Origin of the sequence: Pseudomonas sp. HAR-UPW-AIA-41, assembly GCF_002304225.1 — a bacterium.
Taxonomy (GTDB): Bacteria; Pseudomonadota; Gammaproteobacteria; order Pseudomonadales; family Pseudomonadaceae; genus Aquipseudomonas.
In genome coordinates this window covers 1-43,928 of the sequence record NZ_NSLB01000014.1, presented here as the reverse complement: position 1 = coordinate 43,928, position 43,928 = coordinate 1, and the positions used below count along the sequence as shown (strand labels likewise).

The following is a 43,928-nucleotide window of genomic DNA, read 5'->3' as shown; positions in this document are numbered from 1 at the left end:
GTGGCTAGGCGACCAGCACGGCAATATCGCCGCCCCTGAGCGGCGTACGGCCGCACTCCGGCTCGTCGAAATAGGCCTGCCCGGCATGGCTGGCGGCGAGCAGGGCGGCGATGCGCCGGGCACAGTCCTGGGCGGCCAGGCTGCTGGCCTGGCCCTTGGTCAGCGGCTCGTCGCCCAGCCACACCAGGCCCAGCGGCGGCAAAGGCTCGGGGAGCACCAGCTGCGCGCGCGCTTTGCTGCTGGCGCCCACTGTTGGGTAGTCCAGGTCCTGTTCGGCAAAGGGTGTGGGACGGTCGAACAGCAGGTTCAGCGCGCCGATCAGCGCGGGGGTGGAGCGGTGGTTGGTGGTCAGGCTGTACTGCCGTGCCGCTTCTTCGCGGGCCTTGAGGTAGGTGGCCAGGTCGGCGCCGCGGAAGGCATAGATGGCCTGCTTGGGGTCGCCAACAAAACACAAGTTTCCCTCGCTCTCGTAGACGCTGCGGAAGATCCGGTACTGAATCGGGTCGGTATCCTGAAACTCGTCGATCAGCGCCAGCGGGTATTGCCGGCGCAACGCCGCCGCCAGAGTGGCGCCGCCCTCGCCCTGCAGCGCCTCGTTCAGGCGGTTGAGCAGGTCGTCGAAGGCGAGGATGCGCTGGGCCGCCTTGCGAGCTGGCAACTGCTCGTTGAGCTGGGCGATCAGCCGTACCTTGAGATCGACCAGACGCTGCTCGGCTTCGGGCTGGCTGGCCGCCAGTGCCTCGACCAGTCCCTGCAGGGCGTCGGCGACGGCACCCAGCGGCACCTCGCGGCCCTTGAGCGTGGCTTTGAGCAGCGCCTCGCGCGACAGCCGCTGGGGCGCCTCGGTCTTGCTGAACAGTGCTGCGGCATCGCTGAAATAGCCATCCAGCTCGGCCTGCCAGTGGCCGATCTTGCGTGCGTCATAACTGCGCTTGTTGAGACCGTCGAAGGCCTTGAGCTGCTCGATCCAGGCCGCGCCGTCGCGCTGCCAGAAGTCGCGCGCGTGTTGCCAGGCCGCGCGCAGCGGGGCCATGTCGGCCTGGCTGCCCAGTGCCGGCTCGATGCGCAGGAAGGGCTTGCCCAGATGGCTGCGCAGCTGGCCACGCAGCTGCTGCGGGGTGACCTTCTTCTGCGCGAGGAAGGCGGCCCATTCCGGCTCGGCGCTGGCCAGCTCATGGCGCCAGAGGTCGGCGATCAGCGCATCGAGAATCTCGCGGTCGTCGCTGGACAGCTCGTTGTCGAAGTCGCCACCGGCCTCGAAGGCGGCGTCCTGCAGGGCGCGCTGGCAGAAGCCGTGGATGGTGAAGATGGCTGCCTCGTCGAAGCCGTGTACCGCCAGCAGCAGGCGCCGGCGATTAGCATCGCCCGGATACTGGTCGTGCAGGGCATTGAGCAGGGCATCGCTGCCGTGGCCCTGCTCGTAGACGGCCAGCAGCTCGGCCAGACGTTTGCGGATGCGCTCGCGCAGCTCGGCGGTGGCGGCGGTGGTGTAGGTGACCACCAGAATCTGCCCGACCGACAGCTGTTCCTGCAGCAGCATGCGTGCGTACAGGGCGGTCAGGGTCCAGGTCTTGCCGGTGCCGGCGCTGGCCTCGATCAGGCTGCGCCCGGCGAAGCTGTCGCGAAGCAGGTCGAGTGGGGCGTTCATGCGTCTTCCTCCTCGCCCTGCAGGGCATCCAGCGCCGGGCCGTAGAGGGCCTCGGCCAGCGCCTCGAAGCGCTCGTCCAGCGGGTCGCGGTCGCGGAAGGCCAGGGCATTCCACGGGTCCTGACCCTCGCCGGTGAAGTAGTCATTGCCTTCCCACATCACCCGCGCCTCTGCGCGGGCGGCGTCCTGCGGTTCCTTGCGGCCGGGATTGCGCGACTTGTGGGCATAGCCATGGCTGCACTTGGCGAACACCGGCAGCGGTTCGCAGAGCGCTTCCTGATAGGCCTCCAGCCAGGGTTTGAGCAGCGCCAGTGGTTCGGCCAGCGGGCCCAGGCGCCATTCGCTCCTGGGCGACAGCAGCCGGCTCTCGCGGGCGATGCCGGCTGTGGCGCTGGCATTGAGCAGCAGGTGGCGCAGCCAGAAGGGCGCCAGTTCCCAGGCGCCGAGATCACGCAGGCGGTAGTCGAACAGCCCTTCGGGCGTGACACCTTCCAGCCAGCCGTGGATGCGCACGCCAGCCAGTCGGATATCCACCAGCAGCGGCTGGGCGGCTTCCCCGGGGCGCTCGTCGAACAGGGTGGGGGCGAAGGCACGGATCGGCCCGCGAATCTGTCCCCAGTGGGCCTGGCCCAGCTCGCCCACCGGCAGCCAGCCGGCGGCAGCGGCCACGCGGCGCTCGTCGGCCTCGCTCCAGCTACTTTCCACCGCCTGCAGGGCCAGCTGGCGCAGACCGTGCTGGGCAGTCCACTCGACGCTGAAGGGTTCGTCGCCGGCCAGCACCTCTTCGCTCTGCGCCAGACGCAGACCCAGACGCTGCTCCAGCAGGTAGCGCGCCGGGTGCTTGAAACAGTGGATCAACTGGCTCGGCTCCAGCGTCAGCCAGTCCTCGTCGGGCGGTGGCAGACGGTGGGCGAAGGGCGCCTGAGGCTCGCCCGGTGCCTGTGCCAGTCGCTGGGCGGCGCGGAACCAGGGGGCGGCATAACCGGCGCGGCGGCCTTCGGCGAAGTTGCCGGGGGCGAACGGCTGCAGCGGGTGGGTGATGGTAATGGCCTGGCTCGGCAGCGAGCCCTGGGCGGTCGCCGCGGTCATATCGATGGCATCGAGCAGCTCGCTGACCAGCACCGAGGGTGGCAGGTGCGCGTTGTCGCGCGCATCGCGGCCGACATAGCTGAGGTACAGACCGTCGCGTGCCGACAGCAGGATTTCCAGAAACAGGTAGCGGTCGTCCAGGCGCCGCGCGCGGTCGCCGCGCCGGGGCTTCTGGGCGATCAGGTCAAAGCCGGCGGCCGGGGTGCGCCGGGGCAGGGCGCCGTCGTCCAGGCCGAGCAGGCAGACGTGGCGGAACGGCAGGCTGCGCATGGGCACCATGCTGCAGAAGGTGACCATGCCTGTAAGAAAGCCCGAGGCGCCGGAGCCCTGATCCAGCGCGGCCACCAGGCGGTCGCGTACCAGCTCGATGGGAATGTCGCGGGTGATACCGGCGGCTGCGGCCTGATCGCGCAGGGCGGCGCAGGCCTTGCTCAACAGCAGCAGGGTATCGCCGGCCTCCTGCTCGTCGATCAGCGCGTCGATCAGCTGTTGCAGGCAGTCGGCCCACTCAGCCAGCGGCCGTGGCCGGGACAGTTCGTCGGCCCAGCCGGCCAGGCGCTGGACGAAGCCGGCAAGAAAGCCGAGCAACTGTCCGCGCGCGCCCTCCAGGGCGTCCAGCGGCCAGCTGTCGCCCAGCAAAGGGGGCGCGCTGCCGGCCAGTTGCGGCGGGGCGGCAAAGCCCAGCAGCAGGCGGTCCAGGCCCTGCTGCCAGGTGAAGGCCTGCTCGGCCGGCAGACCCAGGCGGCTGCGATGCGCGCCATCCCGGCCCCAGCGCACGCCGGCGTCGCGCAGCCAGTCGCGCAGCAGCGGCAGGTCTTCGGCCTCGATACCGGCGCGGCGGGCAATGGCTGGCAACTCCAGCCAGCCGAGCAGCTGTTCGGCGGCGAAGCGGCTTTGCGCCAGATCGAGCAGGGCGAGAAAGGCCTCGATCAGCGGCAGTTCGGCGCGCAGGCTTCGGTCGGCCAGGCTGAAGGGAATCCGCGGCACGCCTTCGCGGGCGGCGAACACTGCCTCGATAAAGGGCGCATAGCGTTCGATGTCCGGCGTCAGCACCACCACCTGATCGGGCGTCAGCGTCGGGTCGGCGGCGAAGCGGGCGAGCAACTGGTCGTGCAGCACCTCGACCTCGCGCAGTGGCGAATGGCAGACATGCAGCTCCAGCGAGCGGTCGTCCTCGCGCAGGTGCAGGCGCTCATCAGCAGCGCGGCTGCGCAGACGCAGGATGTCCTGCTGCAGGGCGTGCAGCAGGCTGTCGTCATGCAGGTCCTGATCCTCGGGATAGAGGCCGGTTTCCTGGCCGCTCAGGCTGAACAGGCTGTCGAAGAAGTCGCGCCCCTGCTTGCCCAGGCTGGCCAGCAGGGGATGGCCCACGTCCAGGTACCAGTCATCCACGGCCGGCTCGGGCAGGCGGGCCAGTTCGCGTATATCGCGGATATCGCCCCAGGCCTCGCGGCAGGGGTTGAGGGCGAAGAGGATCACCTCGCAGTGCTGCGCCAGGCCTTCGAACACGCGCAGGTGATGCGGTGGCAGGGCGCTGATGCCGAATACCACCAGGCGTTCGGGCAACTGCACCAGCGGTTGTGGGTCGTGCAGACGGGTCAGCAGCTCGCCGAGCAGGCGCGCGCGGTGCGGGTGGCCGTCCTTGGTCAGCTCGTGCCAGAGCAGGGCCTGCCAGTCTTCATCGGCGCCGAGCTCCAGGCGCTCGCCGCGCTCCCAGGCGGCCAGCCAGTCATCACGGTAGAGCAGGTACTGGTCGTAGACGTCGGCAATGCGCGTGGCCAGGGTCAGCCGGCGGCGCTCGTCGCCACCGTCTAGGTAACGCGCCAGGCGCGGCGCCCTTTTCAGGTTGTCCGCCTCGCACAGCCAGTCATACACGCGCCAGGCCAGTGGTTTGGGATCGAAGGCCGAGGTGGCCGGCAGCTCGCCCAGCACTTCGCGCGCCAGCTGCCAGATGAAGCTGGCCGGCAGTTGCACTTCCAGCTGCATGACGATGCCCTGCTGGCGCGCCAGCTGCAGGGTCAGCCAGCGCCCCATGCCCTGACTCGGCACCACCACCCGGGCCGGGGCCAACGGGTCGCTCATCGGCTGGGCAAGCAGCGTGGCGGCCAGCTCGCCGAGGCTTTCCAGGTCATTGGCGTGATACAGGTGAAGCATGGGCGGCATCCCTTCGCGGTGCAGACAATCAGCCAGAAGTTGCCGCAGATCAGGGCAGGACAGGGCTGATCGGCTAGGTTAACAGGTAGAGGCTGATGCTGCGTGGCGACAGTCGGCCGGATGGTTCGCCATGCACTTTACTGAGTCCGGTCGCCCACGAATCACAGGGATAGAACCATGGAAAATCAGGTCACCGCAGAGCGCAAAATCGATGTCTATCCGTTCCTGCTGGAACTGTTCAAGCGCGGCGGCTCGGACATGTTCTTCAGCGTCGGCACGCCGCCGCAGATCAAGGTCGAAGGGCAGACGCTGCCACTGGACGTGCCCGCGTTGAAATGCGGCGAAGTGCAGCAGATGGCTTACCAGCTGATGAGCGAGAAGCAGATCGGCGAGTTCGAACGTGATCTGGAAATGAACCTGGCGGTCAGTGTGTCGGACTCCGGGCGCTTCCGCATCAACGTCTACTACCAGCGCGGCGAAGTGGCGATGGTGGCGCGGCTGATCAAGAGCCAGATTCCTGACATCGAGTCGCTCGGCCTGCCGCCGCAACTGGAGAAACTCTCGCTGCTCGAGCGCGGCCTGATTCTGGTGATCGGGGCGGCCGGCTCCGGCAAGTCGACCACCCTGGCGGCCATGCTCGACTACCGCAACCAGCACAAGGCTGGGCACATCATCTGTATCGAGGACCCGATCGAGTTTCTGCACAAGCACAACAAGGCGGTGATCGATCAGCGCGAGGTGGGCCTGGACACCCACAGCTTTGCCGATGCCCTGCGCAACGTGCTGCGCGAGGCACCGGACGTAATCATGCTCGGTGAGATCCGCGACCTCGACACCATGCAGCATGCCCTGCACTACGCCGAAACCGGCCACCTGTGCCTGGCCACCCTGCACGCCACCAGCACCAGCCATGCAATCGAGCGCATCGTGCGCTTCTTTCCCGAGGAGGCTCGTCATCAGATCCTCGCCGACCTGGCGCAGAATCTGGTCGGGGTGATCGGCCAGCGCCTGATTCCTGCGTTGCAACAGCGCCGGGTGGTGGCTGTGGAGTTGCTGCTGGCCACTGCGCACATCCGTGACCTGATTCAGCGCGACCTGTTGGATGACCTGCATGAAGCCGTGGCCCGCGCACGCGAGCAGGGTCTGCAGACCTTCGATCAGCATCTCTTCGATCTTTATGAGGCGAAGAAGATCAGTGCCGAAGAGGCCATCCGCCACGCCAACTCGCGCACAGACCTGACCCTGAAGATCAAGCTCGGTCATGGCGTCAGTGGTGATGCTGGCACGTTGAACCTGCTCCGTGATCGCTGATCGTCTTTGTTAAGTGGGCGGCGGGCTACCCGCCGCCCGTCGGCTGGTGCAGAATCCCTGCCCATGCCGATTGCCCATCATTCCGTTCATGTCTCCGTCAGTGCCAGCCTTGCTCAGGCTGTGCTACAGGCGGCTGCGCGCCTGGGTTTGCCGCGAGACATTTTGCTGCAGGCCATTGGGCTGGATGAGGACGCGCTGCGTGATCCGGATGCACGTATTCCTTTTGCTACTCAGCAACGACTGTGGGCGACGGTAGCTGAACAGCTGCCTATGGCAGAGCCTGGTCTGGCGATTGGTGCGGCCTTCAGTCCCGGGCAGTTCAGTGTGCTGGGTTATCTGCTGCAGAGCAGCCCGACCTTTGGCGCTGCCCTGGAGGCGGCGGTCCGCTACCAGCGCCTGGCCGGCGAAGGCGGGAACCTGCTCCTGCAGCGTCAGGATGACGAGCTTTGGCTGATCTACCGGCCGCTGGAGCCCGACAGTCTGGCGACCCGTACCAGGGTGCTGGCGCTGATGCATGGCTGGCTGCAGCTGATCCGCCCGCTGCTGCAACAGCTGCAGCTTCGCCGTGTGGAGCTGGCTCAGCCGGCGCCCGCCGATCTTTCCCCCTTCGATGAGGCATTTGCCTGTCCAATGCAATTCGCGGCGCCCGACTATGTTCTGGTGCTGCCGGCCAGTCTGGAACAGGCACCGCTGACTCAGGGCAATGCCGGCCTGCAGCAGGTGCTGCTGCAGCATGCGGAAAACCTGCTGGCGCGACTGCCCAGCGAGAGCCTGAGTGCCCGCGTGGTGGCCCTGCTCAGTGCCCAACTGGCCCAGGGTGAGCCGGATCGCAATGCGCTGGCCAGTCATCTGGGCATGAGCGAGCGCACCCTGCAACGGCGGCTAGCCGAAGAAAGCAGCAGCTATCAGCAGTTGCTAACAGATACGCGCCGACAGTTAGCAGAACGTCACCTTGCTGAAGGGCGTCTGCCGGCCACCGAGATTGCGATTCTGCTGGGCTATTCGGAGCCGAGCGTGTTTTTCCGTGCCTTCCGTCAGTGGACCGGGCTGACTCCGGGCGAATACCGCAACCGCCACGCCGCCGCTGACGCCTGAGGGTTCCGGGGCGGCGAATCAGCGCTGTTCGCTTTGCGGGGTGACCCGCAGCACTTCTTCCATGGTGGTCTGGCCGGCGGCGACCTTCTGCGCACCGGACAGGCGCAGGCTGCGCATGCCTTCCTTGAAGGCTTGGCGGCGCAGGGCGGTGATGTCGGTGTCGGCGGTGATCAGCGAGCGCACACCATCGGACAGCAGCATGATCTCGTAGACCCCGGCACGGCCACGGTAGCCGGTGTCGCGGCACTCCTGACAGCCCACGGCCTGCTGGGCAGTGCTTGGCAGCGGGGCGCTCCAGGGGCGGGTCAGTTCCTGCCAGTCCTGCTCTTCCAGTGTCACCGGCGCCTTGCAGTGCGGGCACAGGGTCCGTACCAGACGCTGTGCCATGACGCCGAGCACAGTGGCCTTGATCAGGTAGTGCGGCACGCCCAGTTCCAGCAGACGGGTGATGGCACTGGGCGCGTCGTTGGTGTGCAGGGTGGAGAGCACCAGGTGGCCGGTGAGTGCGGCCTGGATCGCCATCTCGGCGGTTTCCAGGTCGCGGATTTCGCCGACCATGATGATGTCCGGGTCCTGACGCATCAGCGCGCGTACGCCACTGGCGAAAGTCAGGTCGATGTTGTGCTGCACCTGCATCTGGTTGAAGGCGCCCTCGATCATCTCGATCGGGTCCTCGATGGTGCAGACGTTTACTTCCTCGGTCGCCAGCTGTTTGAGCGTGGTGTAGAGGGTGGTGGTCTTGCCAGAGCCGGTGGGGCCGGTGACCAGGATGATGCCATTGGGCTGGCGGGTCATGCTCTCCCAGCGGCGCAGATCGTCCGGGGAGAAGCCGAGCTGGTCCGGGCTCTTGAGCAGTACCTCGGGGTCGAAGATACGCATCACCATCTTCTCGCCGAAGGCGGTGGGCAGGGTCGACAGGCGCAGCTCCACTTCACCGCCGTCCGGGGTCTTGGTCTTGACCCGGCCGTCCTGGGGTTTGCGCTTCTCGGCCACGTTCATCCGGCCGAGGGATTTCAGGCGGCTGACCACCGCCATGGTGACCTGTGGCGGGAACTGGTAGACGTTGTGCAGCACGCCGTCGATGCGGAAGCGCACGGTACCGGCTTCGCGGCGCGGCTCGATGTGAATGTCGCTGGCGCGTTGCTGGTAGGCGTACTGGAACAGCCAGTCGACGATGTTGACGATGTGGGCGTCGTTGGCGTCCGGCTCCTTGTCGCTGGCGCCTAGATTGAGCAACTGCTCGAAGTTGCCGACGCCGCTGATTTTCTGCTCATTACTGCTGGCACCGCTGACCGATTTGGCCAGGCGATAGAACTCGTTGGTGTAGCGGGCCAGATCGACCGGGTTGATCACCACGCGCTTGATCGGGCGCTTGAGCACATGCAGCAGGTTGCTTTCCCAGCTGTGCACGAAGGGCTGGGCGCTGGCGATGGTGACCTCGTCCTTGTTCACCGCCACGGCCAGAATCTTGTGGCGTTGGGCGAAGGCGAAGGACATCAGCGGGGTCACCGCGGCGACGTCGATCTTCAGCGGGTCGATGCGCAGGTAGGGCTGGCCGCTGTACTGCGCCAGCCACTGGGTCAGGCTTTCCAGGTCGAGCTTCTTGCCGGGGCGCTGCAGGTCATCGAGTTGCTGGCTGGCGAGGAACTCCAGCGGGTGCTGCTGGTTGTTGACCGCACTGCGGCGGATCGCCAGGCACTGTTCGGCGGTGTCCTGGGCCAGGCGCTGGGCACTGACCAGTTCGCGCAGGATGTCGTTCAGGTCCAGCCAGCGGTCCTGACTGGGCGAGGCGATAGCAGACATGCAGCTTCCTTGATGACCTGTGTGGCGGCCTTGTGGCCGCCGGGTACCTGGCAGTCTATTTGAGCAGCGGCTTCCAGGCTTTGAGCGTCCACACAGTATGCGCCTGGGCACTGCGCTCGACCAACGCCTCGTCACTCAGCGGCTGCAGGGCCAGTTGCTCCAGCTTGAGCAGCTCGCCGTACAGGCGGTCGGTCTCCGGCAGCGGCAGCAGTGGGCGGGCCAGGCGCAGCCAGACCAGCAGGCGCTCGATACGCGGCAGTTGCTCGCTGAGGTCTTCCGGCTGCTGCTTGTAACGGTCCAGCTTGAGCGCCTTGGCTTCCTCGCCGAAGAGGTGCAGCAGCCAGTTGCCCAGCGCGGCCTGGCCCTGGCGATTGCCACGGTTGTTGCGCTCGGCGGTCCAGCCGCGAACCAGCAGCCAGCGCGAGCATTGCAGGGAGAACAGGCCCCAGCGGTTGCCCTGCAGTTCGGCGGCAAACAGCGCCGATGCATTGCGGCGCAGATCGTCGTTGCCGCGGCCGTTCTGCAGGCGCGGGCGCCAGTCGGCCAGCAGCGCGTCGAGGGCCGTGCGCAGTTCGTGGGTGCTGGCGCGCGGGGCGGCCTGACCGAGGCTGGCGAGCAGGGCGCGCAGGTCGGTCAGCTGCTGCAGCCACTGCTCCAGCAGTTTCCAGTGGCCATTCCAGCGGTATTGTTCGGCCAGGCGCTGGCTGCTGCCGAGCAGGTGCCAGCCGAGGGCGGCAACGGCATCGTCCAGGGGCTGCTCTTCGTTCAGCTCCGGCGCCGGTAGGCTCAGGGCGTAGCTGCCGGCGTCGAACAGGCGGTAGCCGCGCTCGGCCTTGCTGATATCGCAGGGCATCAGCGGCAGATCGGCGGCCAGCTCGGCGGCCAGTTCCAGCAGGGCTTCGGGTTCGCCCTGGCGCAACTCCAGCTCCAGCTCACAGATTTCCTCTTCACCTTCGCCGGCCAGCACCTTGCCCAGATCGAGGGCTGCCTCGATGACTACCCTGGCCTTGCCGCGACCCCAGGCGATCTCGGCCTTCTCGCGGACAAAGTCGGTGGTGAAGATCGGCTGCAGCTGCTTCTTGTCCAGTTCGGCCAGACTGGCCGGCCAGCAGTCGTCGGTCAGCAGCTTGAGGTCGAGCTTGGCCTTGCTCAGGTACCAGTCCCACTCGTTGCGTTCGGACAGCCCGGCCACGCTCTGGCCGCGGCTCTTGAGGGTCTGGATGATCTGCTCACCGTCACGGCGCAGGCGCAGGGCGACCTTGGCCTGCGCCAGGTCGCGGGCCGGGGTGTCGAAGTACTGGTTGAACAGCTCGCAGCGCTCCCAGCCGGACTTGTTGCGCTTTTTCAGCAGCGGATGCTCGCGCAGGGCGGCGAGGGTTTCGCGACTGGCGCGCAGCTTGATTTCGGTTTCTTTCTGCATGGGGCAAGTCTCGCGAAAGGGGCGGGCTGGGAGCGACAAGGCCGCCCGGAGGCGGCCTTGTGCGAGCAGGCAGGGGTCGAGCTTAGACGAACAGCTTCACACCGAGCCAGAACAATGAAGCGGACAGTGCGACGGTCACCGGCAGGGTGAAAACCCAGGCGGTGAGAATAGTGCGTACCGTGCCCAGCTGCAGGCCGCTGCCGTTGGCGACCATGGAACCCGCCACGCCCGACGACAGCACGTGGGTAGTGGATACCGGCAGGCTGTAGATGTTGGCCATGCCGATGGCGATCGACGCGGTGATCTGGGCGCTCATGCCCTGGGCGTAGGTCATGCCGGTGCGGCCGATCTTTTCGCCGACGGTCAGTACCACGCGCTTCCAGCCCACCATGGTGCCAATGCCGAGGGCCAAGGCGACGGCGAAGATCACCCAGGTCGGGGCATATTCGGTGGTGGCGGTAAGGTCTTTGCGCAGTTTCTCCAGATCCGCCACTTCACGCTTGGGCAGCTCCTTGAGCTTGCCGACCTTCTTCGCGGTGTCGTCCAGGCACAGCAGGTAACGACGCACCTGGGTGCGCTTTTCCTGGTCCAGCTGGCTGTAGTCGGTAACGCCGGCCAGGGTCTGGTTCAGCGCGGCAATGGTCGGCTCGGTCAGCTTGACGTCGCAGCGGAATTTCTTCGGCAGCTCGGTGGTGCCGTTCTTGCCCAGAGCCAGGTACTCGCTGAGGGTGTCGCTGTTGCGCTCGTAGAACTGGCTCAGGTGCAGCGCCGCATCACGGGTGCGCTCGATCTGGTAGGTGGTGCTGTTCAGGTCGAGAACGAACTTGGCCGGAGCAATACCGATCAGCACCAGCATGATCAGGCCGATACCTTTCTGACCGTCATTGGAACCGTGCACGAAGCTCACGCCCATGGCCGACAGAACCAGCACAAGGCGGTTCCAGAATGGCGGGTGCTTCTTGCCATCAATCTGCATGCGCTGTTCCGGGTTGTTGTGCATCTTCGAATCGCGACGCAGCCACTTCAGGCTCAGCAGAATCAGCGCGGCAACGGTGAAGCCCGCCAGTGGCGAGAGCAGCAGGGACAGACCGATATCGATCGCTTTCTGCCAGTTGACGCCCTCGGCCAGGGAAATATTGGTGATCAGCGCGTTGGCCAGGCCGACACCGAGGATCGAGCCGATCAGGGTGTGGGAGCTGGAGGCCGGGATGCCGAAGTACCAGGTGCCCAGGTTCCAGGCAATGGCGGCTGTCAGCAGGGAGAACACCATGACCAGACCATAGGCCGTGTTCACGTTGATCAACAGCTCCACGGGCAGCAGATGGACGATGGCATAGGCCACGCCAACACCACCGAGGACCACGCCGAGGAAGTTGAAGATGCCGGAGAAGATCACCGCAAGGTGAGCTGGCATGGCTTTGGTGTAGATCACCGTGGCAACCGCGTTGGCGGTGTCATGGAAACCGTTGATGAATTCGAAGGTCAGGACAAAGGCCAGAGCAAGTACAAGACTTACGACTACCCAGGTTTCAAGTCCGCTGAAGATATCAAACATGACGGTTTTGTGACCGGTAACAATTCGGGGCGCGGATTATGCCAGAAACCCGTATAGGGTGCGCGGTCATCCGACGAGTCAGCAGGCGGCCTGTGGTCGCAGGCCTGTCTGCGCTTCTTTTAAGTAGGCGCGGATTCTATGATGGGCCCAGACTGCCGGAGAGCCCCCATGCCCCTTCCTTCTCTGCAAGAACAACTGGCCGCGCTGATTGCCGCGCCTTCGGTGAGCTGCACCCAGGCAAAACTGGATCAGTCCAACCGTGCGGTGGTCGAGCAGCTGGCCGGCTGGCTCGGTGATCTGGGTTTCACCTGCGAACTGCAGGAGGTCCAGCCCGGCAAGTTCAACCTGCTCGCCAGTCGCGGGCAGGGCAGCGGCGGCCTGGTGCTGGCCGGTCACACCGATACTGTGCCGTACAACGACAGTCTGTGGCAGAGCGACCCGCTGCGCCTCACCGAGCGTGACGGGCGCTTCTACGGTTTGGGCGTGTGCGACATGAAGGGCTTCTTTCCGCTGGTGATCGAGGCGCTGCAGGGCGGTTTGCTCGATCAGCCGTGGCGGCAGCCGCTGCTGATTCTGGCGACCTGCGATGAGGAAAGCTCGATGTCCGGTGCCCGTGCTCTGGCCGACAGCCGGCGCAGCATTGGCCGCGCGGCGGTGATCGGCGAGCCGACCGGCCTCAGGCCGATCCGCCTGCACAAGGGCGTGATGATGGAGCGCATCGATATCCTCGGGCAGAGCGGCCATTCCTCCAATCCGCAACTTGGCCGCAGCGCGCTGGAGGCCATGCATGACGCCATGGGGGAGCTGCAGGGGTTGCGCCGGCAGTGGCAGGCCGAGTTCAGCAATGCCCAGTTCAGCGTGCCGCAGCCGACGCTGAATTTCGGCTGCATCCATGGCGGCGACAACCCCAACCGTATCTGCGGTCAGTGCAGTCTGGAGTTCGACCTGCGGCCGTTGCCGGGCATGGACCCCGAGTGGCTGCGCGCGGCGATCCGCGAGAAGCTGACGCCTCTGGCCGAGCGGCATCGCGTGCAGATCGACTACGGCCCGATCTTCCCCGGCGTGCCGCCGTTCGAGCAGGAGGCGGACAGCGAGCTGGTGCAGCTGGCCGAGCGCCTTACTGGCTTTACGGCCGAAGCGGTGGCCTTTGGCACCGAAGCCCCGTATCTTCAGCAACTTGGCTGCGAAACCCTGATTCTGGGGCCGGGCGACATCGACTGCGCCCACCAGCCGGACGAATACCTGGATCTGGCGCGCATTGCCCCGACCGTACAGCTGTTGCGCCAGCTGATCCGCCATTACTGTTTGTGACCATTGCCACTGATCACTGGAGCCTGCGCCTGATGCTGCTGCGACGATCCTGACCGCGCCCTGCGCCCTTGCCGAGCAAGGTGCGCCCACTGCTTGCCCGTTCACTTCGCACAGGTTTTTGCCGCATGCACGACTACGTCAACTGGCTCCGTCACGCCACGCCTTACATCAATTCCCACCGCGACTGCACCTTCGTCATCATGCTGCCGGGCGAGGCCATCGAGGATGGCAACTTCGGCAATATCGTTCACGACCTGGTGCTGCTGCACAGCCTGGGCGTACGCTTGGTGCTGGTGCACGGCTCGCGCCCGCAGATCGAGACGCGCCTGAACGAGCGTGGCATTCGCGCGCACTTTCACCGCACCCTGCGCATCACCGACGGGCGACCCTGGATTGCGTGATCGATGCCGTCGGCCAGCTGCGCATCGCCATCGAAGCGCGCCTGTCGATGGACATGGCCTCTTCGCCGATGCAGGGTTCGCGGTTGCGCGTGGCCAGCGGCAACTTCGTCACCGCGCGGCCGATCGGCGTGGTCGATGGCGTCGACTACCATCACACCGGCGAGGTACGCCGCATCGACCGGCGTGGCATCAACCGCCTGCTCGACGAGCGCAGCATCGTGCTGCTGTCGCCGCTGGGCTATTCGCCCACCGGGGAAATCTTCAACCTCGCCTGCGAGGATGTCGCCACCCGCGCTGCCATTGATCTGGGGGCCGACAAGCTGGTGCTGTTCGGCGCCGAACAGGGCCTGCTCGACGAGCAGGGCAAGCTGATCCGCGAGATGCGCCCGCAGCAGGTGCCGGCGCACCTGGCGCGGCTGGGCGACAGCTATCAGGGCGAGCTGCTGGATGCGGCTGCTCAGGCCTGCCGCGGCGGGGTCAAGCGCAGCCACCTGGTCAGCTATCAGGAGAACGGCTCGCTGCTCACCGAGCTGTTCACCCGCGACGGTGGCGGCACCCTGGTCGATCAGGAACAGTTCGAGCAATTGCGCGAGGCGACTATCGAGGACGTCGGCGGCCTGATCGACCTGATTACCCCGCTGGAAGAGCAGGGCATTCTGGTGCGCCGTTCGCGCGAGGTGCTGGAGCGGGAGATCGAGCAGTTCAGCATCGTCGAACGCGACGGCCTGATCATTGCCTGCGCCGCGCTGTACCCGATTGCCGACTCGCAGACCGGTGAGCTGGCCTGTCTGGCGGTCAGCGGCGATTACCGGCATGGCGGTCGCGGCGACGAGCTGCTCGAGCGCATCGAGGCGCGGGCCCGTGCGCTGGGGCTCAAGACCCTGATCGTGCTCACCACCCGCACCGCGCACTGGTTCCAGGAGCGTGGCTTCGAGCCGAGCAGTGTCGAGCGCCTGCCGGCGGCACGGGCTTCGCTGTACAACTACCAGCGCAACTCGAAGATCTTCGAAAAGGCCCTGTAGGCCGGAAAGAATGAAAAAGGGCCGCGATTGCGGCCCTTTTTCTTGCAGTTCGGTAAGTGCGGGTCAGGCGCTGCGACGCTGGTGCAGGGTGCTCTGTTCGAGGCCGTCGTCCCAGCCCGCTTCCCAGGCGGCGGCGAGCACATCCGGCAGGGCGGGCTGGCCCGACTGGCTGCCGGTGAGGCCGGCCATATAGCCCTGCTGGTAGGCCTTGTTCAGGCTTTCCAGGCTCCAGTCGCGGTCTTGGTGGGTGTCGGCGGCCGTCATGGCGGGATACCGTCCGGGTTGATGCTGGAAGGTTAATCCCTGTTTGGCGCGCTGGCATGCCGGTCGTCCCCGGCGAACGGTCGAGTTGGCGGATTTGTGACGCAGCCCGCGCTTGGCCGGCAAGCGCGGGTAAAGCTTTGAATTTATTGGCGCCAATCAGTTGGCGATGTGCGTGATGCTGGCCTGGTAGGCCGCAACGAAACTGTCGAAATCGCCCTGCTCCTGTTGCTCCAGGGCAGCCTGCTCGGCCAGTGACTGGCTGGCCATTTCGCTGAACAGGCGTTGCTGTTCGGCATCCAGCGGGGCGCTGCGCAGCTGGCCGGTGTGCGCCTGGCTCTGGCGCAGGGCGAAGATGCGGAAGCTTTCGCCGGTGCTCTGCAGTTCCGCCAGGATGCGCGCCGACGGCGTCAGTTGCGGGTCATCGACCTTGGCCTGTTGCTGGGTCAGCGCCTGCTGGTAGGCCTGACCTCCGTGGGCGCGGTCGAGCAGCTGGGCAATCGGCGCGAAGGCGGCGAGCAGCTCCGCGGCCCACTGGCGCAATTCCACCGCCTGGCCGTTGCGCTGCAGTTGCAGGCCGGGGCGACGCCCTTCCTTGACCGTGGTGAGGAAGTTCTCGGTACAGCTGCAGCACTCGTTGCCGGCCAGCTTGGGGCTGTCCTGCAGGGCGCAGAAGAGGATGAAGGTGTCGAGGAAGCGTGCCTGATCCAGGTCGATGCCCAGCGGCAGGTAGGGGTTGATGTCCAGGCAGCGTACTTCGACGTACTGCACGCCGCGGGACATCAGTGCCTGGATCGGTCGTTCGCCCGAGTAGGTCACGCGTTTGGGGCGGATGCTCGAGTAGTACTCGTTCTCGATCTGGATGATGTTGGTGTTCAGTTGCTGCCACTGGCCGGTGGCGTCCTTGGTGCCCAGCTCGGCGTAGGCCGGGTAGGGCGTGGCCACGGCGGTGCGCAGGCTGTCGGTGTAACTGGCCAGATCGTTGTAGCAGGGGGTGAGGTCCGACTGGGCGCTGCTCTGGTAGCCCAGATCGCTCATCCGCAGGCTGGTGGCCCAGGGCAGGTACAGGGTGTCGGCATCCAGCTGCTGCAGCTGGTGCGGCCGGCCGCGCAGGAAGCTGGCGTCCAGTGCCGGCGAGGCGCCGAACAGGTACATCAGCAGCCAGCTGTAGCGGCGGAAGTTGCGGATCAGGGCGATGTAGCTGGCCGACTGGAAGTCGCGCCCGCTCTGGGTATCGCCGTCCAGCTGCTGCAGCAGCGGCCACAGGCCTTCGGCCAGGCTGAAGTTGTAATGGATGCCGGCGATGCACTGCATGGTCTTGCCGTAGCGCAGGGCCAGGCCCTGACGGTAGACGTACTTGAGGCGGCCGATATTGGAGCTGCCGTAGCGGGCAATCGGGATGTCCGCCTCATCCGGCAGCAGGCCGGGCATCGAAGGGCTCCACAGGTATTCGTCCTGCAGCTGGCTGCAGGCGAAGCGGTGGATGCGCTCGAGATCGCTGAGGGTGTCCTCGACCCGCGGCTCGGCCGGGGTGATGAACTCCAGCAGGGCTTCGGAGTAGTCGGTGGTGATCTGCGGGTGAGTCAGTGCCGAGCCTAGGGCGCGCGGGTGCTCGCTCTGGGCCAGTTGGCCGCGGGCGTCGACGCGCAGGGTTTCGCGCTCAATGCCATGCAGGCACTGGGTCAGCAGCGGCAGGTTGGCCGGCTCGCCGAGCAGTGCCAGGCGGCGGGAAAACAGATCGCTCACGGTGAAGTCCTTAACCCGGTTGGCCGACCAATATGGGGGCGTGGTGGTGATGCTACAAGGGGGCGTTGACTTGGAGGTATCAGTATCGCCAAGTCTGACGATTCTGCCTGCCGCCGGTTACAGGCGGGCGAAGGTCGCCAGGGTCTTCAGGATCAGCTTGTCGCCCTGACGGATTTCGGCCTCCAGCACCAGCGTACGACGCCCGCTGTGCAGAATGCTGGCGTGGCAGTCGACCTCGCCATCGTCCACCGCGCGGATGAAGTTGAGCTTGGCTTCCACCGTCACGCAGGGTTCGTCGGCGCCGAAGCGCTCGAAGCAGGCCAGGCCCATGGCGGTATCCGCCAGGGCCATCAGCGCGCCGCCATGCAGCTTGCCGGAGAGGTTGCGCAGCTCGGCGCGCACCGGCATGCGCAGGTGCACCTGACCGCCCTCGGCGCTTACCAGGCTGATGCCCAGATGCTGGCTGAAGGCACTGCCGGCGAACCCCTCGGGCAGGCTCATTTCTTCAGTTGCTTGGCGTTGGCGAACAGCGCGGCCATGCCGGCATTGGCCGGGGCCGGCTTGTCCTGCGCCGAGTGGCGCTCGGTGCGCGGCGTGTTGCCACGGTTGCCGCCGCGCGGGCCTTCGGTCTTCTCGCCGGGTGTGTCACTCATGCGCATGGACAGGCCGACGCGGTTGCGCGGGATGTCCACTTCCATGACCTTGACCTTGACGATATCGCCGGCCTTGACCACCTCGTACGGGTCTTTGACGAACCTCTCGGAGAGTGCCGAGATGTGCACCAGACCGTCCTGATGCACGCCGATATCGATGAAGGCGCCGAAGTTGGTGACGTTGGTCACCACGCCTTCGAGCACCATGCCCGGCTTGAGGTCCTTGAGGCTTTCCACGCCTTCCTGGAACTCGGCGGTCTTGAACTCCGGACGCGGGTCGCGGCCGGGCTTGTCGAGTTCCTTGAGGATGTCGGTGACGGTCGGCAGGCCGAAGGTTTCGTCGGTGAACTGCTTGGGGTCGAGGCGCTTGAGGAAGCCCGAATCGCCGATCAGCGAGCGGATGTCGCGGCCCGTGGTCTGGGCGATGCGCTGCACCAGCGGATAGGTTTCCGGGTGCACGGCGGAGGCGTCCAGCGGGTTGTCGCCGTTCATCACGCGCAGGAAGCCGGCGGCCTGCTCGAAGGTCTTGTCGCCCAGGCGCGGCACCTTGAGCAGCTCGGCGCGGCTCTTGAAGGCGCCGTTGGCATCGCGGAATGCCACGATGTTCTGCGCCAGGGTCGCATTGAGGCCGGAGATGCGCGCCAGCAGGGCGGCGGAAGCGGTGTTCACATCGACGCCGACGGCGTTCACGCAGTCTTCCACCACCGCATCCAGCGAGCGGGCCAGCTTCAGCTGGGACACGTCATGCTGGTACTGGCCGACACCGATGGATTTCGGGTCGATCTTCACCAGCTCGGCCAGCGGGTCCTGCAGGCGGCGGGCGATGGACACGGCGCCGCGCAGGGAAACGTCCAGTTCGGGGAATTCCCGCGCGGCCATTTCGGAGGCCGAATACACCGAGGCGCCGGCCTCGCTGACCATGATCTTGGTCATCTTCAGCTGCGGGCAGAGCTTGATCAGGTCGATGGCCAGCTTGTCGGTCTCGCGGCTGGCGGTGCCGTTGCCGATGGCGATCAGGTCGACATTGTGCTTGGCGCAGAGCTTGGCCAGCACGGCGAGGGTGCCGTTCCAGTCATTCTTCGGTGCGTGCGGGTAGACGGTGGCGGTATCCAGCAGCTTGCCGGTGGCATCGACCACGGCCACCTTGCAGCCAGTGCGCAGGCCCGGGTCGAGGCCGAGGGTGGCGCGCGGGCCGGCCGGTGCGGCCAGCAGCAGGTCATGCAGGTTGCGGGCGAAGACGTTGATCGCCTCGGTCTCGGCGCTGTCGCGCAGCTCGCCGAGCAGATCGGTTTCCAGATGGGTGTAGAGCTTGACCTTCCAGGTCCAGCGCACCACTTCGCTCAGCCATTTGTCGGCGGGCCGGCCCTGCTGCTGGATGCCGAAGCGCTCGGCGATCATCAGCTCGCACGGATGGCTGGTGCCCGGCAGCTCCTCGCCCACCTTCAGCGCCACGCTGAGGATGCCCTCGTTGCGGCCGCGGAAGATGGCCAGCGCACGGTGCGAGGGCGTATTGCGCAGCACTTCGTCGTGCTCGAAGTAGTCGCTGAACTTGGCGCCTTCGACTTCCTTTCCCGGAACCAGGCGGGCGCTGAGGGTCGCTTCCTGCTTGAGAAAACCGCGCAGTTTTTCCAGCAGACTGGCGTCTTCGGCGAAGCGCTCCATGAGGATGTACTTGGCGCCTTCGAGCACGGCCTTGGTGTCGGCAAAGCCTTTGTCGGCATCGATGTAACGGGCAGCCTCGCTTTCCGGGTTCAGTCCGGGGTTGCCGAACAGCGCATCGGCCAGCTCGCCGAGGCCGGCTTCCAGGGCGATCTGGCCCTTGGTGCGGCGCTTCTGCTTGTAGGGCAGGTAGAGGTCTTCCAGCCGGGTCTTGGTATCGGCTTCGAGAATGTCGCGCTTGAGTTCGCCGGTCAGCTTGCCCTGCTCCTCGATGCTGGCGAGGATGGCCGCGCGGCGCTCGTCCAGCTCGCGCAGGTAGCGCAGGCGCTCTTCCAGGGTACGCAGCTGGGTGTCGTCGAGGCTGCCGGTCACTTCCTTGCGGTAGCGGGCGATAAAGGGCACGGTCGAGCCCTCGTCGAGCAGGGCCACGGCGGCGGCGACCTGTTGTGGCAGCACGCGGCTGGCGGAAACGGCGGAGAGCTCTTCGGCGATACGGACGTTGATGCTGTTCATGGGTCTACCTGAGGCGCAGGGCGTGCCTGCCTGACTAAGCGGCGCATTATAAACACCGCCCGCAGGCAGGCTGGGAAGCTGGCAGGGGAAAAATCTGCTAACAATGCCTGCCACGGACCGGCACGGCGCTGAGTCATAATGGCCGCACGAAAACTTGGAGGTTCCATGGCCCCGCATACCCAGCCTGAAGGCGAAAAGATTCTCGTAGTGGATGACGACGCCCGCCTGCGTCGCCTGCTGGAGCGCTTCCTCGAGGAGCAGGGCTACCGCGTGCGCGCGGTGGAAAACGTCGAACAGATGGACCGACTGCTGGCGCGTGAGCTGTTCAATCTGGTGGTGCTCGACCTGATGCTGCCGGGTGAAGACGGCATGTCCGCCTGTCACCGTCTGCGCGAATCGGGCAATCAGATCCCGATCATCATGCTCACCGCCAAGGGTGACGAAGGCAGCCGCATCCAGGGTTTGGAGCAGGGCGCCGACGATTACCTGGCCAAGCCGTTCAATCCGCGTGAACTGCTGGCCCGGATCAAGGCCGTGCTGCGCCGTCAGGCGCCGGTGGTGCCAGGCGCGCCCGGCAGCGAGGACGAGGTGGTGACCTTCGGCGAGTACGAACTGTCGCTGGCGACCCGTGAGCTGAAGAAGGGCGACGAGGTCAACATGCTCACCACCGGCGAGTTCGCCGTGCTCAAGGCGCTGGTGCAACACGCCCGCGAACCGCTGACCCGCGACAAGCTGATGAGCCTGGCTCGTGGTCGTGAGTGGGACGCGCTTGAGCGCTCCATCGACGTACAGATTTCCCGTCTGCGGCGGATGATCGAGCCCGATCCGTCCAAGCCGCGTTACATCCAGACCGTATGGGGCGTGGGTTACGTGTTCGTGCCGGATGGCAACAAGTGATCCGGACGCGTGGCTGAATGAAAACCCCGCTGTGGTTCCCGCAAAGCTTCTTCGCCCGCACCCTGTGGCTGGTGCTGATCGTCGTGCTGTTCTCCAAGGCGCTGACCCTCGTTTATCTGATGATGAACGAGGACGTGCTGGTCGATCGTCAGTACAGCCACGGCGCGGCGCTGACCCTGCGTGCCTACTGGGCCGCCGACGAGCATGCGCGCGAGGAAATCGGCAAGGTCGCCGGTCTGGTACGAGTGGCCCCGGCGGATGTGCCGGCCGGTGAACAGCACTGGCCGTACACGGAAATTTTCGAGCGGCAGATGCAGGCCGAGCTGGGCGAAGGCACCGAGGTGCGGGTGCGCGTGCACAGTGGCCCCGCGCTCTGGGTGCACGCACCGGCTTTGGGCCCCGAGTGGCTGAAGGTGCCGCTGTATCCGCACCCGCTGCGTGGTCAGCGCATCTGGAGCGTGCTGGGCTGGTTCATCGGCATCGGTCTGCTGTCGACGGCCGCGGCCTGGATCTTCGTGCGTCAGCTCAATGCGCCGCTCAAGCGTCTGGTCTTCGCCACCCGCCAGCTGGGGCAGGGGCGCAGCGTGCGGCTGCCCGTCACCGATACGCCCAGTGAAATGACCGAGGTGTACCGCTCCTTCAACCAGATGGCCGAGGGGCTCGAGCAGGCGGCGCGCGAGCGCGAGCTGATGCTTGCTGGGGTGTCCCATGACCTGCGCACGCCACTGACCCGCCTGCGCCTGTCGCTGGAGCTGATGAGCAGCGATGCCGAGCTGACGGACGATATGGTTCGCGATATCGAGGACATGGACGCCATCCTCGACCAGTTCCTCGCCTTTATCCGCGATGGCAGCGACGAGCCGGCCGAGGAGATAGACCTGCTGGCGCTGATCCATGAAGTGGTGGCGCCCTACAACCAGAAGCAGGAGCAGGTGCGCCTGTGTCTGGAAGAGTTGCCGCTGATTGCCCTGCGGCGGGTATCGATGAAGCGCCTGCTCACCAACCTGATCGAGAACGCCCTGCGCTATGCCGGTAATGCCGTGGAAGTGGCCGCCTCGCTGGCCGGCGACTCTTCGGCGCCTTACGTGGTGATCAGCGTGCTGGATCGTGGTCCCGGCATCGCGCCGGAAGAAATGGGAGAGATCTTTAACCCGTTCATCCGTGGTGACCGCGCCCGGGGTGGCAAGGGCACCGGTCTGGGGCTGGCCATCGTCAAGCGCATTGCTTCCCTGCATGGCGGCAGCGTCGAGTTGCGCAACCGCGCCGGCGGCGGCATGGAAGCGCGGGTGTGTCTGCCGCTGGGTCTGCTGCTGCCTCGCGACGCGGCCTAGCAGGCTGCTAAAGGAGGAACGGTCAGCCGCGCCCCTTTGTGCGGGTCTGACCGGGCTCGGCGTTCTTTTCCAGGTATTCGATGATGATGCTGGCGACATCCTTGCCGGTGGTGGTCTCGATGCCTTCCAGGCCGGGCGAGGAGTTCACCTCCATCACCAGCGGGCCGTGGTGGGAGCGCAGAATGTCCACCCCGGCCACCGACAGGCCCATGACCTTGGCGGCGCGGATGGCGGTCATGCGTTCTTCCGGGGTGATCTTGATCAGGCTGGCTGAACCGCCGCGATGCAGGTTGGAGCGGAATTCCCCGGGCTTGGCCTGACGCTTCATCGAGGCGATTACCTTGTCGCCGACCACGAAACAGCGGATGTCGGCGCCGCCGGCCTCCTTGATGTATTCCTGCACCATGATGTTCTGCTTGAGGCCCATGAAGGCCTCGATCACCGATTCCGCCGCCTTCTCCGTTTCGCACAGCACCACGCCGATGCCCTGGGTGCCTTCCAGCACCTTGATCACCAGCGGCGCGCCGTTGACCATCTGGATCAGGTCGGGAATATCGTCCGGCGAGTGGGCAAAGCCGGTCACCGGCAGGCCGATGCCCTTGCGCGAGAGCAGTTGCAGCGAGCGCAGCTTATCGCGCGAGCGAGTGATGGCCACCGACTCGTTGAGCGGAAAAACCCCCTGCATCTCGAACTGGCGCAGCACGGCGCAGCCGTAGAAGGTGACCGAGGCGCCGATGCGCGGGATCACCGCGTCGAAGCCTTCCAGCGGGCGGCCGCGGTAGTGGATCTGCGGCTTGTGGCTGGCGATGTTCATATAGGCGCGCAGGGTATCGATCACCTGCACTTCATGGCCGCGCTGGGTGCCGGCTTCCACCAGGCGACGGGTTGAATACAGGCGCGGGTTGCGCGACAGGATGGCGATCTTCATGGGGCACCGGAGGGTTTGCGCAACAGGGGTTTGTCTTGTACGTAGGTCAGCGCCGGGTTGACCACCAACTGGCCATCCACCAGCGCCTTGGAGCCGAGCAGTACGCGGTAACGCATGTGCTTGCGGCAGGCCAGGGTGAATTCCACCGGCCAGCTGCGGTCGCCCATGGCGAGCAGGCAGCGGATCACATAACGGCTCTGTGCCTGGCCATTAGAGCTCTTGATGGTCTTGATCGTCACAACCGGCGCTTCGCAACGGTGCGGGCGCTGCACCAGCGTGCCGAGGTGGGCAGTGAAGCGTACCCACTCGGCGCCGTCGCGCTCGAAGGGCTGGATATCGCTGGCGTGCAGGGTCGAGGTGCTGGCGCCGGTATCGATCTTGGCGCGCAGGCCGATCATGCCCAGGTCGGGCAGGTTGATCCATTCGCGCAGGCCAATCACGGCCAGTTGGTCGAAAGTCTTCACGGCAGGCATTCCGCAACAGGTCGCAGGATTCTGGGGAATCAATGTGACAACTGTATCAGGCAAAATGCCGGGTGTTTTCCCCGGATTGACGAGCACGGCATGAGTGACAAAGACGCGAAAGACGACAAGGTCCGCCTGGACAAGTGGCTGTGGGCGGCGCGCTTCTACAAGACCCGGGCGCTGGCCAAGGAGGCCATCGAGGGCGGCAAGGTGCATCACCGGGGCGAGCGCTGCAAACCCGGCAAGGAGCCTAAAGTCGGCGACGAATACGTGATTCGCACGGGGTTCGACGAGCGCACGGTGGTTGTCCGCGCGCTGTCGGTGGTGCGCCGTGGCGCGCCCGAGGCACAGCTGCTGTATGAGGAAACCGCCGAGAGCGTGCTACGCCGCGAGCAGGCCGCCGCGCTGCGCAAGGCCGGTGCGCTGGGCGTGCAGACCGATGGCCGGCCGAGCAAGAAGCAGCGCCGCCAGCTCAGTGCCTTTCATGACGATCACTGACCGATAGTGTTTGCCCGCGCCGGCGATAGACAACTGGCGCTTGGTCGCACCGGGCTTTGCCCCTAAAATCGCCAGCCCAGAATGACTGCAGCCCTGACCGCCATGTCCGATTTTTCCCAGCGTTTCCTCTTCGACGACACCGACGTGCGCGGTGAGTTGGTTGCCCTGCGTGACAGCTACCAGCACGTACTGGCCAAGCACAGCTACCCGGCGCCGGTCGCCGAACTGCTGGGCGAAATGCTGGCGGCGGCCGCTCTGCTGGTCGGCACCCTGAAGTTCGACGGCTTGCTGGTGATGCAGGCGCGCAGCGAAGGTCCCGTGCCGCTGCTGATGGTCGAGTGCTCCAGCGAGCGTGAAGTGCGTGCGATTGCCCGTTATGACGCTGAGCAGGTGCAGCCCGGTGACGGCCTGAACCAGCTGATGCCGGACGGCACCCTGATGCTCACCGTCGATCCGCGTCAGGGTCAGCGCTATCAGGGCATTGTGGCGCTGGAAGGCGCCAACCTGGCCGAATGCCTGTCTGGCTACTTCGCTAACTCCGAGCAGCTGCCAACCCGCTTCTGGCTGCAGGCCGATGGACGCGTGGCGCGCGGCATGCTGCTGCAGGCACTGCCGGCCGACCGTCTGAAAGATCCGGAAGAGCGGGCCGCCAACTGGCAGCACCTCACTACCCTGGCCGACTCCCTGACTGCCGAGGAGTTGCTTGGCCTGGACAACCCCACCGTGCTGCACCGCCTCTATCACCAGGAACAGGTACGTCTGTTCGACGAGCAACCTCTGGTGTTCCGCTGCAGCTGCTCACGCGAGCGTTCGGCCAGCGCGCTGGTCAGCCTGGGCGAAGAAGACGCCCAGCAACTGGTGGTGGAACAGGGCGGTTCGATCAGCATCGACTGCCAGTTCTGCAACCAGAAGTACCTGTTTGACGCCGCCGACATCGCCCAGCTGTTCGCCGGCGGCGGCAGCGAGCCGCCTGCGCAGACCAAGCACTGACGAGCTTATTCCGCTCTTCTGACGCCTTGATGCCGGATTTGTGAGCTTGTTCTGGCGAGCAGGTCTGGTCGATAAGAGGGGACAGATTTATTTTCGGTCGATGCATGGCCGGTAAATAAATCTGTCCCCTTTTTTATTCACTTTATTATTTTCTGGTGGCGGCAATATTTCTGCGCAGCAAATTACACGAGTGGGCACGCCGGCAGGCTTGAATGCAGCAGAAGTAGATGCTTTGAGTAAGCTGGATTCACTGGATAGCACCAAGGCAGGGGAGCTTCGCGAAACGGTCTCCAACAGCTATTTTGAGCGAAATGGTTTTGCGCCACTCGACGGCAAATGCGGTGCGGGCAACTGCTTTGATGGGGTTTATATCAAGGGCAATCAGGTGATTATCAACGAGGTCAAGCCGCTACAGGCGAATGGGTCGATTAAGTTGAGCGGGGGTAATGAAGGAACTGGCTTGAAGACGCAAATGTCCGATGAGTGGATAGTGAGCAGGGTACGGGCACTCAGAGCTACAAAAGATCCGGTCAAGGTACAATTGGCAGATCAAATCATGGCAGCCAAAGACGCAGGAAAGCTAACGACCGTTGTTTCTGGTGTTAATAGCAACGGCATGGTCATCGTGAAGGTGAAACCATGAGTGAGCTCAAGGAGACGCGTGAAGAATGGTTGACGCAAGTAGTTAACTTACAGAATGACCATTCAAAAGAGCAGCTAGCAAAGGATGTCGCTAACTACCATCAATTAAAGTGGGGTTGTGTGCTCTCTTCTGCTTCATCTTTACCAAGATACCGTGGCCTTAAGTCTTTTTTCGTTGAAAACGATATACACGGTTTGAAACAGCACTTCTACGTAGCCTGCAAGCTCTTGATAGCCTGCCAAAAAGAGGCTGAAACTTGCGACTTCCCCTTTTCTGGTTACGAGCCATTTTTATACGGTTTGCTCAGCGACAGCCCCGAAATCTTCGACTGGCTGATCCATGCTGAACTCAAAGATAAAGATGACGTCAAGACGCCGCATTTCCATTGGCACCAATTCCAACTGGTGCTGCGCCGCGACGATGACGCCTTGCGCGAGACCATTGCCCTGGTTGCAAAAAAAGGCCGCAAGCACGACAAGGCGCTGGCTCAAGCCGGGCAGGACTTCTTTTCTTTGTTGCTCAAGCAAGACAAAGAGGGCTTGCAAGCATTGATTGAGAACCAAGCCAAGATCAAATCGGTCAACGAGCTTGAAGGACAGTTTTTGGCTGGCTTTGCCGTTGTCCACGCCAAGCTGTGCTGGTGCCGGGGCATTGAAGTTCAAATTCAAAACCCCTTGGTACCCATGGAGCTGCTGCCGGTTGAGCCGTTGGATTCTTATGATGTGGAGTACGATTTTCTGCGGCCAGAGTGGACTCCGCCGCCTCCGCCGGGCTTGCTGTCCAAGTTCAAGCGCTTGCTCTCCAGGAAAGAGTAAGCAAGTCAAAAAAGGGGGGCAGATTTATTTTTTTGCACGCCGTTGCTTGGCTAGGCTGAGAGCTTCTGCGAAGTGATGGCAGGGGTATGCCACGGGTCGGCGTGTTGTGGCTGTATTGGCCGCACTCTCTGGCCTGGCGTGCGCACAAGCGGCAGGTGGTGTCTGTCGTTGGGGCGTCCTCTCTTTTCTGGATGGCCCAATGAAGTATTCGCCTGAGCCCGCTGATCAAGCTGAATCGCCCTTCAACGTGACGGGAAGCTTAAATACACGATGAAATATTTTGGCTTTTTTGTGTTTGCCGCGCTTGGTTTTATCGCCCAACCAGCATTGGCTAATTATCCCTGCCCGGGTGGCCCCGGGCCTGGGGAGCAGCAGATCGGTGTTGGCGGTGGCTCCCATGGAATTGCCGCTGTTCCTTTGTGCGTGGCTACAGGTGGCGGGGCTGATAGCGGTGGCGGCGGTGGGTATGCCGGCTATAGCTGTTACGGCTGCAATATTTTTGCCGACCCCGCCCCGCCCAGTTACGACGCCATGAACAGCGCCATCAATGAGCAGGCGAGCAGAAACGCAGAAGCCCAGAAGCAGATGCTCGAAGCCGAAGCCAAACTGCAAAAGCTGGAAGCGGATCCCGATTACCAGCGGTACAAGCGGGGTGAGTGGAGATTTTTCCAGGCCAAGAAAGATTCGGCTCCCGGGGACAATTGCGTTGCGATGTGGAGCAAAGAGGGTGGCGCGGTCAGTATTGTCGGCCCCGGAAAAGTCTATCAGGGCGGGATGCTGATCTTCTGGAGTGCGGATATTCCCACGCCATCGAGCACGCAGACTGTGGCGGTGACACTGAAGCAGTCCAAGTATCAGCCGCAGTCGGTGAATGCGTTGAACTTTTCGGTACCGAATATTCCGGCGGGAGCGATCGGCCTGACTGTGCCGAACATCGACGCGGCGCTGAACACCATGCTGGATGTTGAGCATTTCATCGTTGAGATGGACGGCCGCGCTGTTGCAGATATCGACTGGACCGATGGCCTGGCCGCGCGCGCCAGGCTGCATCAGTGCGTCAGCAAGCGCTAGTGGCCTGGAACTGTTGGCAACAGTGCAACGGGGGTGTTTCCCTACCTTGCCTTGATGGCCTATTTCACCGGGCGATCCGACAACAGTTCCCGCAATAGCTGTAATGCCAGGTCGATATTCCGGTCCATCTGGTCGCCCTTCAACGCCTCTGCGCGCCAGGAGTCGGGAGCTTCGGGGTGGGGGCCGGAAACGGCCACCTTGCCCGCGCCGAAAGTGCTCATCAGTGCGGCCAGTTGGCGATCTTCAAAGTAGGCCAGCCTGGTCACGCTCTCCGGGCTCTCGGCCAGGGCGAAGCTCGGTCCGGCCTGGTAGTACATCTGGCGGGTCTCGCCGAGCCAGGTGACCGGATAGATCTTCGCTTCGAAGTCTTGGTCGTAACCGTCCGATTGCGCGGGGACAAGCGCCAGGCCTTCGACAAAACGATCCTCTTCCGGCCAGCCAAGGGAGGCGAGGTAGGCGCCGCCGCAGATTCCCAGGTATCGCCCGCCCTGACTCAGATAGGTTTTCAGCGTGGTGCGCAGCGCCGGCGTGAAGCGTTGCAGGAGCGGCTCTACGTCATCATCGGTGCCGCCAATAATGAACACCCTGGCATCACCCAGCTGGGTCGGGAGGTCATCCAGATTGGCGATGTATCGAACCGTCAGGCCCAACTGCTGCACGACGCTGCTGATCGCCTCGGTGCTGGCCTGATCAGCCGTCGGGCCGTTGTAGATCAGCGCATAGGGCTCTCTCGCCGGAGCGGGAGAGGCCGTCAGGAATCCGCTTATCAGCAGGCCTAAAAGTAATGAGCCCAGACGTGCTGCCATCCTGGTCATTGCATTTCCTTTTCGTCAGTTGAGTTTGTTTGTCAGTGGCGGCAGATCCTGCCTTGTTTTTCACGCTCTGGCGCAGGGAGCAATTTACCCTCCATGGCGAAACCCTGCGCCTTATCCCTGATGCAGGCTTTCTATCGATGCCATCGGTATTTATCACGTGACCTGTGCAGGGTTCTTGGGCAAAGCTTCTGCTCCGGTGTGACCCAGGCCAGTGAGTGGGGATCTGAGAGGCGCCACTGCGCGCTGTCTGTCAGCTAGCCGATCAGCCGACTCGCCAAGTGAGAGGCATTTCTGGCATAATCCGGCGCACTTTTTTCCCTGTAGTGTTTGTTGAAGGGCACTACATACGTTTGGAGGACTCGGCCTCGAGCCGACGGGGACTACATGACGCAAGCCACTCAGTACATCGATATCAGTGCCGCTCAGCTGGTTGAAGAAGCCCTTCGCCGCGGTGAGGGCGAGCTGGCCGCCAACGGTTCGCTGGTCGTCAAGACCGGTCACCGTACCGGTCGTTCTCCGGCAGACCGTTTCATCGTCAAGGAGCAGGGCACCGAGGCCAAGATCGCCTGGGGCAACATCAACCGCCCGTTCCCGGAAGACAAGTTCGATGCCCTGTGGGCTCGCGTTGAAGCCTACATCGGCGAGCGCGACCGCTTTGTTTCCCACGTGCATGTGGGCGCCGATCCGGAGCAGTACCTGGCCATCAAGATGACCACCGAGACTGCCTGGCACAACCTGTTCGGCCGTTGCCTGTTCATCAACCCGGAGCAGTTCAACCCGTCCGCCAAGAGCGAGTGGCAGATCCTCAATGCGCCGTTCTTCGAGTGCGTACCGGAGCGTGACGGCACCAACTCCGATGGTTGCGTGATCATCAACTTCGCCTCCAAGAAGGTTCTGCTGGCTGGCATGCAGTACGCCGGCGAGATGAAGAAGGCAATGTTCTCGGTGCAGAACTTCCTGCTGCCGGAAGTGGACGTGCTGCCGATGCACTGTGCCGCCAACGTGGGCGAAGACGGCGACACCACCCTGTTCTTCGGTCTGTCCGGTACCGGTAAGACCACCCTGTCCGCCGATCCGTCGCGTTACCTAATCGGTGACGACGAGCACGGCTGGGGCGTGGGCACCGTGTTCAACATCGAAGGCGGTTGCTATGCCAAGTGCATCGACCTGTCCGAGAAGAACGAGCCGGTGATCTGGAAAGCCATCCAGTTCGGCGCCGTACTGGAGAACGTCGTGCTCGACCCGCGTACCCGCCTGCCGGACTACGCCGACTCCAGCCTGACCCAGAACAGCCGTGCCGCTTACCCGCTGCAGCTGATCGAGAAGCGCGTCGAGGCCAACCGTGCCGGCGAGCCGAACGCAGTGATCTTCCTGACCTGCGACCTGACCGGCGTTCTGCCGCCCGTGTCGATCCTCAACAACGAGCAGGCGGCCTACCACTTCCTGTCCGGTTACACCGCACTGGTCGGTTCCACCGAGATGGGCAGCGGCGGCGGCATCAAGTCGACCTTCTCCACCTGCTTCGGCGCGCCGTTCTTCCCGCGTCCGGCTGGCGAGTACGCCGAGCTGCTGATCAAGCGCATCCAGGGCTTCGGCTCCAAGGTGTACCTGGTCAACACCGGCTGGACCGGCGGTGGCTATGGTGTGGGCAAACGCTTCAACATCCCGACCACCCGTGGCGTGATCGCGGCCATCCAGAGCGGCGCGCTGATCGGTGCCGAGACCGAGCACCTGCCGATCATCAACCTGGACGTGCCGAAGGCCGTGCCGGGCGTTGAGACCGAGCTGCTCAATCCGCGCAACACCTGGGCTGACAAGAACGCCTACGATGAAGCTGCCAAGGCTCTGGCCGCTCAGTTCATCGAGAACTTCAAGAAGTTCAGCGTGTCGGACGCCATCCGTAACGCCGGTCCGCAGCTGTAAGCGGACTGTCGTGACGCAAAAAAGCGCCTCGGGCGGCTTTTTTGTGCCTGCAATCGGTCAGGCCTGAACATCGATGTAGGGTGTTGGCTCGGCAGGCCGGCTGGGTTTTTCCGGGCGTTCGGCCTGCTCGGGGCGGCTGTCGGCGGCCTCGGCCACACGGTAGCGCTGGACGTCCTGGCTGAGCTCCCGGGCGGCTTCCAGATTACCTTCGCTGGACTCAACCTCTCCCTCGCTGGCGACAGCCAAGTAGGTGTCGATCTGATTCTTCTGGCTGTTGGCGCTATACAGCTGGGCAGCCGCACTGCGGCGGTTGGTCTGTTCGGCGGCACGGTTGTCCTGTGCCTGCTGGGCGCGGTCGCTGGCGGTGTCGACGGCCTTGTTGACCTGCTCCGGGGTAACGGGCGAGCCGGGTGCCTGTGCGGATTCGCCGGCGCGTTTGATCACCTGAGTGCTGAGCGGCAGGTTGCTGCTGGCGGCGGAGACTTGCATGGGGATACCTCCCTGCGGGATCTGTTGTCAGATTAATCCTTCTGAGGCGCCTGGTTTATACCGCTTGGCAATACCTGCAAGCCTTTTAGAGCCGCTCTGCTTCGTCCAAGCCGTGCAATTGGTCGCTGCAGCGGCCATGTCTGCCGCCGCGACTCAGGTAGAGGTTACCCCACTGCTGCAGGCTGCTCATCACCGGCTGCAAGGCCAGGCCCAGTTCGCTCAGCTGGTAGTCGACATGTGGCGGCACTACAGGATGGACGGTACGCAGCACCAGACCAGCTTCTTCCAGTTCGCGCAGTTGCTTGGTCAGCATGCGCTGGTTGATGCCCGGGCACATGCGCTGCAGCTGGTTGAAGCGGCGGGTGCCGCCGAGCAGGTGAAAGATCAGCATGCCCTTCCATTTGCCGGCAATGACGTCGAGTGCGGCTTCAGCCGGACAGCCGGCAGGTGTGGTGATGGCGGGAGCATTCATACGGTTACCTTTATGTAGGTATCGGCCATAAATGTACATACTTACGCTTTTGGCTGGCAATAGCTAGGATGGCGGCACCTAAAACGACCAGAGGCACTTACCGATGCATACCCTGGAAGCTATTCAGACCCGCCGCTCCACCCGTGGCTATGATCCCGAGTTCATTCTGAGCCAGGCCGAGAAGGATGAGCTGCTGGAACTGGCGCTGCTCGCGCCGACCGCGTTCAACCTGCAGCATGTTCGCCTGGTGGAGGTGAGTGATCCGGCCTTGCGCGCACAGATCCGCGCGGTTGGCTGGGATCAGGCACAGATCACCGAGGCCTCCATGCTGGTGGTGGTCTGCGCTCAGCTCGACAGCTGGGAGCAGAACGCCGAGCGTGTATGGGAAGGCGCGCCGGAGGAGGTCAAGGCATTCATGGTCGGGGCCATCGATGGTTACTACCGCGACAAGCCGCAGGTTCAGCGTGACGAGGTGATGCGCAGCTGTGGTCTGGTGGCCCAGACCCTGATGCTGGCAGCCCGCGCCAAGGGCCTGGACAGCGTGCCGATGGATGGCTTCGACTTTGCCGCCGTTGGCGAACTGATCAAGCTGCCGGCCAACCACGTGATCGGCTTGATGGTCGCGGTGGGTAAGCGCAACGTCGAGCACAAACCGCGTGTCGGCAAGCTGCCGTTTGCCGAGACCATACTGCGCAATACGTTCTGATTGTCTGCTGCTCAGGACAGTAAAAAGGCGTGCCATGGCACGCCTTTTTACTGTCCGCCATGCCGTCAGCCGTCAGCGGTGATTTCGTCGATCAGCTTGAGGTGCATGTGCTGAGCGGCGTAGTCCATACCATCGAAATAACTGGGGGAGCCAAGCGGGACTGTGTGGACATAAGGCATCTCCTGATCGGTCACGACCTTGCCGGGGGCGCAATTAAGACACTCATTTCACAGCGGCAGTTGCTGCAGGGTCTGCTCCCAGGGTCGCTCAGTCGCCGCCTAGTGCGGCTTCCAGGCGGGCCAGGCGCTCCTCCAGTTCGGCGATGCGCGCCTCCAGACTGTCGATACGTGTATTGCCACCACCGGCCGCTGCCGGTGCGTTCTGCACCAGACTGGCCAGATCAATCGGGCCGCCGAGCAGGTGCATGTAGCGGTCCTCGCGCTGCCCGCTCTGGCGTGGCAGCTGACAGGCCAGGCCGCGCGCGGCCAGACGCTCCAGCTGATGCTGCACTTCAGCCAGATCATCGAAGTCATGCAGTCGGTTGCTGCGGGTCAGCAGCTCACCAAGGGTTTGCGGGCCGCGCAGCATCAGCAGGGCTAGCAGTACCACCTGCGGATGGACCAGCTCCAGAGCCTTGTCCAGGCGCTGCTCCCAGCGATCGGCGCGGCTGCCCATGACCAGTCGGACCAGACCACGACCTTCCAGTTGGCGCAGGGCGGCGCCCAGCTCGCCCAGTTCCAGATTCATCACCGGCTCGCGGCTGGTCTTCTGGTTGCAGGCCAGCTGCAGGGCATTGAGGGTCAGCGGATAGGTTTCCGGTGTGGTCGCCTGTTTCTCCACCAGACTGCCGAGCAGGCGTAGCTCGCAGGGAGTGAGTGGTTGTTCGGCGAAATGGCTGGCAGCTGGCTCGCTCATGGGGTAGTCCGGTGTAGTTAGGATGGCCAAGGGTAACTGGTTTCCGGGCTGTCGGCAGGGCTATGGCGACTTAACTGGCTTTGCTGTTCGTGTGGCGGTTAGCTCTAGCAGGCCCTAGATGCAAGACTAAAGGCCGGATGACACGGCCGGCGGCAGTCGACACCCTGCCGGGTAGAACAACAAGCGCGTTGCGCACGAGGAATGGCCATGCCTGTAGAACATCTGGATGTACTGATCATCGGTGCCGGTCTGTCCGGCATCGGCGCTGCCTACCACCTGATGCAGCAATGCCCGAACAAGCGTTACGCCATCCTCGAGGGCCGCGCCAGCCTCGGTGGTACCTGGGACCTGTTCCGCTACCCGGGCATCCGTTCCGATTCGGACATGTACACCCTCGGCTACAACTTCAAGCCGTGGACCGACCCGCAGGCGATTGCCGACGGTCCGTCGATCCGCCGCTATATCGAGGAGACGGCCGAGGAAAACGGCATTGCCGCGAAGATCCGCTACCAGCATCGTGTGCGTCAGGCCAGCTGGGACTCGGCCACGGCGACCTGGACCCTGCAGGTCGAGCGTGGCGAGCAGGCCGAGCCGCTGCCCCTGACCTGCCAGTACCTGATGATGTGCACCGGCTACTACCGCTATGAAGCCGGCTACACCCCCGAGTTCAAGGGGCGTGACGACTTCCGCGGACAGATCATCCATCCCCAGCTGTGGCCGCAGGACCTCGACTACCGGGGCAAGCGCGTGGTGGTGATCGGCAGCGGTGCCACCGCCGTGACCCTGGTGCCGGCGATGACCGATCAGGCCGCGCACGTGACCATGCTGCAGCGTTCGCCAACCTACGTGGCAAGCCTGCCGCAGCAGGACGTGATCTCCAATTTCCTCCGCCGCTTCCTGCCGGACAGCTGGGTTTACCGCCTGGCGCGCACGCGCAACGTGGCGATTCAGATGCTCTTCTACAACCTGTCCAAGCGTTTCCCCAACTTCATCCGCAAGGTCCTGCTCGGGCAGATTCGCCGTACCCTGGGGCCGGATTTCGACATGCGCCACTTCAGCCCCAGCTACAAACCCTGGGATCAGCGCGTCTGCGCCGTGCCGGATGGTGACCTGTTCAAGGTGCTCAAGGCCGGCAAGGCCACGGTGGTTACCGAGCATATCGACTGCTTCACCGCAGACGGCATCCGCCTGAAGTCCGGGCAGGAACTGCCTGCGGACATCATCATTACTGCCACTGGGCTGGAGTTGCAGCTGTTCGGCGGCATGCAGGTGCAGGTCGATGGTCAGGCTTTCGATGCCTCGCAGAGCATGGGCTACCGCGGCATCATGCTGCGCGATCTGCCCAATCTGGCCGTGGTTCTGGGTTACACCAATGCCAGCTGGACGCTCAAGGCCGATCTCTCCAGCGAGTACTTCTGTCGCCTGATCCAGCACATGGATCAGACCGGCATGCGTCAGTGCACCCCGCGGGCGAGTCAGGATCAGGTCAAACCGGCGCCGTTCCTCGATCTGGCTTCCGGCTATATCCAGCGCGCCGAGGCCATGCTGCCCAAACAGGGTGACCGGGCACCGTGGAAGCTGTACCAGAACTACCTGCGTGATCTGGTTCTGCTGCGCTACGGCAAGCTGGAGGATGACTACCTGCAGTTCAGCGCGCCAGCGCGGGCCAAGGTCAGCGCGTCGGAGGTATTGGCGTCCTGAGAGCCTGCTTGCCTCGGTTGCAGACTCAGCCAAAACGACGGTCTTTGTAAGCCTTTGGCTATTTCTGGCAGGGATTAACCCGTCTAGGATGCATGGCGTCGATCACGATTGGATTGTCTGATCATGATCGGCCTGCCCCAAAGGATGCTGGGGCAGGGAAGCCGCGGTTTGCGACGAAAGGACTCGACCATGCAAAGCCAGGAACAACGGCAATACCTCGCCATGCGGGCTCACATCGAACAACTGCTGGCCAGTGGCTGGCAGATCATCAGTCGACATCCCCTGCAATTGCGCCACGGGCGTAAGACCTGCCAAGTGCTTCACGGCATGCTGATCAGCGACAGCATGCTGTGATCCTGTCTATCTCTCTCGGGCATCACCAATCGCCAGCATCAGGCCGACCAGCCACTGCAGCGCCGGATCGCGTTGGCGCTGGGCCAGGCTGACGATTTCCAGATGGAATGGGCCGACCTCGAACGGCAGGTCGAACAGCTGCAGCGGCAGCAGGGCGGCGAACTGGCGGGCCAGTTGGGTCGGCAGCACGGCAGCCAGCTCGCTGCCGGCGACGATATGCGCGGCCTGCAGGTAATTCGGCGTGGTGTAGCGGATTTCTCGGCTGAGGCCCTGCTCGCCTAGCCACTGATCGACCATGCCGCGGGTCTGCCCGCCGTGCACCCACAGGTGGCGCAGGCGCAGGAAGTTGTCCAGGTCCAGGTAGCCGGCCAGCTGCGGGTGGCCCTTACGAACCGCTACCTGCAGCGTCTCGCTGCGCCAGTGCTGGCGGGCGAAACGCGCCGGTATCTCGTCGAAGCGGCCCAGCACCAGGTCCAGCTCGCCCTTGTCCAGGGCTTCCACCGGCAGACTCGGGCTGAGGTGGGCGATATCGATGCGGATGCCCGGTGCCTGCTCGCTGAGCAAGCCGAGCAGGCGCGGCATGCACATCAGCTCGACATAGTCGGTGACCGCGATGCGGAACTGCTGGCGGCTCTGCCGCGGGTCGAAGGTCTCGCCGGCATTGAGGGTCTGCTCGATCTGCTGCAGTGCCGCGCGGATCGGCCCTTCCAGTGCCAATGCCCGGGGGGTGGGCTGCATTCGCCGGCCGATGCGCACCAGCAGCGGATCGTCGAGTAGGTCGCGCAGACGACTCAAAGCGTTGCTCACCGCTGGCTGGCTGAGGGCAAGGCGCTCGGCAGCGCGTGAGACGTTTTGCTCACGCAACAAGGCGTCGAGCACGCGCAGCAGGTTGAGATCGAAGTTATAAATATTCACAGATCGAATAGCACTTATCACAAGACACAATTTCTCAAATAGTAGCGTCCTGCGTAGGGTGCGTGTCACGTATTCATCAATAGACACACACGAGGAGCAGGCATGAGCGCTGCATTTAATCTGCAACAGGCGGCGGTGATCGGCGCCGGGACCATGGGCCGCGGCATCGTCATCAGCCTGGCCAGTGCCGGCATCCCGGTGCTGTGGCTGGACAACAACCCGCAGATGCTCGAACAGGGCCTGAAAATGATCGAGGACACCTGGGCACATAGCGTCGCCAAGGGGCGCATCGAGCAGGGCGAGGCCAGCCTGCGTCTGGCCCGCGTGCAGACTGTCGCGGATTACGCCGCGCTGGCGCCGGCCGATCTGGTGATCGAGGCGGTATACGAGAACCTCGAGCTCAAGCAGAAAATCTTCCGCTTCCTCGACGAGGTGCTCAAGCCGGGGGCGATTCTGGCCAGCAACACCTCGGCACTGGACATCGACGCCATCGCTGCCGTCACCCGCCGTCCCGAGTCGGTGCTGGGCCTGCACTTCTTCAGCCCGGCGCACATCATGAAGCTGCTGGAGATCGTGCGCGGCGCCAAGACCGCCCCGGCCGTGCTGGAGGCTGCTCTGGCGCTGGGCCAGCGCATCGGCAAGGTCAGCGTGGTGGCTGGCAATTGCGACGGCTTCATCGGCAACCGCATGCTGCACACCTACGTGAAGGAAGCGCGCATGCTGCTGCTCGAAGGCGCCCTGCCGGCCCAGGTGGACGGCGCGCTGCAGCAGTTCGGTTTCGCCATGGGCCCGTTCCGCATGTACGACGTGGTCGGCATCGACCTGGAGTGGCGCGCCCGCGAGCTGGCGGGCAAGGGTCAGGACGACCCGGCGGTGCAGGTCGACAACCGCCTGTGCGGTCTCGGTCGTTTCGGCCAGAAGTCCGGCATGGGTTATTACCGCTATGCCCCGGGCAGCCGCGAGGCGCTGCCGGACGCCGAGGTTGACCGCCTGGTCGAGGCGGTTTCCGCCCAGCTTGGCTTCCAGCGCCGCGCGGTGAGTGATGCCGAGACTCGCGCCCGCTGCCTGCTGGCGCTGGTCAACGAGGGTGCGAAGATCCTCGAGGAAAACATCGCCGCCAACAGCCACGACATCGACCTGGTCTACCTCAACGGCTACGGCTTCCCGGCCGACAAGGGCGGGCCGATGGCCTGGGCCGATGGCGAGGGCATGGCGACCATTCTCGACCGCCTGCGTACCCTGCAGACGCAGTTCGGCGAACACTGGCAGCCGGCCGCGCTGATCGAGCGCCTGGCTGCTGCCGGCAAGCGCTTCGCCGACGTGAAGGAGGGCAACCTATGAGCTACCAGGCCCCCCTGCGCGACATGCGCTTCGTCCTCCATGAGCTGTTCGATGTCAGCGGTCACTGCCAGTTGCTCGGCAACGGCCTGGACCGCGAGCTGATCGATGGCGTGCTGGAGGAAGCCGCCAGCTTCACCGCCAACGAGATCGCGCCGCTCAACCGCAACAGCGACGAGGAAGGCTGCCGCCTGGAGAACGGCCAGGTCAGCACCCCGCGTGGTTTCCGCGCGGCCTACCGGCAGTATCTCGAAAACGGCTGGGCGAGCATGACCGGGCCGGTCGAGTTCGGTGGTCAGGGCTTCCCGCAACTGGTGGCCTGCACCTTCCACGAGATGCTGATGTCCGCCTCGCTGTCCTTCCGCGTCTACTCAGGCCTCACCGAGGGCGCGGTGCTGGCGCTGCACAAACATGGCTGCGCCGAGCTGAAGAACACCTACCTGGCGCCGATGGTCAGCGGCCAGTGGACCGGCACCATGTGCCTGACCGAGCCCCAGGCCGGCACTGACCTGGCCCTGCTGCGCACCCGCGCCGAGCCCCAGGCCGATGGCAGCTACCGGGTCAGCGGCAGCAAGATCTTTATCAGCGGCGGGGAACAAGACCTCAGCGAGAACATCATTCACCTGGTGCTGGCCCGCCTGCCGGATGCGCCGGTCGGGGTGAAGGGTATCTCGCTGTTCCTCGTGCCCAAATTTATCGCCACCGCGGAGGGTGGGTTGGGCGAGCGCAATGCGCTGTCCTGCGGCGCCATCGAACACAAGATGGGCATCAAGGGTGGCTCCACCTGTGTGATGAACTTCGACGGCGCCACCGGCTGGCTGCTCGGCGAAGCCAACCAGGGTTTGGCCTGCATGTTCACCATGATGAACGACGCGCGTTTCCAGGTCGGCCTGCAGGGCCTGGGGATCGGCGAAGCGGCCTTCCAGGGCGCCCTGCGCTATGCCCGCGAGCGCCTGCAGTCGCGTGGCCTGAACGGTGCCCAGGCGCCGGACAAACCGGCCGACCCGATCATCGTGCATCCCGATGTGCGGCGCATGCTGCTGACCCAGAAGACCCTGGTCGAAGGCTGTCGCATGCTCGCGGCCTACACCGCGCGCCAGCTCGACCTGGAGCATGGTCACCCGGAAGCGGCGGCGCGCAAGGCCGCCGGCAAGCGCGCGGCGCTGTTGATCCCCATCGTCAAAGCCTTCTTCACCGACATGGGTCAGGAGGTCGCCAGCCACGGTGTGCAGGTCTACGGCGGGCACGGCTTCATCCGCGAGTGGGGCATGGAGCAACTGATGCGCGACAGCCGCATCACGCAGCTGTACGAGGGCACCAACGGCATCCAGGCGCTGGACCTGATCCGCCGCAAACTGCTGGCCGATGGCGGCGCCGAGCTGTCGGCGCTGATCGCCGAGTTCAGCGAAGTGGCCGACCGCGCGGCGCAGCATCCGCAGCTGGCGGCGCTGGGGCAGGTCGTGCAGGCGCGTCTAGGCGAGTGGCGCGAGCTCACCGCCGAGGTGATAGCTCACAGCCAGCGCGATGTGCAGGAGATCGGCGCGCAGTCGGTGGATTTCCTCCAGTACTCGGCTTACGTGCTGCTCGCCGGCTTCTGGCTGCAGGCGGCCGTGGCGGCGCAGAACGCGCTGGAGCAGGGCGCCGGCGAGGTGGATTTCTACCAGGCCAAGCTGGCCAGCGCCGAGTTCTACGTGCGCCGTCTGTTACCTCGCGCCAGCAGCCACCGCGAGGCCCTGCTGGGCGGCGCGGCGTGCCTGATGGCGCTGCCGGCGGAACATTTCGCCTTCTGAGATTCCCTCACCCCAACCCTCTGCCAAAGGGCGAGGGAGTTAGCGAGGGACAGGGTGAGGGGCTCAGCCCCTCGGCAAGAAAAGAACAACAAGAGGAATCACCATGCAGCCCTTCAGTTTTGCCACCACCGCGCAGATTCTCTGCGAAAGCGGATCGGCCCAGCGCCTGGCCAGTCTGTGCCGGGAGCGTGGTGCCCAGCGTGTGCTGATCGTCACCGATCCGGGCATCACCCGCTTTGGCCTGCTCGATGGCGTGCTGCCGGGTTTTGCCGCCGCTGGCGTTGCCGTGCAGGTGTTCGATCAGGTGATCGCCGACCCGCCCGAGGCCGTCGTGCTCAATGCGGTGGAGCGCGCCCGCGCGCTGGGTGTCGAGCTGGTCATCGGCTTCGGTGGTGGCAGCTCCATGGACGTGGCCAAGCTGGTGGCGCTGCTCGCCCACCCGGGCTGCGCCCAGAGCCTCAAGGATATCTACGGCGTAGGCAATGCCCGTGGCCCACGTTTGCCGCTGATCCAGGTGCCGACCACCGCCGGCACCGGCTCGGAGGTGACCCAGATCGCCATCATCACCACCGGCGAAACCACCAAGATGGGGGTGGTTTCGCCGGTGCTGCTGCCGGACCTGGCCGTGCTCGATGCCGAGCTGACCCTGGGCCTCCCGCCGGCGGTGACCGCCGCCACCGGTATCGATGCCATGGTGCATGCCATCGAGGCCTACACCAGCAAGATCAAGAAGAACCCGCTGTCCGACCTGCTGGCCCGCGAGGCCCTGCGCCTGCTGGCGGCCAACCTGCACGAAGCGGTCTACAACGGCCATAACCGCGAGGCGCGCCAGGCCATGCTGCTCGGTGCCCTGCTGGCCGGCCAGGCTTTTGCCAACGCACCGTGCGCGGCAGTGCACGCGCTGGCCTATCCGCTGGGCGGGCATTTCCATATTCCCCATGGCCTGTCCAACGCCTTGGTGCTGCCTGAGGTACTGCGCTTCAACGCGCCGGCCGCCGCGCCGCTCTACGCCGAGCTGGCGCCGCTGTTGCTGGGCGAGCGCTGCAAGGGCGAGGGCACCGGCCAGCGCTGCGCCGAGTTCATCACCGAGCTGGCGGCGCTCAACGAGCGCTGCGGCCTGCCCAGTCGACTGCGTGATGCCGGCGTGCCCGAGGCCATGCTGCCGACCCTGGCGCGCGACGCCATGCTGCAGCAGCGCCTGCTGGTGAATAACCCGCGCGAGGTCAGCGAGGCCGACGCCCTGGCGATCTACCAGGCGGCGTATTGAGTTTGCCCCCTCTCCCCGGGAGAGGGGTGGCCCCGGCCAATAGGCTGCAATACAGCCGGCGAATCAAACTATTCCGCCCAGCGTCCAGCCCCTAGGCTGGTGGGCAAGCCAGACGAGAACAGAGCATGAGCCAACCTGAGCACCTGCGCGCCGACTACGTCCACTTCCAGCCGATCACCACGCGCTGGCACGACAACGACGTCTACGGTCACGTCAACAACGTCGTCTATTACGGCTATTTCGACAGCGCTGTGAATGCCTACCTGATCGAGCAGGGCGGCCTGGATATCCATGAGGGCGAGGTGGTCGGCTTCGTGGTCAGCTCGTCGTGCGACTACTTCGCCTCGATCGCCTTCCCCGAGCGCATTGAGGTCGGCCTGCGAGTGGCCAAGCTGGGCAACAGCTCGGTGCAGTACGAGCTGGCCATCTTCAAACAGTGCGAGGAGCAGGCCTGCGCGGCCGGGCGCTTCGTCCACGTGTTCGTCGACCGCGCGAGCAATCGCCCGGTTTCCATTCCCACCGCGCTGCGCGAGGCCATGGCCCGCTTGATGCGCGACTGATAGTCCGAGGAGTCCGTCATGCAAGACGCCGTCATCGTTTCCACCGCCCGCACGCCAATCGCCAAGGCGTTTCGCGGCGCCTTCAATGACCTCAAGTCGCCATCCATGGCAGCGGTGGCCATCCGTGCCGCCGTCGAGCGGGCCGGCATTGAGGCCGCTGAGATCGAGGACCTGGTGATGGGCACCGCCATGCAAGGCGGCACCGCCTCCACCAACCTGGCGCGCCTGTCGCTGCTGGCCGCCGGCCTGCCGCTGTCGGTCAGCGGGCAGACCATCGACCGCCAGTGCGCCTCCGGCCTGATGGCGATCTCCATCGCCGCCAAGCAGATCATGGTCGACGGCATGGCCGTCACCGTCGCGCCGGTCAGGAGCAGATCAGCCTGGTGCAGAACACCCACATGAAGTGGACCGCCGCCGAGGCCGACCCGGCCGTGATCAAGATGGCCGAGCACGCCTACATGCCGATGCTGCAGACCGCCGAGCTGGTGGCCAAGCGTTACGGCATCAGCCGCGAGGCGCAGGACGCTTACAGCCTGCAGTCGCAGCAGCGCACCGCCGCTGCCCAGGCCGCCGGCCTGTTCTCCAATGAAATCGTCCCGGTCACCGCCCGCAAGAAGCTGGTCGACAAGGAAACCGGCGCGGTCAGCTACGAGGACGTGACCCTCAGCCTCGACGAGGGCAACCGCCCGCAGACCGTGCTGGCCGACCTGACCAAGCTCAACCCGGTGATCGAGGGCGGTTGCATCACCGCCGGCAACGCCAGCCAGCTGTCTGACGGCGCCAGTGCCTGCGTACTGATGAGCGGCAGCCTGGCCGCCCAGCGCGGCATCGCCCCTCTCGGGCTCTACCGTGGCATCGCCGTAGCCGGCCTGGCCCCGGAAGAGATGGGCATCGGCCCGGTGTTCGCCGTGCCCAAGTTGCTCAAGCAGCACGGCCTGACCGTCGATGACATCGGCCTGTGGGAGCTCAACGAGGCCTTCGCCTGTCAGGTGCTGTACAGCGCGCAGACGCTCGGCATCGATCCGGCCAAGCTCAACGTCAACGGCGGTGCCATCGCCATCGGCCACCCCTACGGCATGAGTGGCGCGCGCATGGTCGGCCACGCCCTGCTGGAAGGTAAGCGCCGCGGCGTGAAGTATGTGGTGATCACCATGTGCGTCGGCGGCGGCATGGGCGCGGCGGGGCTGTTCGAAGTGCTGTAAGCCGCGTTAATCCAGCCATAAAAAACGGGAGCTTCGGCTCCCGTTTTTTGTTGTGTCACGTTTGGCTTTTGGCGCTTGCCGGGTGGGGTGTCCGGGCCTTTGCCTCAGGCCGGTTCTGCTTGCAGGCTGCCACTTTGCGGCGGCTGTGCGCTCCACTGCTTGAGGCGCTCTACGCTGTCGCGGTAGGGCGCCAGGCCGCGATACAGGAGGATGATCGAGCTGAGCACGGCCAGGGCGGTGACGATCAGCAGCGAGTAGCGCACGGCATTGTCGTCGGCGAAGACGAAGTCGGTCACCAGGGCCACGGCGGTCGGGCCGATGCCCAGGCCGATCAGGGTGATGACGAACAGGTACAGGGCGGAGGCCTGGCCGCGCATGGCGTTGGGCATGATCTCCTGGATCGCCGCCGGTGCCACGCCGAACGGCATGCTCAGGCAGAACACGGTGGGCGCCATCAGTACGCTGGCCCAGAAGGCATTGCCCATCAGAGGGAAGGCCAGCACAAAGGGCAGGGCGCCGATGGCGGCGTAGAGGCCCACACGCATGTTGGCGTCGCTGCGCCCGTGCTTGGCCAGCCAATCTGCCAGCCGCCCGCCGAAGACGATGCCGAGGCAGCCGAAGACGGCGACGATGCTGCCGTAGATCACGCCAACCTGGCCGGCGTCCCAGCCATAGGTGCGGATAAAGAAGGTGGGAATCCACGCTGCGCTGCCGTAGCCGGCGAAGGCCAGGCCGGCGAAGCCGAAGTTGTGGTACAGCACGGTACGGCGGTTGCTGCGGATATAGCGGCCGACTTCCGCCAGCGGCACGGCCACCCCGGCGCCGACACCGCGACGTGCCGGTTCACGCACGGCGAGCATGACCAGGGTGAACAGCACGCCGGCCGCACCGAGGATGAGGAAAATCAGCTGCCAGGGGCGAACTTCGCCGAGCACCGGTAGCATCACGTCACCTTGTGCCGAGGCGAACTGGATGACCAGGCCGCCGAGCAGGAAGGCGATGCCCGAACCCAGGTATACCCCCATGGAGTAGACGCTGATGGCGGTGGCGCGCCGCTCTGGCGGGAAACTGTCGGCGATCAGCGAATAGGCCGCCGGCGACAGCGCGGCTTCGCCGACGCCGACGCCAATGCGGCAGATGAGAAACTGCCAGTACAGCTTGGCCATGCCGCAGGCGGCCGTGGCGGCACTCCAGAACAGCACGCCGATGGCGATCAGGCCGCGGCGGCTGCGGGTGTCGGCCAGTCGTCCGAGAGGGATGCCGCAGATGGTGTAGAACAAGGCGAAGGACAAGCCCATCAGCAGGCTCATCTGTGTGTCGCTGATGACCAGGTCACGGCGGATCGGTTCGACCAGCAGGTTGAGGATCTGCCGGTCGATGAATGAAAGCACGTAGGCGATCATCAGAATGATGACCGTGGTCCAGGCAGACAGGCTTGAGGGGTAGCCTTGATTGTTATTGTGCATGGCGGCTCCGCAGGCAATGGCAAGGGGCCGCCAGGGGCGGCCGTTCGAGACCCAGCTTAGGGGCGAACGGGCGCCGTCACTATCGCTCATAGGTACGATCAGCCGGCTGAATGGGCGGCCTGCCCGCGCGCTGATCGGCGTCGTTTTTTCCCGCAGAAAATGTACGGCTGTGGCCGGCGGTAACAGCCTTCAGTGGGCCATCGACGCTTCACGGCGGATGAGGCGTGGCTTTTGTTGTTGCTCTGATGTGGCTCTCCTGATGGCCAGTGACGAGAGCAGCGTTCGCCGAGAGCAAGTGCACCGGGGACACATCTGTCATTCGGCAGGATTAACAGACTGTGTAGCCGGAGACCACTGCGGAAAATGAAAACGCCGCGCTCCTGTCGGGGCGCGGCGTTGTCGGGCTGTGGCGGGAGCTGGCGCTTAGCGGTGCTTCTTGTGCCACTGCTCTTTCTTGTGGCCGAGGGCGCGGCCAGGATGGCCGTCATCGTCGTAGCGGCTGTAGCGGTAGCCATCATCGCGGCTGTAGCGGCGACCGTCGTGATCGTCATCGCGGTTGCCGTCGCCGTATTCGTTGCCCAGCGCACCACCGGCGGCGCCACCAACGCCGGCGCCGATCATGCCGCCGGTGCTGCCGCCAACCTTGCTGCCAATCACCTGGCCGCCGGCAGCACCGATGCCGCCACCGATAGCCGCTTCGGTGCGGCTGCCTTTGTCTGCGCCCACGGCGCTGCCGGC

At 64.7% G+C, this 43,928-nt stretch carries 34 protein-coding genes and 4 pseudogenes; 20 read left to right on the top strand and 18 right to left on the bottom strand.

What is annotated here, in order from left to right; translation table 11 throughout:
* Window positions 1-7: 7 nt before the first annotated feature.
* Window positions 8-1,648, bottom strand: a pseudogene (locus CK486_RS16835) (UvrD-helicase domain-containing protein); the annotation flags it as partial.
* Entirely contained in the window at window positions 1,645-4,890 is a 3,246-nt protein-coding gene (recC, locus tag CK486_RS16830) for an exodeoxyribonuclease V subunit gamma (protein ID WP_095941464.1), read from the bottom strand. The gene recC and the pseudogene CK486_RS16835, both read right to left, overlap by 4 nt.
* Before the next feature lie 177 nt (window positions 4,891-5,067).
* On the opposite strand from recC, the gene CK486_RS16825 reads away from it, so the two are divergent.
* Together CK486_RS16825 and CK486_RS16820 are read left to right on the top strand one after the other, a co-directional pair.
* Entirely contained in the window at window positions 5,068-6,201 is a 1,134-nt protein-coding gene (locus tag CK486_RS16825; RefSeq protein WP_095941463.1) for a PilT/PilU family type 4a pilus ATPase, read from the top strand.
* 63 nt (window positions 6,202-6,264) lie between these two features.
* Window positions 6,265-7,296 carry an AraC family transcriptional regulator gene (locus CK486_RS16820; protein ID WP_095941462.1) on the top strand — a complete coding sequence of 344 codons (1,032 nt, stop codon included), beginning with the start codon at window positions 6,265-6,267 and terminating at the stop codon, window positions 7,294-7,296.
* A gap of 18 nt (window positions 7,297-7,314) precedes the next feature.
* Here CK486_RS16820 and CK486_RS16815 read toward each other — a convergent pair whose 3' ends face one another.
* The 3 genes from CK486_RS16815 to CK486_RS16805 all read right to left on the bottom strand — a co-directional run bounded on the left by CK486_RS16815 (window position 7,315) and on the right by CK486_RS16805 (window position 12,074).
* Entirely contained in the window at window positions 7,315-9,099 is a 1,785-nt protein-coding gene (locus CK486_RS16815) for a GspE/PulE family protein (protein WP_095941461.1), read from the bottom strand.
* Between the two features lie 55 nt (window positions 9,100-9,154).
* The gene (locus tag CK486_RS16810; RefSeq protein ID WP_095941460.1) at window positions 9,155-10,519 is read right to left on the bottom strand and encodes an inorganic triphosphatase; all 1,365 of its coding nucleotides are present in this window, start codon (window positions 10,517-10,519) and stop codon (window positions 9,155-9,157) included.
* 82 nt (window positions 10,520-10,601) lie between these two features.
* On the bottom strand, window positions 10,602-12,074 hold the full coding sequence (locus CK486_RS16805; RefSeq protein WP_095941459.1) for an inorganic phosphate transporter: 1,473 nt from the start codon (window positions 12,072-12,074) through the stop codon (window positions 10,602-10,604).
* A gap of 168 nt (window positions 12,075-12,242) precedes the next feature.
* On the opposite strand from CK486_RS16805, the gene argE reads away from it, so the two are divergent.
* Window positions 12,243-13,385 carry an acetylornithine deacetylase gene (gene argE, locus CK486_RS16800; RefSeq protein WP_095941458.1) on the top strand — a complete coding sequence of 381 codons (1,143 nt, stop codon included), beginning with the start codon at window positions 12,243-12,245 and terminating at the stop codon, window positions 13,383-13,385.
* Between the two features lie 125 nt (window positions 13,386-13,510).
* Window positions 13,511-14,808, top strand: a pseudogene (argA, locus tag CK486_RS16795) (amino-acid N-acetyltransferase).
* A gap of 63 nt (window positions 14,809-14,871) precedes the next feature.
* Here the strand turns inward: argA and rmf are convergent.
* From rmf to CK486_RS16775, 4 genes are all read right to left on the bottom strand, one after another.
* The gene (gene rmf, locus CK486_RS16790) at window positions 14,872-15,072 is read right to left on the bottom strand and encodes a ribosome modulation factor (protein WP_095941457.1); all 201 of its coding nucleotides are present in this window, start codon (window positions 15,070-15,072) and stop codon (window positions 14,872-14,874) included.
* A gap of 156 nt (window positions 15,073-15,228) precedes the next feature.
* A complete protein-coding gene (gshA, locus tag CK486_RS16785; protein ID WP_095941456.1) occupies window positions 15,229-16,815 on the bottom strand; it encodes a glutamate--cysteine ligase in 1,587 nt (528 codons plus the stop codon).
* 117 nt (window positions 16,816-16,932) lie between these two features.
* Window positions 16,933-17,316, bottom strand: a complete 384-nt coding sequence (locus tag CK486_RS16780; protein ID WP_095941455.1) for a PaaI family thioesterase — start codon at window positions 17,314-17,316, stop codon at window positions 16,933-16,935.
* Entirely contained in the window at window positions 17,313-19,640 is a 2,328-nt protein-coding gene (locus tag CK486_RS16775; RefSeq protein ID WP_095941454.1) for a Tex family protein, read from the bottom strand. Before CK486_RS16775 ends, CK486_RS16780 begins: the two co-directional genes overlap by 4 nt.
* Window positions 19,641-19,805: 165 nt before the next feature.
* On the opposite strand from CK486_RS16775, the gene ompR reads away from it, so the two are divergent.
* Window positions 19,806-20,537 (top strand): two-component system response regulator OmpR, encoded by a 732-nt coding sequence (gene ompR / locus CK486_RS16770; protein ID WP_095941453.1) that lies wholly within the window; start codon window positions 19,806-19,808, stop codon window positions 20,535-20,537.
* A 17-nt stretch (window positions 20,538-20,554) separates the two neighbouring features.
* Window positions 20,555-21,868 (top strand): ATP-binding protein, encoded by a 1,314-nt coding sequence (locus tag CK486_RS16765; RefSeq protein WP_095941452.1) that lies wholly within the window; start codon window positions 20,555-20,557, stop codon window positions 21,866-21,868.
* 22 nt (window positions 21,869-21,890) lie between these two features.
* Here CK486_RS16765 and rimK read toward each other — a convergent pair whose 3' ends face one another.
* Both rimK and CK486_RS16755 read right to left on the bottom strand, forming a co-directional pair.
* Window positions 21,891-22,796: a 30S ribosomal protein S6--L-glutamate ligase gene (rimK, locus tag CK486_RS16760; protein ID WP_095941451.1), complete on the bottom strand. Its 906-nt coding sequence runs from the start codon at window positions 22,794-22,796 to the stop codon at window positions 21,891-21,893.
* A complete protein-coding gene (locus CK486_RS16755; RefSeq protein WP_095941466.1) occupies window positions 22,793-23,260 on the bottom strand; it encodes an ATP-dependent zinc protease in 468 nt (155 codons plus the stop codon). The genes rimK and CK486_RS16755 overlap by 4 nt, the downstream gene beginning before the upstream one ends.
* Before the next feature lie 99 nt (window positions 23,261-23,359).
* Here CK486_RS16755 and CK486_RS16750 point away from each other — a divergent pair, with 99 nt between their 5' ends.
* From CK486_RS16750 to CK486_RS16730, 5 genes are all read left to right on the top strand, one after another.
* On the top strand, window positions 23,360-23,758 hold the full coding sequence (locus CK486_RS16750) for an RNA-binding S4 domain-containing protein (RefSeq protein WP_095941450.1): 399 nt from the start codon (window positions 23,360-23,362) through the stop codon (window positions 23,756-23,758).
* A 102-nt stretch (window positions 23,759-23,860) separates the two neighbouring features.
* A complete protein-coding gene (gene hslO, locus CK486_RS16745) occupies window positions 23,861-24,748 on the top strand; it encodes an Hsp33 family molecular chaperone HslO (protein ID WP_095941449.1) in 888 nt (295 codons plus the stop codon).
* A 190-nt stretch (window positions 24,749-24,938) separates the two neighbouring features.
* Window positions 24,939-25,391, top strand: a complete 453-nt coding sequence (locus CK486_RS16740; RefSeq protein ID WP_176481740.1) for a hypothetical protein — start codon at window positions 24,939-24,941, stop codon at window positions 25,389-25,391.
* Window positions 25,388-26,206, top strand: a complete 819-nt coding sequence (locus CK486_RS16735; protein ID WP_095941447.1) for an Imm49 family immunity protein — start codon at window positions 25,388-25,390, stop codon at window positions 26,204-26,206. Before CK486_RS16740 ends, CK486_RS16735 begins: the two co-directional genes overlap by 4 nt.
* Window positions 26,207-26,476: 270 nt before the next feature.
* The gene (locus tag CK486_RS16730) at window positions 26,477-27,277 is read left to right on the top strand and encodes a hypothetical protein (protein WP_141248925.1); all 801 of its coding nucleotides are present in this window, start codon (window positions 26,477-26,479) and stop codon (window positions 27,275-27,277) included.
* A gap of 59 nt (window positions 27,278-27,336) precedes the next feature.
* On the opposite strand, the gene CK486_RS16725 is transcribed toward CK486_RS16730, so the two are convergent.
* Window positions 27,337-28,092, bottom strand: coding sequence for a BPL-N domain-containing protein (locus CK486_RS16725; RefSeq protein WP_095941445.1), 756 nt, complete (start codon window positions 28,090-28,092; stop codon window positions 27,337-27,339).
* 384 nt (window positions 28,093-28,476) lie between these two features.
* On the opposite strand from CK486_RS16725, the gene CK486_RS16720 reads away from it, so the two are divergent.
* The gene (locus CK486_RS16720; RefSeq protein ID WP_095941444.1) at window positions 28,477-30,015 is read left to right on the top strand and encodes a phosphoenolpyruvate carboxykinase; all 1,539 of its coding nucleotides are present in this window, start codon (window positions 28,477-28,479) and stop codon (window positions 30,013-30,015) included.
* Window positions 30,016-30,072: 57 nt separating this feature from the next.
* Here CK486_RS16720 and CK486_RS16715 read toward each other — a convergent pair whose 3' ends face one another.
* Both CK486_RS16715 and CK486_RS16710 read right to left on the bottom strand, forming a co-directional pair.
* Window positions 30,073-30,504: a hypothetical protein gene (locus tag CK486_RS16715; protein WP_095941443.1), complete on the bottom strand. Its 432-nt coding sequence runs from the start codon at window positions 30,502-30,504 to the stop codon at window positions 30,073-30,075.
* An 85-nt stretch (window positions 30,505-30,589) separates the two neighbouring features.
* Complete coding sequence (locus tag CK486_RS16710; RefSeq protein WP_095941442.1) at window positions 30,590-30,976, bottom strand: helix-turn-helix domain-containing protein; 387 nt, start codon at window positions 30,974-30,976, stop codon at window positions 30,590-30,592.
* A 103-nt stretch (window positions 30,977-31,079) separates the two neighbouring features.
* On the opposite strand from CK486_RS16710, the gene CK486_RS16705 reads away from it, so the two are divergent.
* On the top strand, window positions 31,080-31,682 hold the full coding sequence (locus CK486_RS16705) for a nitroreductase family protein (protein WP_095941441.1): 603 nt from the start codon (window positions 31,080-31,082) through the stop codon (window positions 31,680-31,682).
* 267 nt (window positions 31,683-31,949) lie between these two features.
* Here the strand turns inward: CK486_RS16705 and CK486_RS16700 are convergent, their stop codons facing one another.
* Complete coding sequence (locus tag CK486_RS16700; RefSeq protein WP_095941440.1) at window positions 31,950-32,597, bottom strand: YceH family protein; 648 nt, start codon at window positions 32,595-32,597, stop codon at window positions 31,950-31,952.
* Between the two features lie 207 nt (window positions 32,598-32,804).
* On the opposite strand from CK486_RS16700, the gene CK486_RS16695 reads away from it, so the two are divergent.
* Both CK486_RS16695 and CK486_RS18125 read left to right on the top strand, forming a co-directional pair.
* Window positions 32,805-34,298: an NAD(P)/FAD-dependent oxidoreductase gene (locus tag CK486_RS16695; protein WP_095941439.1), complete on the top strand. Its 1,494-nt coding sequence runs from the start codon at window positions 32,805-32,807 to the stop codon at window positions 34,296-34,298.
* A 189-nt stretch (window positions 34,299-34,487) separates the two neighbouring features.
* Window positions 34,488-34,652 (top strand): hypothetical protein, encoded by a 165-nt coding sequence (locus CK486_RS18125; RefSeq protein WP_176481739.1) that lies wholly within the window; start codon window positions 34,488-34,490, stop codon window positions 34,650-34,652.
* A gap of 6 nt (window positions 34,653-34,658) precedes the next feature.
* On the opposite strand, the gene CK486_RS16690 is transcribed toward CK486_RS18125, so the two are convergent.
* Window positions 34,659-35,567 carry a LysR family transcriptional regulator gene (locus CK486_RS16690; RefSeq protein WP_095941438.1) on the bottom strand — a complete coding sequence of 303 codons (909 nt, stop codon included), beginning with the start codon at window positions 35,565-35,567 and terminating at the stop codon, window positions 34,659-34,661.
* Window positions 35,568-35,669: 102 nt separating this feature from the next.
* On the opposite strand from CK486_RS16690, the gene CK486_RS16685 reads away from it, so the two are divergent.
* The 5 genes and pseudogenes from CK486_RS16685 (at window position 35,670) to CK486_RS16665 (ending at window position 41,724) form a co-directional block, all read left to right on the top strand.
* Entirely contained in the window at window positions 35,670-36,908 is a 1,239-nt protein-coding gene (locus CK486_RS16685; protein WP_095941437.1) for a 3-hydroxyacyl-CoA dehydrogenase, read from the top strand.
* Window positions 36,905-38,695 carry an acyl-CoA dehydrogenase C-terminal domain-containing protein gene (locus tag CK486_RS16680; protein WP_095941436.1) on the top strand — a complete coding sequence of 597 codons (1,791 nt, stop codon included), beginning with the start codon at window positions 36,905-36,907 and terminating at the stop codon, window positions 38,693-38,695. The genes CK486_RS16685 and CK486_RS16680 overlap by 4 nt, the downstream gene beginning before the upstream one ends.
* 103 nt (window positions 38,696-38,798) lie before the next feature.
* Window positions 38,799-39,962, top strand: coding sequence for an iron-containing alcohol dehydrogenase (locus CK486_RS16675; protein WP_095941435.1), 1,164 nt, complete (start codon window positions 38,799-38,801; stop codon window positions 39,960-39,962).
* A 125-nt stretch (window positions 39,963-40,087) separates the two neighbouring features.
* Window positions 40,088-40,522, top strand: a complete 435-nt coding sequence (locus tag CK486_RS16670) for a thioesterase family protein (RefSeq protein WP_095941434.1) — start codon at window positions 40,088-40,090, stop codon at window positions 40,520-40,522.
* Between the two features lie 18 nt (window positions 40,523-40,540).
* A pseudogene (locus CK486_RS16665) lies at window positions 40,541-41,724 on the top strand (acetyl-CoA C-acyltransferase).
* 104 nt (window positions 41,725-41,828) lie between these two features.
* Here CK486_RS16665 and CK486_RS16660 read toward each other — a convergent pair.
* Both CK486_RS16660 and CK486_RS16655 read right to left on the bottom strand, forming a co-directional pair.
* On the bottom strand, window positions 41,829-43,190 hold the full coding sequence (locus CK486_RS16660; RefSeq protein WP_095941433.1) for an MFS transporter: 1,362 nt from the start codon (window positions 43,188-43,190) through the stop codon (window positions 41,829-41,831).
* A 423-nt stretch (window positions 43,191-43,613) separates the two neighbouring features.
* Window positions 43,614-43,928: pseudogene (locus CK486_RS16655) on the bottom strand (hypothetical protein); the annotation flags it as partial.

Excerpts from the sequence above, each read along its gene's own strand:
- recC (WP_095941464.1), bottom strand. The coding sequence starts at position 4,890 with ATGCTTCACCTGTATCACGCCAATGACCTGGAAAGCCTCGGCGAGCTG.
- CK486_RS16825 (WP_095941463.1), top strand. The coding sequence starts at position 5,068 with ATGGAAAATCAGGTCACCGCAGAGCGCAAAATCGATGTCTATCCGTTC.
- CK486_RS16820 (WP_095941462.1), top strand. The coding sequence starts at position 6,265 with ATGCCGATTGCCCATCATTCCGTTCATGTCTCCGTCAGTGCCAGCCTT.
- CK486_RS16815 (WP_095941461.1), bottom strand. The coding sequence starts at position 9,099 with ATGTCTGCTATCGCCTCGCCCAGTCAGGACCGCTGGCTGGACCTGAAC.
- CK486_RS16810 (WP_095941460.1), bottom strand. The coding sequence starts at position 10,519 with ATGCAGAAAGAAACCGAAATCAAGCTGCGCGCCAGTCGCGAAACCCTC.
- CK486_RS16805 (WP_095941459.1), bottom strand. The coding sequence starts at position 12,074 with ATGTTTGATATCTTCAGCGGACTTGAAACCTGGGTAGTCGTAAGTCTT.
- argE (WP_095941458.1), top strand. The coding sequence starts at position 12,243 with ATGCCCCTTCCTTCTCTGCAAGAACAACTGGCCGCGCTGATTGCCGCG.
- rmf (WP_095941457.1), bottom strand. The coding sequence starts at position 15,072 with ATGACGGCCGCCGACACCCACCAAGACCGCGACTGGAGCCTGGAAAGC.
- CK486_RS16780 (WP_095941455.1), bottom strand. The coding sequence starts at position 17,316 with ATGAGCCTGCCCGAGGGGTTCGCCGGCAGTGCCTTCAGCCAGCATCTG.
- CK486_RS16775 (WP_095941454.1), bottom strand. The coding sequence starts at position 19,640 with ATGAACAGCATCAACGTCCGTATCGCCGAAGAGCTCTCCGCCGTTTCC.
- ompR (WP_095941453.1), top strand. The coding sequence starts at position 19,806 with ATGGCCCCGCATACCCAGCCTGAAGGCGAAAAGATTCTCGTAGTGGAT.
- CK486_RS16765 (WP_095941452.1), top strand. The coding sequence starts at position 20,555 with ATGAAAACCCCGCTGTGGTTCCCGCAAAGCTTCTTCGCCCGCACCCTG.
- rimK (WP_095941451.1), bottom strand. The coding sequence starts at position 22,796 with ATGAAGATCGCCATCCTGTCGCGCAACCCGCGCCTGTATTCAACCCGT.
- CK486_RS16750 (WP_095941450.1), top strand. The coding sequence starts at position 23,360 with ATGAGTGACAAAGACGCGAAAGACGACAAGGTCCGCCTGGACAAGTGG.
- hslO (WP_095941449.1), top strand. The coding sequence starts at position 23,861 with ATGTCCGATTTTTCCCAGCGTTTCCTCTTCGACGACACCGACGTGCGC.
- CK486_RS16735 (WP_095941447.1), top strand. The coding sequence starts at position 25,388 with ATGAGTGAGCTCAAGGAGACGCGTGAAGAATGGTTGACGCAAGTAGTT.
- CK486_RS16730 (WP_141248925.1), top strand. The coding sequence starts at position 26,477 with ATGAAATATTTTGGCTTTTTTGTGTTTGCCGCGCTTGGTTTTATCGCC.
- CK486_RS16725 (WP_095941445.1), bottom strand. The coding sequence starts at position 28,092 with ATGACCAGGATGGCAGCACGTCTGGGCTCATTACTTTTAGGCCTGCTG.
- CK486_RS16720 (WP_095941444.1), top strand. The coding sequence starts at position 28,477 with ATGACGCAAGCCACTCAGTACATCGATATCAGTGCCGCTCAGCTGGTT.
- CK486_RS16715 (WP_095941443.1), bottom strand. The coding sequence starts at position 30,504 with ATGCAAGTCTCCGCCGCCAGCAGCAACCTGCCGCTCAGCACTCAGGTG.
- CK486_RS16710 (WP_095941442.1), bottom strand. The coding sequence starts at position 30,976 with ATGAATGCTCCCGCCATCACCACACCTGCCGGCTGTCCGGCTGAAGCC.
- CK486_RS16705 (WP_095941441.1), top strand. The coding sequence starts at position 31,080 with ATGCATACCCTGGAAGCTATTCAGACCCGCCGCTCCACCCGTGGCTAT.
- CK486_RS16700 (WP_095941440.1), bottom strand. The coding sequence starts at position 32,597 with ATGAGCGAGCCAGCTGCCAGCCATTTCGCCGAACAACCACTCACTCCC.
- CK486_RS16695 (WP_095941439.1), top strand. The coding sequence starts at position 32,805 with ATGCCTGTAGAACATCTGGATGTACTGATCATCGGTGCCGGTCTGTCC.
- CK486_RS18125 (WP_176481739.1), top strand. The coding sequence starts at position 34,488 with ATGCAAAGCCAGGAACAACGGCAATACCTCGCCATGCGGGCTCACATC.
- CK486_RS16685 (WP_095941437.1), top strand. The coding sequence starts at position 35,670 with ATGAGCGCTGCATTTAATCTGCAACAGGCGGCGGTGATCGGCGCCGGG.
- CK486_RS16680 (WP_095941436.1), top strand. The coding sequence starts at position 36,905 with ATGAGCTACCAGGCCCCCCTGCGCGACATGCGCTTCGTCCTCCATGAG.
- CK486_RS16675 (WP_095941435.1), top strand. The coding sequence starts at position 38,799 with ATGCAGCCCTTCAGTTTTGCCACCACCGCGCAGATTCTCTGCGAAAGC.
- CK486_RS16670 (WP_095941434.1), top strand. The coding sequence starts at position 40,088 with ATGAGCCAACCTGAGCACCTGCGCGCCGACTACGTCCACTTCCAGCCG.
- CK486_RS16660 (WP_095941433.1), bottom strand. The coding sequence starts at position 43,190 with ATGCACAATAACAATCAAGGCTACCCCTCAAGCCTGTCTGCCTGGACC.